This window comes from Flagellimonas sp. CMM7 (assembly GCF_021390195.1).
Taxonomy (GTDB): domain Bacteria; phylum Bacteroidota; class Bacteroidia; order Flavobacteriales; family Flavobacteriaceae; genus Flagellimonas.
Genome location: NZ_CP090003.1, coordinates 3,550,771 through 3,606,860 on the forward strand (window position 1 = coordinate 3,550,771; position 56,090 = coordinate 3,606,860).

The following is a 56,090-nucleotide window of genomic DNA, read 5'->3' on the forward strand; positions in this document are numbered from 1 at the left end:
AAAATACCTGTCCGTCAGAGATAAACAGTATATAGATTGGGCCATTGACAATATTGTAAGCTGGGAGCAAACCATTCCTCCAAAAAACCTTGTTCATATTCAAGGTGAAAAAGATGCTGTATTTCCAATAGCGAACATTAAAGATTGTATTCCTGTTAAAAATGGAACCCATGCCATGATAATTCACAGGGCAAAGTGGTTTAATGAGAACCTGTCGGCAATTATTTTAGAAGAAGGTAGTTCTATATAGTATCTTTACATAACATACATATAGAAGGGATAGCATGAAACACATAAAAAATATATTAGCAGTTATAGGATTAGTCGTGGTTGTTGGCAGTCTTATTTTCGCCGTACAATCTGCTCCAGAAGATAAAATGGAAAAGACGGAAGTTGCCGATGTTGAAAAAAATATCTCGGACGGGTATAAAATAAGCGCAATTGAAATTCCAGAAGATTTAAATTTTGCAGGGGAGCCGGTACCTTTTGAAGACCCGGAAGTTATGGAGAGAGTAGATCGGGAGTTTTTGGTGAATACCTATTGGCAATCCAATGCGTTGCTGTTAATGAAACGTGCCAATAAATATTTCCCCATTATAGAACCAATTCTAGCAAAAAATGGAGTCCCGGACGATTTTAAATACTTGGCCGTTGCAGAAAGTGCGCTGATTGATGTTGCCTCACCCAAAGGTGCCGCGGGAATGTGGCACTTTATGAGAGCAACCGGCAAAGAATATGGATTAGAGGTAAATGCCAATGTTGATGAGCGGTATCATATTAGAAAGTCTACACAAGCAGCTTGTGACTATATCAACAAATGGAAAAAACGTTTTGGTACATGGACCCTCACTGCTGCAACATACAATGCAGGTCCGGGTGGGGTTAGAAAATATATGAACATTCAAAAAGTGGATAACTACTATGATCTTCTGTTAGGTCAGGAAACAGGGCGTTATGTTTTTAGGATTTTGGCACTTAAGGAAATCCTTTCTAATCCCGATAAGTATGGTTTTGATGTGGAGAAAGATGACTTCTATAAAGCAGTGCCCACATTTACGGTTGAAATTGACAAACCAGTTGCCAGTTGGGCGGATTTTGCCAAGGAATATGAAATCAATTACAAAATCTTGAAGAGGCACAATCCTTGGTTGCGCGAACCGCATTTGAACAATGCTTCTGGTAAAAAGTATGTGATTGAAATTCCTAATAAAGGGTATTACCGCAACACTAGCGCAGGTCAATAGTTTTATCAGACAATTATATTTTAAAACACAATTTTTTTGAGATTTCACTTATCGGTCTCGTGTATGAGTTGTAGTGGATTTTATGCAACTGCTTTCGGGATAACAATATACCTTAAATAAAAGAAAAACGGTTTAAGTTTTCACCTAAACCGCTATTACTTATACAAGTTGTTGGCAATAGTTATTAGACGCTCACTTGATGCCAAATCCCTGTTGCAGCAGTTTCTTTAGCATAAGTTTCAAAATCCTTAGCTGGTCTACCTAACACTTTAGCCACATCATCAGAAACTTCTTGGTTATCCGGGTTTCCTAATACTTCCTGGAATAAATACCCAAAGAGCCACACATAAGAATCTGGCAATCCTGCCTTTCGCATTCCATCTTTGAATTCGTCAACAGAAATGGGTATAAATTGAATCGTTTTTATTGACGCTTCAGCCATAATTTCAACCACTTCTTTAAATGTTCTTTTTTGTGGTCCAGTAACAGTTATGGTCTTTCCATTATACGAATCATCGATTAGTACTTTAGACACTACATCGGCAATATCATCTGCGTCCACAAATGGAATTTCCGCCTCTGGCATTGGCAGTGCAACTACACCATCTAATACAAAATCTAAAAATGCCCCTTCACTAAAGTTTTGATTAAACCACGAAGCTCTAACCAAGGTGTAATTTAAGCCTGAATTGGCAACGATATCCTCACAAGCTTCGGCTTCAGTTTCTCCTTTGCCAGAAAGCAATACAACTTTCTCCAATCCCGCTTCTAACGCTTTTTTAGTAAGTGTTGTAACTGCATCTCTAGATCCAGGAACAGCCAAATCCGGATAGTAAACAATATATGCTCTGTAAATATCCTTTAATGCGCCTGCATAGGTGTCTTGGTTTTCCCAATCAAAAGCTGGTTCTGTTCTTCTTCCCACAACACGTACGTTGTGTCCTAGCTGTGTTAATTTTTTGGCTACTCGACGGCCTGTTTTACCTGTTCCTCCTATTACTAAAATGTTTTGTGAATTCATATTTTTAAAGTTTTAAAGTTTCTAATTATTCTGTTTTTGATTTTTACTCAATTGCAGTTCGAAACCCTGAATTTTTTGAGCTAATTCTTCTTTTAAGTTCTCATTAGAAATACCTTCCTCAGAGAAATTGTCAAAGAAACTAGGCAAGGAAAAATTCCCAACGACATTAGCACCTAAGAAAGGAAAGTAGTTAACAGCACCCTGTAATACAGTGGCGCCACCACGACCACCAGGTGAGGTTGCCATTAAGAGTGCGGGTTTCTCTCGCCATACTTTCATATTCGCGCGAGACAACCAGTCTAATATGTTTTTAAATACCGCTGTATAGGTTCCATTGTGTTCTGCTAATGCAATTATAAATCCATCGGCTTTATCAAATAATTCATTGAGTCTTTTAACAGCTGTTGGAATGCCATTTTCTTCTTCAAAATCAACTCCGTAAATAGGCAGCACATAATCGTTTAAGTCGATATAAATTAGTTCTACATTTTCCAACAAACCAGAAGTGTAGGATAGCAACCTTTTGTTAATAGAGTTCTGACTATTAGTTCCTGCTATTGTGATGATTTTTTTCATGTTATTTGTTTTTTGAGATTAAACCGTGTATCGACCATTTGCCGCTTCCATTAACTACAATACTTAATGCAAGACCAATAACTAGAAGCGAGAATTCGTAACCTTCACCTGCTTGATTTCCATACCAATTCATAAAAAAACCGTGTTCAAGTTGTGTAGTGATAATGATCCCTGTAAACATGCCCGCAAGTGATAAGGCCCAAAATCTGGAGAAGAATCCAAAAACTAATGAAATAGAGCCGAAAAACTCAATTATTATTACTGAGAAGGCAACAATAGCGGGTAAACCTATTTGGGTAGTCAATACGTCCATTGTTGAGGAATAGCCATAACCACCAAAGAGTCCTAATAATTTCTGTGCTCCATGTGGAAAGATGACCAAGCCTAGCGTCCATCGTGCGATACTAAACCCAATATTTGGATTTGTTTTTAAAATTTCTTTTACTGAATTTTTCATAATGTTTAAGATTTAAAATTGTTTATAGAGTTTTACGATAATAGATTCCGAAAGCTATTTTTTCGATAGGTTGAGGTCCAAACTGATCAAAATCTATACCTAGACCAACCTGATGTTGATAAATAGAAACTCCAACTCTCAATTGTTGAAAGCTTCTTGAATGCTGGTAAAATTCATTCCAAATGGTTAATAACTGGCCGTTTAACCAGAGTGATATGTTGTCGTTTAGAGGTTTGTTATATTGAATTTGTACAAATACTTCTGCGTAGCTAGCATCAGTTTGCTCAGAGTATGCAACTGTTGGTATTAATACGAAGATTAGGCGTGAACTTTTGAATGTGTACTTTGCTGATAACCGCTCAGAAAAGCCAGCAAAGCTGTTATAGTATATGGAAGTACCCAAGGCAATATTTTTGGTAATATTCCAAAACAAGGTGGGTTGTATACCAATCTCATCAAATTCTTGGTTTTCCTTTTTAAACTTTTGGAAGAAAGTCAGGGTATTTAGGTTTAGTGTTTGGCTTTTATTTATGTGATAGTTAGAGAATAAAGTAAAGTCAGTTTTATCAAATCCTGAGAACAACTCTACTTGCGTAAACTGTGCTTGTAAAGGATTTATAAATCCAATGATTAAATAAGAACTGAAGATGATTATTCTTTTCATGCTTCAAAATTCCGACGGGAACACATGAAAAAAAATGAACTAGTTTAAGACTTTTACCTACGGTTGACTTCTGTAATGATCTTACTCATAAATTCTGGCGTAATGCCAATGTAACCTGCAAGGTCTTTTTGAGTAATTCTATTAACAATTTTTGGATATTTCTTTTTGAATTCGATATATCTCTCCTCTGCAGTTAAAGAAATACCGTGATTTGAGCGTCTTATATAGCTAATTAAAGATCTTTGATATAGAATACGATAAAAGCGTTCAAACTTTGGTATCTCTTGAAAAAGCAATTCATAATTTGCTCTTGAAATACCTAACAATTCAGAATCTTCAGTAGCCTTAATAAAATAGTGTGTAGGTTCTTTAGTCATAAAGCTCGCCAAATCACCAGTCCAATAATCTTCTACAGCAAACATGGAGATGTGTGATGCGCCATCCTCGTCAAGCGTATACACTTTTAAACAGCCTCTAGTGATAAAATACTCATACGATGTTATATCACCGGCTTGCATTAAAAATGCCTTTTTTTTGACTTTTATTTCAGTAAGTAATGAGAGGTATTTTTGCTGTTCCAGCTCCGTTAAATCAATAAACCTGGCAATGTTTTTAAGTATTAATATGTGCGATTCTTTGCGGTGCAAGTTTAGTTTTATTAATTATTGCCAACGATAAGCTAAAAATTGTTTTAATGATTCTTTAGCAACTGATAAGTGAAGTTAATGGATTTTATTTTGAAATGCCAGGTTGACTTGATGGGCATATCCATCAATTTGATGTATGGTATAATTAATATCTAATAAAGAAGTGATAATGAAAAGAAGCGCGTAAAAGCTTAAATTTTCTTCATCTGCTGTTGCATCATCTTGATCTGTTCAGTAAGCATGTTGTTTTTATCCAACTTTTTTGCTTCCTGTAAGAGCTGGGTAGCTTCCCTCTTTCTGCGTTTTTGCATAGAGATTCCTGCAAGACTCAATTTAGCCATAGCCACATCATAATCCATGGTCAAACCTAATTTCAACGCCTTTTTAAAATACTTTTCCGCTTGCGTTAGGTTTTTTTGGGAATAAATAATACCATGTAAATAATTATAGTACCCCTGTTGCTTTTTTATTAGGGCAGATTCAGGGTTTTTTATTTTGCTCAACCATTTCTGCGTTCCTTCCATGTCTTGTTTACGCATTCTTAAGAATGACAGAAGAATCAGTTCATTTCTAAAATAAAGGAAAATAAAGACCAGAGAAAGAAAAATCAAAGCCACACCATTGCCTATATAGCCTTCAATAAATTGATAAACTGCATACGCAATGATTAGAACGGCTATAACAAGTTTTATATTTTTGTTGAACATTTTTAATTGTGATTTTACCTTAAATTAAGAGGAGGCAAAAGTACTAAAAACTAATTTAAATATTTTCTTTTAGTACTTGTCAAAGTAAAAACTCTTCGTATATTTGCGCCCAGAATTTTAGAAGAAGATTTTAATTTTCTTTCTAGAAAAATCCATTAAAAGAGTTCAGAAATGAAAAGAACGTATCAGCCGTCAAAAAGGAAGAGAAGAAATAAACATGGTTTTAGAGAACGCATGGCGACTGCCAATGGTAGAAAGGTTCTTGCAAGAAGGAGAGCAAAAGGAAGAAAAAAGCTGACTGTTTCCTCTGAGCCAAGACATAAAAAATAATGACTGTCAATAACTTTTAATTAAAGGTGCTACTTTTCAAGTTTAGCACCTTTTTTTTGACTTATTTTTAAATTTTTAACAACGAGTAACCCTATTTAGAATGCCAAAAAGAGACGATCTTAAATCCATTTTGATTATTGGTTCTGGCCCTATTATCATCGGCCAGGCATGTGAGTTTGATTATGCTGGTTCCCAAGCGCTTCGTTCACTTCGCGAAGACGGAATTGAAACGATCCTGATCAATAGCAATCCAGCTACGATCATGACAGACCCAACGATGGCTGATCATGTGTATCTAAAACCGTTGACCACAAAATCAATTATTGAGATTTTAAAGAAGCACCCCAACATTGATGCAGTTTTGCCAACTATGGGAGGGCAAACAGCTCTAAACTTATGTATTGAAACCGATGAGAAAGGTATTTGGGAAGATTTTGGCGTTGAAATTATTGGAGTTGATATTGATGCGATTAATATAACCGAGGATAGGGAAAAATTTCGCGAATTAATGCTTAAAATAGGTGTTGGCATGGCACCGCAGGCTACCGCAACCTCATTTTTAAAAGGAAAAGAAATTGCACAAGAATTTGGTTTTCCACTGGTTATTAGAGCTTCATTCACACTTGGTGGGGCAGGAGCGTCCATTGTGTATGAGCCTGAAGATTTTGATGACCTGTTAAGTCATGGGCTGGAGGTTTCACCCATTCATGAAGTGATGATAGACAAGGCTTTGATGGGGTGGAAGGAATATGAATTGGAATTGCTTAGGGATAAAAATGACAATGTAGTTATTATCTGTGCCATAGAAAATATGGACCCAATGGGAATCCATACTGGGGATTCCATAACAGTTGCCCCAGCAATGACACTTTCAGACCGCACGTACCAGCGCATGCGAGATATGGCAATACATATGATGCGCAGTATTGGTGATTTTGCCGGTGGCTGTAATGTACAGTTTGCCGTAAGCCCAGATGAAGAAGAAGAAATTATTGCCATTGAAATTAATCCAAGGGTTTCTAGATCATCCGCTTTGGCTTCAAAAGCTACGGGATACCCCATCGCTAAAATTGCGGCCAAATTGGCCATAGGGTACAATTTGGACGAATTGAAAAACCAAATTACCAAATCCACCTCTGCTTTATTTGAACCTACTTTGGATTATGTTATTGTAAAGATTCCAAGGTGGAACTTTGACAAATTTGAAGGTTCTGACAGGACTTTAGGACTTCAGATGAAATCAGTGGGAGAAGTTATGGGTATTGGTCGTTCCTTTCAGGAAGCTTTGCATAAGGCCACGCAATCATTGGAAATTAGGCGTAACGGTCTGGGTGCTGATGGAAAAGGGTATACGGATTACGATAAAATAATACACAAATTAAAAGTTCCAAGCTGGGACAGGGTTTTTGTTGTTTATGATGCTATTCAATTGGGTATTTCACTCAAAAGAATCCATGAGATCACTAAAATTGACATGTGGTTCTTAAAGCAATATGAAGAACTACATTTTCTTGAACAGGAAATTTCAAAATATACCATAGAAAGCCTACCAAAGACACTTTTGTTGGAAGCCAAACAAAAAGGCTTTGCAGACAGACAAATAGCGCATATGTTGGATTGTTATGAAAGTGAGGTGCATAACAAACGTACAAATCTAGGAATCAATAGGGTATATAAATTGGTGGACACTTGTGCCGCGGAATTTAAAGCCATGACACCTTATTATTATTCCACTTTTGAGGAAGAAATAGAAACTCCGGATGGTACAAAGTATGTTGCCAATGACAGTGAGGTTACAGATAAGAAGAAAATTGTTGTATTGGGTTCTGGACCCAATAGGATAGGACAGGGTATAGAGTTTGACTATTGTTGTGTTCATGGGGTTTTAGCTGCAGCGGAATGCGGTTATGAGACTATAATGATCAACTGTAACCCAGAAACTGTTTCCACTGATTTTGATACTGCGGATAAACTATATTTTGAACCTGTATTTTGGGAACATATTTATGATATTATTCGACATGAAAAACCTGAGGGTGTAATTGTTCAATTGGGTGGGCAGACTGCTTTGAAGCTTGCTGAAAAATTAGAAAAACATGGGATTAAAATTATCGGAACAAGCTTTAAATCTTTGGATTTAGCTGAGGATAGAGGAAGTTTCTCAACCCTATTAAAGAAAAACAATATTCCTTATCCAAGATTTGGTGTTGCAGAAACTGCCGATGAAGCTTTGGAACTTGCAGATGAGTTAAATTTTCCACTATTGGTAAGACCTTCATATGTTTTGGGAGGTCAGGGAATGAAAATTGTTATCAATAAAGAAGAGCTGGAAGCCCATGTTATTGATTTACTAGGTAAAATCCCAAACAACAAATTACTTCTAGATCATTATTTAGATGGTGCTATCGAGGCGGAAGCGGATGCAATATGTGATGGAGAAGAAGTGTACATCATTGGTATAATGGAGCATATTGAGCCGTGTGGAATACACTCTGGAGACTCAAATGCCACGTTGCCACCATTTAATCTGGGAGAGTTTGTAATGCAACAGATCAAAGACCATACACATAAAATTGCTTTGGAATTGAATACTGTTGGGTTGATCAATATTCAATTTGCGATTAAAGATGATATGGTTTACATCATTGAAGCAAACCCTAGGGCTTCTCGTACGGTGCCGTTTATTGCAAAGGCATATGGAGAACCTTATGTTAATTTTGCGACAAAGGTCATGTTGGGAGAGAAAAAAATCAAGGATTTTGACTTTAAGCCACATTTGGATGGATATGCGATAAAACAACCCGTTTTTTCTTTCAATAAATTTCCAAATGTGAATAAGAACCTTGGGCCAGAAATGAAAAGTACAGGAGAAAGCATCCTATTCATAGATAGTCTAAAAGACGATGAATTCTACAACTTATATTCCAGAAGAAAGATGTATTTGAGTAAGTAACGGTGTTTACTGTTCTGTCATTTGGACTGCATCACAAGTGCCAACGAAAGGAATTCCATTTGAACCAAATGCGTAGGTTATAAGTCCTACATATACATTGCTTCCAAAAGTGGGTGCAGTGCCAGGTAGTGTTCCTGTTTCATTATAGAGCTGCCAGTTATCTGCTGTTGTTTCGTAGTCTAGGTTTGGAGTTTGCCAATATACGGTTATAGTTTGTTCTTCATTACCAACTATTCTAATATCCGCTCGACCGTCTGGAACCGTATTGGCACCAATATCATTGACAGAAGAGTCACCATCAACGGTGTTTTTACCTTCGATGGTAAAATAAGTATTGCCTCTGTGACCAACCACCACATGTGCCGAATTAAATGAATCCAGAGTTTCCACATGGACTTGTACTCCTGAAAATATGTAAAGAGAATTTATGGGATCTGGCGCAATTTGAGAATCATTCAAAGTACCTATACCAATATTTCTTGCAATAAATTCAAAAGGAAAACTCATCAATTTAGCATCCAATCTTCCTTGCTCATCATTAAAATGTAGGGTTACGTTATCTGTATTATCGGTTACCTCAGCCCTATACCTTCCATTTACCCTACTTACTAATGGCAAGGCATTTGAATTGTTAACAACGTAATCCACTAAATCCCCTGTTCCGTCGAAACTGTCAGTTGTAAAGTCATTACTAGTATCCTCGGAATTTGGGTTGTTTTCACCTTCTTCTTCAGAAGATTCTTCATCGGATAACAAGGGCTCTATATTATCAGTAGAACAAGCAAAAATCAAGAGCGTTAAAAGCAGACACTTAAAATAGAGTTTCTTCTTCATTAGGGGTTAATTTTCTGATAAATAACGAAATAGAAGCCATGAAAGTATACCGGTTATCGAAAAGGTAAACATATCAAATTAACCATCGAATGGCTTTTTTCTTTTGAAAAACAAGGTGTTGATAAAGTTAGAAGTGTTTGAAATCTTACCTGCTCAATAGGGGTAAGTAAATATTTACCCCTCTTGAATTAATGGTTAAGTCCGCGCTTAAACTTATTTCTTTAAAGATTTTTCCATCTTCTCTATTCGCTGGGTAAGTGTCTTAACTAACTCGTTTTGTTCAGTAAGGACCTGGTTAGCATTTTTAAGTTTGTCAATTTCCTTTTGCTGCTGAATGGTATAAAGGGTTAACTCTTCTATTTTTTGGAGTAATTGAGCATCCATTTCTCCCAAATGAATTCCGTTCCTGCCAATTTCTAGAGCACTAGGGATGTTTGGAAGATGACCATTGTTTTGAATGTAGTCTTCAATACTCTCTAGACTTGGTAGCAGATAGTCGTCTTTAAATACAAAATCTGGCCATCCATCACTTTGTAGTTTCACCGTGACTCCCTCAGTAATTACGCTTCCAACTACAGCTAATGCATAGCCTGCAGGGACAGTTGCTATACCTATACCCACATTTCCAGAACTATAAGAAACATCGTTTCCCGTTGTGGTCCATTGGGAACTTTGAACAGCCGATCCATTTAAGAGAATACTGTTAGCGTTAAGTGATCCGTTCACATCCAAAGTAAAACCGGGGGTGTTGGTTCCTATACCCACATTTCCCGCATTGTAAAACGAATCATTCCCATTTAAGCTCCACACTGGACCTTCAATCGGAGTTCCATTAACAAGAAGTTGGGTTGCATTGATGGAACCAATTACTTCTAAATCATACCCTGGTGTAAGTGTGCCAATGCCTACGTTACCTGAAGCAGGGAAAGAGTTTTGCCCAAAAGTGAAAATACTAAAGAGAAAGAAAACGGATGAGGGAAATATGATTGTTTTTTTCATTACTGAACATTCAAAAAATTATTTATTAGGTCTAACAAAACAAGAATCATGGGTATTTGATACAAACGGAAAAGTATTCTTATTCGTATTCCCTAAGTTCAAATGACAAATTGCTAAAATCATCTGCAAACACATTAATTCCATTTTGTAATTCTATTCGTACCTGATTGTTTCCTACAACTTCTCCTCTTACTCCTGTATGGGTGGTGGGTGTCGTGTAAAAAATTACTGTTTTTCCAATATCAATAGTACCATCCAACGCGCCAATGTATTTTCCTTGAGATTCTCTTGTCCAAACAATATTTAATCCAAGAGTGTTTTCTAGTACTGAACTTTGCGGATCGTTTGTTCCGGTCTGATTGAGCAACGAAACATATGATAAGTAAGAGAGTCCAGCAGCATCGGCATTACAAAGGAATTCTGATGTGTCTACTTCTGAAGTTTCCAATATCCCATTGTCATTTAAATCCAAACCTGCCTCAATTCTGAATCCGCCATTCGAACAGTTACTTCCAGGTTGTTCAATAAGCGTTGTGATTAAACTGTTTAAGCCATCTGTACCATTTGAACCATTTGTGCCGTTGGTTCCATTTGTACCATCAGCCCCATCCTCTGGACTACAAGACATAATGGAAATCAAAACAACTACTAATACACTAACTCTTTTGATTAAAGTCTTTTTCATAAATTATATTACTCTTAAATCCACTAATAACAAAAGTAGGAAACCATTGTTATAAGACATTAGTTTAGCGTGGTAAAGTGCAAAATATTAGATAAAATACATTGAATTTTTCTTTGACTCGAATTCGATAAAGATTTTAACCAATCCTAGGCAACCACATACCCATTGTAGCAGCAAAAATACCAACCGCTGTTACACCTGTAAGTAACAATAATCCAAAAGACATTAAAGTTTGGACTGTCTTGCTTTTCTTTTTTTGGACAAGAAAATATAGTTCAAGAACAACAAGTGGGATTACGTATTGGCCAAACCCCAAAAAAACAAGGAATGGCCCCCTAAATGTTTCCGGGTCAAAACCAACAGGACCCTTGTTAACAAATAACCAAAACATTAGCCCTATTCTAAAGAACCAAACCCCAGCCATTGTAAGAAACAATCTAAGTGCCCACCGTCTGTGCGCCGCTATATTTCTTTTAATAGCATTGCGTATTGCCAAATATGCAAAACTCATGATTAAAACCCCGTTAATACTTACACTAATATCACCAATAAGACCGCTTATGGTTCCTTTGGAAATTACCATATAGACACCACTTAAACTTATTATAAAGGCCGCGGAAATATAAAAACGACCATTCCATCTATGAAAGGTAGGAGCATATTTTCTAAACTGTGGAACAAATTGTATTGGCCCGCCCACCATAACAATAACAGCTAATAGCAGATGAATTGCAACAGCCAAGTTACCCATGGTCTGCCCTTCAACATATCCATGTGGCAGCACGCGGTTCCATTTCATAAAGTCTCCATTAATAGCAGCACCTCCATAAAAGGAAGCAACATAAAAGGCAAAAACCCACATACCCAGTACTGCAATAATAAACCAAAGCTGAGCAGAAGCATTCAACATTCTGGATGGTAATGTTCTTTTTGGCGCACCAACCTCTATTCTATTTGTTTTTGTAATCATGATTGTTCGTTTTGTAATTGATGAAAAGTTGGCTATTTTGTTTTAGAGATAGTTTCGCCGGTATTAAAACCTTTGGCTATAAGCCACCCTATAAAGGCAATCATATGTATGCCATTTTGAGAATAGAGGTAAAAGCTAGGATTAATATCAAAAATGTTTAACCAGCTTGCAATGAAGACCAAAGAGATTGCTACCATTCCCCAAACCGACAAAAATCGAGGGACAAGTCTTGTTTGAAATAAAAAGTAATAAAGGCAGAAAGCAGCAGCGGCGTAGAGCATGAGACTCATAAAATGGGCCCAGAAATACTCCTCAATCTTTAATTGTCCAAGAATGGAAAAAAACTCAGTACCCGTTCCCTCGGTGGCCACAAACACATTGCTTAAAGATAATAGGCTTAAATGACTGATGTTACTGAATATAATAACTGAGAATTGTACTAGCCAAACCCCCAAAAACCATAAAGCAAAACTGTTTTTATATTTTTTTATGGTCGGGAAAAGTATGATGGCTATTATTAGCCAAAGTGTACTTGCTAGTATATCCAAAAGAATGGCAATCCTCATTTGAAGGGCGTTTTGAAAAACTTCATTTAAAAACGTTGGAGATACTACCATAGAGGTAGACAATCCTCTTAGTGTTACAGAAGGAATTCCCAATACCATTATCAACAGCAATAAAAAACCGACGGTTCTACCTATTTTTTGATTTAATTTCATGATTGTTCGTTTTTTGATTGGTTATTTTTTTATTAGTAGTTGTAAATTTTCTGTTTTGCGGTTTCAAATTCTCTTAGATAAGTCATTTTTTGGACCCCTCTATTAAAATTTGATGTCAAAAGACTTAATGCTCTTCTTGTTTCTTGATATGCAAATTCTGTATCTCTCTTTCTTTTGTTGGAAATACTAGAGACCACTCCTGTAATGAGGATTACAAGACCTATTAATAGAGGAAAGACAAGTCGCGGCATTTTGGTATCTGAATAGATACTTACTCTTTGTTTCATGATTGTTCGTTTTTTGATTGATGATGATTGTTTGTTTTTTGATGATGATTGATGAATAAACTCGTTTCTTACACGGAAGCTGACTTAAGTTTAAAAAAGGGTGTCAGATGATTATTAAGGACATATTTCCAAGGGATAACAACTATGTCCAGGATAACAGCAACAACACATATCCAAAGGAAGGATTCTGCTTCAGGAGTGACCAATGACGCTTCTTTCATTGGTAAATAAATACCAAGAGCCCAAGTCGCCTTATACGCAAGTTGTAAGAAAAGCAAGGGAAGCATTTTTAATGGATAACGAACCCCGATACCCATTAAAGTGGCATAAGATGCCCAAAAACTAAAAGCAACGCCAGTAATATAATCTAAAGGCTCATCAGGAAAGAGAAGATACTCCCATGCTTGAAAGGCAAGCCCGATAAATGTGAGCAAATAAAGCCCTCTCATCAGTACTAATCTAAGTTTAGAAAGTTTCTTGCCAGAATCTTGATTTGTGGTTGATTTCATGATTGTTCATTTTTTGATTGATGATGATTGATGATGAATAATTGTAACTGTTCGTTTTTTGATTGATGATGATTGTTCGCTTATTGATTATTGGTATGTTCTATTCTTCTTTCTTTTTATTGTTAAAATCAATCTGATTGATCTCTCCCTTAATGTTTACTATTCCGGTCGATGTGTTTTCATGTTTTAAAAAATCATAAGACAATTCCATATCTGCAGAACTTTCATCATAAAAGATTAGGTTCAATTTTTCTCCAGATACTTTACCCACAGTTTTAAAATGGGCTTGGGACCCGAATTTTAATGATGTGAGTTCTGGGTTGTCAATACGAATTGTTATGCTGTCTTTTTTCTTCAGTTTTTTAATGACCTCAATTACTAATTCTTCGTTCAGTACAGAAGTATTTATCGAGTCAATAAGGTGATTTGGTGCTTCAATGTTGATGCTAGGAGTTTCTCCTTGTTGAAAAAGGATTTTAACACGACTATCAACAGAAATACTGTTAAAACTGGGCATTGACCTATCTTCTGAAACCATTTTTATTGGAATTTTATTGGCATCCCCGTTTCTAATATGGCTATGGACAGACAATTGAAATGCTAAAGAAAAAAAGAGCAAAGCACCCAATATGCTCAGTAAAATAAGATTACTTTTTTTCATTTTTTTGTTGGTTGAATGTGTTTTTCAAGTCATCAAAAGAAATATTCAAAAGATTCATTTTTTTGAAAACTTCTGGTAACATATGTTCCATAAATTCCTTCTTTTTAATGGCCAGTACTTTGGCATAACCATCATCAGATACAAAGTATCCAATCCCTCTTTTGTTGTAAATCACCTCTAAGTCCTGCAAATGATTAAAGGCACGTATTGCTGTGTTCGGGTTTACTTCTACCATCATTGCAACTTCCCTCACAGAGGGAATCCTTTCGCCTTCTTTCCAGCGTTTCATCAGAATGTTTTCGTAAAAGAAATCCACAATCTGTAGGTAAATAGGTTTGCCATTATCAAAGTCCATATTTACACCTCCTTTTCAATCATTTTAAAATAGGCTACTACAAGCATAATGGGCCCAAACAGTAAACCATAGAACCATTTGCCCATTGTGGAAAAGTCTTCACCAACTTTATCAATTGCCTCAGATCCTATAGTCTCTCCAGAAAAAACCCCATAACTGTGATTGAATATTGCGAAAAGGATGAAATTGAACAATAAAAAAACTAATGCAACTAAGCCTAAAACCAATACGGTCTTGCCTATTCTGTTTCTTGCAAAAGTGATGGCACCAACTAAAAATATGGGTTGGATTATGAAATACATTTTTACGACATTCCAATAGTGCTCTGTAAAGACGGATAGTACATTAAAGTTTGCATTAAAGATTACTGTACCAACGGTGATGGCAAACATTCCCACAAGTATTGCCCATAAAGAAAATACGACAGTATAAATGATGGTTAATGTGAACCATTTTGCAGCAAGTCTTTCTGGAATTGATATGGGGAGCGATAGGTATAAATGGTTTGATTTAGTATCATTGAACTCTCTAAAAAGCGAAAAAGTGAACAAAATTCCCATTGGAATATAAAAGAATCCAAAAATTCCAAAAAACTCCTCCAATGCTAGCTTTTTATCCCATCCCATATTCAGTATGCAAAACAAAAAGAGCAGCACCGCAGCGACCAATAGACCGGTTATAAAGGTTGCTTTATGGATGGTTAGATCACGACGTATAAATTGCCCAATTCTTGAAAGACTAAACTCCTGTGCCATGGTGGATACTTTTTAGAACTGTGTTTATTTTGTTAGGTTCACTCAAAACGCCATTGAATAAGAGTTCAAGGTCTACCTCGCTCTCTTCTCTTTCATTTCGAGCCAAAATTGTCTTACCTCCAAAAGATGACTCAGAATAAAGAATGGAAGATTCTTCAATATTAGAGGCTTTTCCAAACCAGAGACCTTCTGAAACGGTTTCCAAAGATTCATCAAAAATTACATGAGCATTGTCCAAAACAACCACATGATTAATAAGGCTATGCAAGTCTCTCACCTGATGTGTTGAAATAACAATACATTTCCCCTCATCCACTGCGGATGCCATAACTTTTCTAAACTGGCTTTTTGAAGGGATATCCAATCCGTTGGTTGGCTCATCCATTAATAACACCTTAGTATTGGCGGCAATACCAAATGCAATCAGTACTTTTTTCTTTTGGCCAAAAGACAACTTGGAAATTAGGCTGATAGGGGAAAGCTTAAACTCTTCTATAAGTTCGTAAAACTGCTCTTTAGAAAACTTTGGATAAAAAGGAGATTGTACTTTTTCAAAAGTAGCAATTGATAAACTAGGCAACTCAAAGTCTTCTGTAATAAAAAACACATGTTGTAATGCCTCTACATTTCTTTCTTTAGTGCTTTCTCCAAGAAGAGTACAGGTGCCCGACTTTGGAAAGAGCAACCCCGTCATAATCTTCATTAAGGTACTCTTACCTTCCCCATTTTTACCAAACAAGCCATAAATATTACCTGTATTAAAATCCAGATTAATGGATTTGAGTACGGGACGGCTATTTTGGTAGTTGAAATTTAATTGTCTGACCGATAGCATTTATAGTGTATTAGATAACTAGAACACTACAAATATATATGAAAATCCTATACTTACAAATATTTTTTAAAAAAAGCGACTGATTTTGAGGGAGTTCTAGTTGATTAACGCAAAGGATTTAGTGATGTTCTCAAAGTCCATTCTGTAGGTATCTTTCCTATTTTGCATGGTCCAAGCCATTATCATGTAAACTTTTTCATCACCTTCAATGAAAGTTAAGAAATAGGTGATTTTATCTTCTATTCCTTCTACCTTTCCATCAATTTCCACCATTTCTGCATCTAGTCCATTAACCTGCATGCTTGCTGGAGTGGTCTCACTTTCTATATTCATGCTTTCAGCAAACAGTTGCATTTGCACATCTCTATAGTTTTCCACTAAGGAATATTCATCATTATACTGATCTAATTCCTTAAAAACATCAACAAATTCTTCTTTTGGCTCATCAATGACAATAACATACGTTTCTTTAAAAACATTTTGGTATTGTAATGAAGCCTCATCATTGAGTGTTGATGTTTTCCTCATATATTTTGGAAGGTTTACTTTGTATTCGTTATTGATCTCTATTTGATTGAAATTTTCAATATCAGAAGTACCTTCTTTTTCTTTTGTCTTGAAATTTATACATGAAGTCAAAGAAAAACCTAGAATGATGAACAGTAGGATTGTGAAGAGTTTTTTCATGGAGGAAAGTTGGCTGTTGGTTATAAAAACGATTATTGCTTTGTAATGTTGTAATTGAGTTTACTGGAATCTTATCCAGCTTTTTCATTATACTTTTAAAAGTATAAAATGTTCCATAAAAAAAGCCCCATTAGTTGGGGCTTGGATTAAAATGAAAGCTTGTTTTAGCTATTCTGTAAAAACTCATGAAGCCTTTCAAAAACGGAGCCCCAACCGTTGTAGAAGCCCATCTGCTCTTGTTGTTTGCAATACTCCTCTGTTTCGTGAACACAATTAAAGGTAAAATGGGTTTTATCACCATCGGCATTAAAGATTGCCTGTATTTCTACACCTTCTGTCATGGGTTTAAAGTTAGCAGTGGATACTATTTTTTTGTGCATGACTATTTCGGAATACACACCATCTGCAATGAATTCATTTCCGTCGGGCATTCGCATCGCATACTTCCAATTTCCCCCAACTTTAAAATCATGTTCCAATACTTTGGTTTCCATTCCCTTTGGCCCCCACCATTGGGCAACATGCTCAGGTTGTGTCCAGGCTTCCCACACCAATGCAATAGGCGCTTCAAAAGTTCTTTCCAAGGTTAGTGTTCTGTTTTTGGGATTGTTTACTTCACTCATCTTTTTTGTTTTTATTCTGTAATTGGGTTAGGTAATTTTCAAAAGAATCCAGCTTTTCTTCCCATAGATCTCTATATTGATCTATCCATAAAAAAGCGGGAATAAGGTTTTTCGGTTGAATCATGCAGTAGCGCTCCCTTCCTTGTTGATTAAAGGTCACAATACCACATTCCTCCAGTATTTTTAGATGTTTTGATATGGCAGGCCTACTCACATCAAATTTTTCGGCTACAGTGTTTACGGTCAATGTCTCTTTGGACAAAAGCTGAATGATATCTCTACGGACTGGGTCTGCAATGGCTTGAAAAACGTCTCTTCTCATATTATAGGTAACCGATTGGTTACAAATATAAATGTAATCATTCGGTTACACAAATAAATTTTTGGTCATTCAAGTATGGGTTGGGTTAATTCTCCGGTACATGGAACTTCAATCCTTTGGATAATCTATCCATCATTTTTAGAATCCGTATTGCCTTGGTTTCATCTGTTTTGGCGTTGTAAATCCAATCTATGTAGGCTTTTTGACTGCCCTCCGCAAAAGAATGAAAGGTTGTTAGAAGTTGTTCGGGTTCATTTTTAAAACATTCCAAAATTTCATCTGGAATTTCAAAAGAAGAATGGTCAGCATAAAGAATCACCTTTACATAATCACCATTCGTTTTGTTGATTTTTTTTCTAATTGCTGCTTTAACTGGAAGGAAGAGTTGACCGTTGCCCATGGGCATGAGCTTGTGCTGGTTTAATGTATAACCATCTATGGAGCCTCTTACTTTTACCCATCCAAATGGTGTGTTTTTGTTTTGTAGCACCTCAGAAATAGCTGCGTAAGTCCAGCCTCCTTTACCTGGGAATTTTTGAAGTAGATATTCTTGGTTCACAAGCGGTTTTTCCTTCTTCATTATTTAAGGAGAATTGTGATCTGATTTCCAATATCAGAAAGAGGCATCTTTATAAAGATACCTCTTAACCGATCAGTAATTTAATAGCTACGAAGTATTTCAAAATGTGAAACACCTTGTTCAGACTTCGAATTATCTGCTTCCTCCATAAGCTCAAAATAGGCTTGGCAAGCCAGATTTTTTTCGGCATTGCCCAATGCCGTTTTTGCATCTTCAATGGTTTCCCAGTATACCAAATCAATATAGTTTCTATCAAATTTCTCCAGTAAATCTCTTTTTAAAAAACCTTTTTGATTTTGCAGAAAATCGTTTTGCAGTGCTTCAGAAGCTTGCATTAACTCAGCTTCCGTAACTCCTTCCTTGATGGTAAAAGGAGCCCATTCCAACAGTTGTTTGTCTTTGTTCATTTCTTGACGGTTGTATTTTTTAATTGTATAACAAAATTAAAAAAGCTGGGTGTCAACTGTATGTCAGTAGTGTTTAGGAACAATTCTCCAATTGTGTATTAAAATAATCTTGCAAGCTGAAAGACTTTGCTTTTTCAGAAGTGGAGGACAATGTTTTTAATTCCAGAATTCGATCTAACCTAAAATTACGAATCTCATCCCTATGATGGCAAAAGGCAATTAAAATCCAACAATCGTCATTAAAATAAAGCCCTAATGGCTCTACATCGCGTTTGGTTACTTTATCGCTATATATGGTATGGTAGGTAATGTCAAGTAATCCAAAAGAGGTAATTGATTTCTGAATTATGGACAGAAATTTACTGGTAGGAGAGGTTTCGTTTTTATGATGATGGATGATTCTGCTCTCTAACAATTCTACCTTTTCTTTTTGTCCATTTTTTAAAACAGACTTTATTTTGGTCAAAACGGAAGCATAATTTTTTATGATGGAACTCTCTGCATTTTGGTGAACAAACCTTTCTGCTGTCACCAGGGCATTTGCTTCTTCCTCTGTAAAAGAAACGGGAGGCAGGCTATACCCATCCACAATAAAATACCCGGTTCCAGCTTCAGAACCAATTGGCACCCCTGATTCTTGCAATGTTTTTATATCGCGGTAAACGGTACGCAAACTAATATCAAAACTAGAAGCAATTTCTTTTGCTGTAATTACTCGTTTGGATTGTAGTTTTACTAAGATGGCCGTAATTCTTGTGAGTCTGTTCATGTATTTAGAATAAACTTTAAGGTTTAGATGCAGGGATTTTGGTACGTTGCTAAGCAATGCATTCCATCTATAAATTTACTGAGATAAAGTTAAAAACAACTCGGATTTTCCCAAACCGTTTTGTTCTACCAACTGCTTTTTTAATTCCAAAGTGGTTTGTGAGTGCTTATTGCAACTCGGTTCCAAACATTTATGACCGAGATAGCCATGATAATTTTCGAAAAGTAATGCTCATCAAATTTTTCAATTGCTTTTTTATACGTTTCATCAGTCAGTCCGTTCCTATGAATTAGGGTTACTTCTTCAGTAATTTGAAGAATAACTTGCTCTTCTTCTGAAAATACCTCCGCTGTTTGCCAAGCATCCAACAAAAAAAGGCGCTGTTGGCTTTCGCCATTTTTCAACGCTTCTTTTGTGTGCATATCTATACAGAAAGCACATCCATTAAGTTGTGAGGCTCTAATTTTTATTAGCTCATAATGCGCTTTGCTCAATCCACTTTGTTTCATATAATCCTCTAAGCCAAAAATGGCTTTATAGGCTAAGGGTTCTGCTACGTCAATTTGAATTCTTTCGTTCATTTTAAGTATATTTTTGATTGTTGATGCAAAGTTAAATGCACCAATCTTCAAAAAACTTAAACCCGCTTAAGAACGTTTCTTTGCTCGTATTTCGCTTACATATTCTGGAGTAAGGCCCAAAAAGGAGGCAATCAGATATTGGGGAACGCGTTGTGCAAATTGTGGAAACTGTTCGGTAAATTGAAAATAGATTTTTTCTTTAGAGAGGTCTGTCAAATACTTCATCTTAACCAAAGCGGAACCATACGAGATTTGATAAATGATTCGGAAATACTTTTCTAGCTGTGGAAATTCTTTTAATAATAATTCTTGCTTGCCATGGGTAATGGTAAGGAGTCGAGTGTTTTCAACCGCCTGAATGGAAAAATCTGTCACAGTTTGATTATGATAGGCCAAATTATCTGTCATCCACCAGTTTTCAATGGCAAATTGTACCGTACGCTCTACACCTTTATCGTTTGTAAAAAACATATGGAGGCAGCCATCCAAAACAAAATGATTATCTCTACAGATAGAGCCTACTTCAACTAAAATCTCTTTTTTCTTCACGGTACGCAGCTCAAAATACCGAAACATTTTTTGAAAATCGTCTTCTGTTAATGCTACATATTTATTAAAATGGCGGAATAGTTGTTTTGGCATTTTCGTTTCTTATAGCTTTAAATCATAAATAATATTTCTTCAATCCGTTCTCTTTTTGAAATATGTTTTGGATTTATGCTTTCATATTCTTCAATATAACCAAAGAAAAAAAGTCGCTCATTGATAGTCATTCCAATAACAATGCTCTTTATTGAGTTTTTAAAATTCCAGAATAAATTTTCACATTTTTCTTGATCTGAATTTTCCGGATATGACCATCCAAACATCCTCCCTTCTTTATCTAAATGTTCAATTAGATTACGATTATTTTCCGGTTTTTGAGACGCTATCTCTTTTCTTACCTCAGTAGTTCGGTTTAAATGATCCTCTACTCTTTGATCTAGTTGATTTTCTTTAGAAATTCTCGTCAATTCAACAATATAGGTGTCAAGTAAAATTTCAATATCAATAGAATAACTCATACTAGATTTTGTAGTTATTACTTGATTTATATTATCACTTTTCCCTTTAATGAAGCTTCAATCCTCCCACTCGGTGTGAAAAATACCTTCTTTATCCAATCGTTCATAGGTGTGGGAACCAAAATAATCGCGTTGCGCTTGTATTAAATTTAAGGGCAATCTGCTGCTGGTATAGGCATCAAAATAGGTAAGGGCATTGGATAGTCCAGGTAACGGAATACCATTGGTTGCCCCATAGGCCACTAATTCACGTGCGGCACTTACTGTTTCTTGTACTTTATCCACAAAAGAAGGAGAGAGTAATAAATTTTGTAATTCAGTATCAGCTTTAAAGGCTTCGGTAATGTCCGCTAACAGCGCGGCGCGTATAATACAGCCTGCTCGCCATATTTTTGCAATTTCGGCCAGTTCCAGTTCATATCCATATTCTTTGGAAGCATCTGCCAATTGGTGCATGCCTTGTGCATAGGTAATGATAAAGGCAAAGTACAGCGCACTTTCAGCTTTGTTCACCAGAGTTTTCTTGACCACAGATTCCGGAGCGGGACGCCCATATAGTTCATCTGCTTTTACGCGTTCTTCTTTTAGGGCAGAAATCTCACGCATACTTACCGCAACATCTATAGTAGGGACTGGGATACCTAAATCCATCGCGTTTTGTGAAGTCCATTTTCCAGTGCCTTTTTGTTTGGCCTTGTCCAATATCTTATCAACTAAATGGCCATCACCCAAATCGTCTTTTTGCTCAAAAATTTCCGAAGTGATTTCAACCAAAAACGATTGCAATCGCCCTGCATTCCAAGAAGCATAGGTTTCATGAAGTTCTTCATTGGTTAAATCCCCAGCCTTTTTCAAAAGATCATAAATTTCTGAAGTCAATTGCATTAAACCATACTCAATGCCATTGTGCACCATTTTCACATAGTTTCCTGCAGACTTTGGCCCTAGATATGCCACACAGGGCTCACCTTCATATTTGGCGGAAACGGCTTCAAAAATGGGTTTTACATGTTGATAGGCGTCTCTGGAACCTCCAGGCATAATGCTTGGTCCTTTACGGGCTCCTTTGGCACCTCCAGAGACTCCAGCTCCAAAGAAGTTAATGCCTTTCTCTTGCAAGTAAGCTTCTCTTCTGTCTGTGTCTGTAAAAAAAGAGTTTCCCCCATCAATAATAATATCACCCTTGTCCAAATGAGGAAGCAGATTGTCAATAACAATATCAACCACTTTTCCTGCTGGAACTAACAGCATTATTTTTCTGGGCGTACTCAGCCCTTGCACAAAAGTGGCAACATCTGAAGTGGCATTTACCTTAGCTGCATCTCCTCCTTCTTTAATAAGCGCATTTACTTTTTCCTCATCTAAATCATTGCCAAAGGCGGTAAAACCATTGTCCGCAACATTAAGAATAAAATTACGCCCCATTACCCCGAGGCCTACGAGACCAAAATCATATGTGTTTGACATCTTCTTTGTTTTTGCTTTCTTGCGTTAAGACAACACTAAGTAAGCTATTTATTGAATTCCGAACCTAAAATAAACGTTATATTCGTTATGCTCAAAATTAAATGGACAGGTTAAATTGTTTTTTTAGAAAAAGCGCTTTAAATCATGGCTTTTTGAGTCATCCAAACAAGTACACTTAGAATTTATGAAAAAGACCAATAACCAAATGCTCGTTATTTTTGGGGCTTCGGGAGATTTAACTGCAAGAAAGCTTATCCCAGCTTTGTTCAATTTATATGTTGCCAAACAATTGCCTAAAAATTTTGTGGTTTTAGGGGCAAGTAGAAGTGACCTTTCAGATGAGGAATTTCGGAATAAAGTAGTTTACCAAAGCCCATATTTAAAAGCAAAGATTGAGGATCTTAAAGAAAACTATGTAAAAGGATTTGCAGACAGCCTTTTTTATGAAGATTTGGGTAGTGATTACACTGCTGAATATACCAATTTGGCTGAACGCATAACCACTTTAAACGGGTTACACGGTACAGATAACAATTACATGTTCTACCTATCCACTCCGCCAAGTTTGTATGAGCCAATAGCCAAAAATTTGGCAGATGTAGGCTTAAACAGTCAAGAAAAAGGATGGAAAAGGGTTATAGTAGAAAAACCGTTTGGATACAGTTTGGAAACTGCCAAAAAATTGAATACTGGCCTTCAACAATATTTTAAAGAACCACAGATTTATAGAATTGACCATTATTTGGGCAAGGAAACAGTACAAAATCTTCTGGTAACACGATTTTCCAACAGTATTTTTGAGCCACTTTGGAACAGAAATTATATTCACCATGTGGAGATTACCAATGCGGAGAGTGTAGGGGTTGAAAAAAGAGGGGGGTATTATGATAAGTCAGGTGCGCTGCGCGATATGTTCCAAAATCATTTGATGCAAATAGTTTCTTTGGTAGTAATGGAGCCCCCTATTGGCGACCAGCCTGAAGAAATTAGGAACGAAAAGGTGAAGGCATTGAAGTCCCTTAGAATTATGAAGGATGAGAAAACCTTTTTTGACAATACCATTCGCGCACAATACGTAGCTTCAGAGATTAATGGAGAAAAAGTGAAAGGCTACCGAGATGAGGATGGGGTTGACCCAAATTCTACAACTGAGACGTATGCCGCTATCAAATTTTTTGTAGATAACTGGCGGTGGGAAGGCGTTCCTTTTTACGTACGAACCGCAAAACGGATGCCTACCAAAGTAACGGAAGTCATTATTCATTTTAAATCACCGCACCATCAAATTTTCAAGGATTCTGGTGTTAACAACAAAGACAACAAATTGATTATTCGTATTCAACCGGATGAAGGAGTGTTGATTAAATTTGGAGTAAAAGTACCCGGGCAGGGCTTTAAAGTAGAAAGAGCCAACTTGGACTTCTACTATTCCAGTTTAGCACAAACCTATGTAATGGAAGCCTATGAGCGACTTTTGTTGGATGCCATGCAAGGTGATGCTACCTTATATGCCAGGGCGGATGAAGTGGAAGCAGCTTGGGAGTTTGTAGATCCAATTTTAAACTACTGGAAAAACGGTAAAGACGTTAGAATGTATGGTTATGCTGCTGGTGTTTGGGGTCCTGAAAATGCTGATGAATTGATAGATGACTTAGGTTTTTGGCGAAATCCGGGTTCAAATTTAGCGGATGACCCGGGGTATTGTGTGATTTGTTAGATTCAGTTATCAGTTATCAGTTATCAGTTATCAGTTATCAGTTATCAGTTATCGGTAGTCGGTAGTGTCAGTTCGAGTGCAGTCGAGAACGATTCAAGTCAAAGAAATTAGTTTATGGAGTTAAAAATATTTAAAGATAAAAACGAAGTAGCCCAGCAGTTTTCCGCTTATTTTTCTGAATTGGTTGAAGGTAAATCAGTCTTCCATGTTGCACTCTCCGGTGGGAGCACACCAAAAATTGTATTTGATGTTTTGGCCGATGAGTTTTCAGTTAAAATTGATTGGAGCAAGATTCATTTTTATTGGGGTGATGAACGATGCGTGCCTCCAACGGATGACGAAAGCAATTATAAAATGACCGTGGAACATCTTTTTTCAAAAATTGAAATCCCTGAAACTAACATCCACAGGATTTTAGGGGAAAATAACCCGCAAGAAGAAGCAAAACGATACGGAGCGTTATTAGAAGACCGGTTGCCTTCTCAAAACGAAACGCCTCAATTTGATTTGGTCATTTTAGGAATGGGAGATGACGGACATACGGCTTCTATTTTTCCACATGAAATACAATTGTGGGACTCCGACAAAAACTGTGAAGTGGCCATTCATCCAGATTCAGGGCAGCGAAGGGTTAGTATTACAGGTAAAATCATTAATAGCGCTCAAGAAGTAGCCTTTTTGGTTACTGGAACTGGAAAAGCAGAAAAAGTTGAAGTCATTATTGAAAAAATAGATGGGTATGAAGTTTATCCTGCTTCTTTGGTGCATCCAGATTCTGGAAACCTAGTTTGGTTTATGGATAAGGATGCCGCTTCTGGACTGAATTAGTCCAAATCCAATTTTACATTTTGTCCATCTAGAAATTCCAGGTACTCTTTCACTTTAAAATTAGACGATTCATATTTGCTATCCCTTGAACTTGCTGAAGCTTTACGTTCTAAACTTCGTGCAAAACGGCGAATACCCTGCTTATCCTTTAAGATTAATCCTGGAATCACAATATTTTTGCCATTTTCATCTTTGGCCACCATGGTAAAGTAAGAGGAATTACAATGCTTGGTCTTACCCGTGGTAATATTTTCAGACTCTACTCGTACACCCACAACCATAGATGTTCTGCCCGTATAATTAATAGATGCTTTTAATGTGACCAATTCCCCAACCTCAATTGGGTTTAAAAAATCCACCCGATTTACAGAAGCGGTTACACAATAGGCTTGCGAATGTTTTGAGGCACAAGCAAAGGCAATTTGGTCCATTAAATTTAAAATGTGCCCTCCGTGTACTTTACCCCCAAAATTGGAATGGGAGGGAAGTATAAGTTCTGTTATGGAAACGTTGGATTCTTTGGCGATTTTGAACTTTTTCATTTTAGTTTATAAAATGTGGAGATGCTTCAGGTTGTATTTTGGTAATAAAATGTTTGGTGTCACCTAACCAAAAAAAGGTAGAATACCGTTCCTTATAAGTCACTTTGACATAACGTCCTTGGTATTCCTTCATTTGTTCAATGACTTCTTCTTGGCTATCCTCCACCGAAAAGGAAAAAATATTGGTACCTGATACTCCTTGACTTATTTGACCTTCCCACGTTTTTACCAATACCCCTTTTCTGCTAAATTTTATCAATTCACCAGAACGATATCCTTCACTAAAAGGAACATAATAAATAAAAGCGAAATAGGCAGCAATCCCGAATAGAATTACCGAGATGCCGATAAACAAAACTTTTCTCATGGGTTACAGTTCAAGTTTAGGTTCTTCATAATCGTCTTCTTCAGCACGCTTTAAAATAGGTTCTGGAATGGATTTCTTTGCTTTTGCACCCATTTTTTTAAGTTTTTCAATGCTTGTAACTATGTTTCCTCGGCCTTCAACCAATTTATTCATCGCACCCCTATATTCGATTTTGGCTTCATCCATTTTTTTGCCAACTCTGGTTAAATCAGATACAAATCCTTCAAATTTATCGTAAAGTGCACCCGCTTGCCGAGCAATTTCGATAGCATTTTTCTGTTGTTTTTCGTTGTTCCACATAGTATCAATGGTACGTAAGGTAGCCAATAGTGTGGATGGAGTAACGATAACAATATTTTGTTCAAAAGCCTTGTTGTACAAAGAATTATCATGGTTTATTGCAACGGCAAATGCTGGTTCTATGGGAACAAAAAGTAAAACAAAATCTGGACTTTCCATCTCGTATAAATCCTCATATTTTTTTGCTGAAAGCTGCTCCACATGCTTTCTTAAGGAATTAATGTGATCTTTTAAATGTTTTTCCTTCAGCTCGTCTTCAGCATTGGTGTAGCGTTCATAGTCTGTTAATGAAACCTTGGAATCCACTACCATCTTTTTACCATCGGGAAGATGGATGATGACATCTGGTAAAACACGGCTTCCGTCTTCAAGGGTAAAACTTTGTTGTACGCTATACTCTCTATCTTTTTCTAAGCCAGATTTTTCCAAGACACGTTCCAACACCAATTCTCCCCAATTCCCTTGCATTTTGCTATCACCCTTTAAAGCTTTGGTCAAATTTTCTGCCTCTTGGGTAATTTTAAGGTTCTGATTTTGAAGGTTGAGCAACTGTTCTTTTAAAGCTGAATTAATGCTTATGTTTTCCTTTTGAGTTGCTTCTACTTTTTTCTCAAACAACTGAATTTTTTCCTGAAGCGGATTCAAAATCTGTTTTATATTTTTTTGATTCTGCTCTGTAAACTTGGTACTTTTTTCATCAAGAATTTTGTTGGCCAAGTTTTCAAACTCTTTGGTAAATTTCTCCTGTAATTTTTCTACTTCTTCCTTTTGTTCTGTATTGATGCGTTGCAGGTTTTCTAAATCAGCCTGATAACGAACAATTTGGTTTCCTTGCTGTTCCTTTTCAGATTGCAGTTGTTTTTTTTCTGCATCACCAGACAGCAACTTATCATTTAAAACATTGATAGAACTGTTCAATTGCTGTTCCCGCTCGTTCCAGACACTTTCATTTGACTTTGTCTTTAGCTTTTGGATATACATACCCAAAAACAAGCCAATAGCAATAGCTAGTATCCCAACAATTAGATAAATCAATGTGCTACTCATAGAATTTATTTCCTCGCATAAAGATAAAGGTTCCTGTGTTTCATTCTACAGACTCAGGATGACTTTTCAAACGATAAAATCTATTTTTTCACTTTAAAAGAGCCCGTTTTGGCATCAAATAGAACCATCTCAGAGGGAAATAAATTTTCAAAATGCTTTTGCTCAATCAATTCGCAGGGTTTTCCAAATGGATTATCAGCTCCATCCAGTATCAAAATTTTGTCACACAGTTGAATGGCCAAATCAATTTCATGACTGGTAAAGAGTATGGTCTTTTCCTTATCATGTGCCAGTTGCTGTAGTAATTTTAGAATTTGCACTTTGTGGTATAAATCCAGATGGGTAGTAGGTTCGTCCAATAAAATTAGGGGTGTGTCTTGCGCCATGGCGCGTGCAATCAATACCCGTTGTAGTTGCCCGTCACTGAGTTCATGGCATTTATTGTGCCTTAGGTCATTTAACAAAAATGCAGTCAAGCTATCTTGAATAAAAGTTTTATCAGATTGGGATAATGTGTCAATCCAATTGGTATAGGGTTGTCTTCCAAGAGCGATTAATTCTTCTACTGTAAGGTTTTTGGACGATGGTTGCTCCGTTAATACTACGCTGAGTTCTTGGGCCAATTTTGGCGATGAGTAATCTGCTAGATTTTCACCTTTAATTGTAATGGATCCTGATAGTTCTGGCTGAAGGTTTCCAAGCGTACGCAGCAATGTTGATTTCCCCACTCCGTTTACACCAATAATGGCACATAATTCACCTGAATCGCAAGAAAAATTGATGTTTTTGGCAACGGTTTTGGATGTGTAGCCAATTGCTAAATTATTAATCGATATGGTATGGATTTTTGGGTTGGACATTAAAATAACATTTTACGTTTTCGTACCAACAACCAGATGACCACCGGTGCTCCAACAAGTGAAGTAATTGCATTTATAGGTAACACATTGGCAGAATTTGGTAATTGAGCAATAGTATCGCACAACAACATTAAAATGGCCCCATAAAGAAACACGGACGGAATTAAAACACGGTGTTCCATGGTATCAAAAATTTGCCTGGTCAGGTGAGGTACTGCTAAGCCTACAAAGGCAATGGGCCCAGCAAATGCGGTAATACCTCCAGCCAACAATCCAGTGGCAATGATAATGAACAATCTGGATTTTTTTAAAGAAACACCAAGGCTTTGCGCATAGTTTTCGCCCAATAAAAAAGCGTTCAATTTTTTAATGGAAAGAATGCTCAATAACATTCCTACACCAACAATTCCGCCAAGCAGGATAACTTGTTGGGATGACAGATTACCCACGCTACCATAAGACCAAAAAATAAAGCGCTGCAAGTTTTCTGCGGTTGAAAAATATGCCAATACACTCACGATGGCCGCTGTAATACTGCCAAACATTAAACCAATGATCAGTAGTGCCATGGTATCTTTTATGCGATTTGCCACTAGAACTATTACAAGAAGGACAAGGAAACTCCCAATACTGGCCGCAATGGCCAATGAAACATCACTCAAAAGCGTAAAAGAAGTAAGACCTGTAATGAGCGAGGCCCCCATTAAAAGTAGTGCAGCTCCTAGACTTGCTCCGGAACTAATGCCCAGAACAAAAGGACCTGCCAAAGGATTGCGAAAGAGCGTCTGCATCAATAAGCCACTTATAGAGAGTCCACCTCCTACCAAAATAGCGGTAAACGCTTTGGGAATGCGATAGTTCCAGATAATGTAGTTCCATGAATCAATTTTAACTTCTCCTCCAAATAGAGAAGATAGTATGGCTTTAAAAGGGATGGTTACAGAGCCAGAACTGATATTTAGTATCCATGCAAAAAACAATGCTAAAAGAATCAGCACAAAAGAAATGCGATATGATTTGGCCTGCTGCATTTAGTTCAAAGGCATATAAAAACGAGGTTTATGATCAGGAAGAAGTTGTGGGTGCAGAATGGATATTAGATCTTTGAGCACCAAATCTGGACGTTGAGGGGCCAGTTCATAAAAAAGGAGTCCACCCGTAGCTCCTTTATTTATAGCGTTTGAGAAAACTTTTTTATTTGTAAATGCTTCAAATTGTTTGTAATGTGCATTGACCTCTTCCAATTCTGTATATGACGTATGCAAAGACGGATTAAACCAAAATTCAGCCTGTTGGCCTTTTTCTAAAACAGCTTCTAAACTTAATCCAATACTTCCTTTTACTTCCGTATCTGCCCAAAGAAATTTGGCATTGGCATCTTTTAAAAATTGTCCCATCCAACTTTCCCCACCTGATACGTACCAAACATCTTTGTATAGCCCGCCTGTTAAAACGGTTGGTTTTTTTGTCGCTTTTTTAGCTAAAAGTTTGGTTTTGTTATACGACTCTTCAATCCCCTTAAAAATGCTATCTGCAACTGCTTCTTTTTGAAAGAAGGGAGCAAAGAACTTAATCCATTCCGCTTTTCCTAAAGGAGTCGACTCGGTCCAATCACCATTGTAAACAATAGGAATATTGGATTGTTTTAGTGTTTCATATGCCCTATTTACACCATTTATTCCAAAGCCTACAACAACTTCTGGATTCAATTCCAAAGCAATTTCAGTATTAATATTTTCATTGGTTCCTAATTCTTTGATCAATCCAGAATCAATTCGTTTTCTGGCCGCTGTTGATGAAATTAAGTTCATATCTGGAAACCCAATAACAGCATCTAATGCCCCTAAGGCCTCTAAAGATGGAATGTGCGTTGTTGAAGTTACCACCATTCTTTCCACGGGGATTGCTACTATTGCGTCGTAGGCATCACGGGGAAGAGTAATGGAAGCCAAATTTTCTCTAGGAATCAATGCGTATTTAAAAGCGATATCCGAACCAGGCCAAGCAGATTTTACCTCAATAACCGTAAAACTGCCGTTTTGTTCTACGGTGAAGCCCGTAGCATGTTCAATTTTAATTTTTGTTTCGATTTGTTCAACAGGAAGAGACTTCTTTTTTTCTGCGCAATTGGAAAGAAAAAAGATGATTGGAGTAATGAAAAGAAGTGTTGAAAGCAGTTTTTTTGACATAGCCCCAAATGTAAGATTATTTAACTTTTACAAAAAAAGATTAAACAGAATGATTACATTCGTGCCGAATTTTGGTTCATGCAAGGAGCTTTTCTTTGTATGATTAAAAGGGAATCCGGTGAGAATCCGGAACTGTTCCCGCAACTGTAAGCTATGCCGAAAGCAATTGATTTTAAAAATCAATCCTAGTAGGTGCTTGCCACAACTTCAAGACCACTGCATTTAAGAGCGGGAAGGTAGTAGGCAAGACGCAAGTCAGGAGACCTGCCCAATTCAAACAAAAACATGTTAAACTTTCGGGTAAAAGGTTTACGTATGGGTACAGACATACTATTCTCCCGTTTATTCAAGTAAACGAAATGAAAAAAAGTATTTTATTTTTAAGTGCCGCTATTTTGGCGGGCAAAGGCCTTTCTGCGCAAGATTCGCAGCAAGATTCAGTTCAAGTGCAACAACTGGATGAGGTTGTTGTCAGTGATTCGCGTTTTGCATTGAAACGAGAAAATTCCGGTAAGACGGTCATTAAGATTACTGCCGAAGAGTTGGAACGTAATCAAGGTAAAACGGTAGCAGAACTCATCAACACAAAAAGTGGTATTGAACTCACCGGTAGTAGAGGTCGTGATGGTTCTGTGTTCGGTGTTTTTGCCCGTGGTGGTAGGGGCAAACAGGTATTGATCATTATTGATGGAGTTCGCGTGGCCGATCCATCGTCTTTTTCGGCCGAATACGATTTACGGTTGTTATCCACCCCGGAAATTGAATCCATTGAAATTATTAAAGGTGCGGCAAGTACTTTGTACGGAACCAATGCAGCTACTGCAGTTATCAATATTACCACAAAGAAAAGCTCCAAAAAGGAAATTACGGGGAATTTTCAATCTACTGTGGGCACAAACCAGACCTCTGATGACCAGAACTACAATCTGGCAAGTTTTGCCAACAGTGCTCTGGTAAGTGGTACATTAAATAAGTTCAGTTATAGTGCAGCATTTTCAAATCGTTATTCAGATGGGATTTCTGCTGCTACCACTCCGGAAAATGAAGAAGATTCTTTTTCACAGTTTAGTACCACTATTAAACTTGGCTATAAATTTTCTGAAAAATTTGAACTCACGGTTTATGGGAACCAAACCAAGTATGATACCGAGTTTGATGCTTCATTTGCTGAAGCGCCAAATCAAACCAAGTTAGACCAACAAAGGGTAGGGATTTCCTCGTCTTATGAATATGCAAAAGGGTCACTGCATATTAATTCGGCCTACACGGATTATGAAACAGATTCTAAATCTACTTTTGGAGAAAGTATTTCCGAAGGAAAAAACCTAGTGCTCAACGTTTATAATAAATACGTTTTTGCGGATAAATTATATACCGTTTTAGGGGTTGATTTCTTAAAGGACGAAGCTACTTTTACTGATAACGAAGAACAGACCATTGTAGATCCGTATGTAAATGTGGTCTATGTTTCGGAATTTGGACTTAACCTAAATGCAGGGGCTAGGTTCAATACGCATTCTGAATATGGGAATCATTTGGTCTACAATTTTAACCCTTCCTACGTTTTTTCGTCTGCCAATGGTTATGTAAAGTTGCTGGGATCTTATGCCACTTCATACATTACACCTAATTTAACACAGCTGTTCAGCAGCTTCGGAAATGAAGATCTAGAACCTGAGGAGAACGGAACAATAGAGGGTGGAGTAGAATATGCGGTAAATGATAAGTTGCGTTTAAGTGCCATTTATTTCAGCAGAAATGAGAAGAATAGAATTGGTTCTGATGAAAACTTTATCAGTGCCAATATTGCTGATGAGATAGATGCAACGGGTATTGAAACCGAAGTAACATGGAAGCCAATCCCAGCATTCAATGTAAACTTAAACTATGCATTTACGGAACGTAAGGGTGATAATGCCATTCGTATTCCAAAGCATAAAGTAAATGCCTCTTTCGGATATTCATTTTCGGATAAAACTTATGTTTCTTTAAATTATCAATATACAGGAGACCGATTTGACACCGATTTTAGAACCTTTGAAGATGTTGCATTAGACCCGTTTTCATTGGTTAATCTTTATGTAGGGCATCAATTGTGTGATAATTTTAAGTTGTTCATCAACGCCAATAACCTTTTGAATGAGGAGTTTGTAGAGGTTATTGGTTTTACTACTAAAGGGAGAAACATCAATGCTGGTTTTAACTTTACCTTTTAATTGATTAATTTGATGATATGTTGAAGGTCTGTTCTTTTATGCCCGCTGTTACCCAAATGATTTATGATATGGGTTTGGATGGGCATTTGTATGGAGTCACTTTTGAATGCCCAGAACAGGCCTTAAATGAGAAGAAACCTGTGGTTCGGTGTATTTTGGAGGGGAAAAATCTATCCAGTCAAGAAATAGACGCACTTTTTTCTGCAAGCAAGCATCAAGGAAAAGATTTATACTATGTAGATGAACCGCTCTTGGAACAGATTTCTCCTGATGTTATCTTCACGCAGGATATGTGTGATATCTGTCAAATAGATACTGCATGCACAGCGGCTGCTGTAGCTAACCTAAAAAAACAACCAGAACTAATTTCCATTAGCCCAGAATCGTTGGAAGATGTTTTTCAATCCGCCATTACAATTGCTAAAGCAATGGGCAAAGAAGAGGTAGCTTATACTTATTTGGATGGATTGCATAAGCGTATTGATACAGTGATAGATAAATTAAGGGAGGCCAAGGCTTTGCCAAAAAGAATTATGCTGATGGAATGGTTAGATCCAATATTTAACTGTGGTCATTGGATTCCCCATCAAATAGCATATGCTGGGGGTATAGATATGCTTTCTAACCCTTCTGGGGACAGTATTGTAACACTTTGGGACAAAATAATAAAGTATGACCCAGAAGTGTTGATTATTGCTCCATGTGGATTTACTGTTGACCGTACTCTGGAAGAGATGCATATTTTAACTGAAAAAGATGGGTGGAACAGTTTAAAAGCAGTTCAAGACAATGCTGTTTTTATTGCTGATTTTGATATGTTTACCCAATCCTCGGCCAATACTTTGGTTGATGGCATAGAGTTGTTAGCAGGCCTTTTTCATCCAGATGTGCTTGAAGTCCCTAAAAGACTGTCAGAGAAATACAAACCTTTCAATATAAAGGTCATTCAAGAATAAAATTGATATGAATAGATATAAAAAAAGCGGCTCATTGAGCCGCTTTTTTTTATTTGAGATTTAGTTTAATAGGTTTATCCAAAAACATATTGTCTTTACCCGGTTTAAACATTTCCGTGCCCATAAGCACTTTTCCTGTCATTAGCGGTTCAAAGCTTGCTTTGCTGGTTAAGCCAGTAATTTCTTGTAGAGCTCTTGCCAAAAGTGGTTCGGCAGGATTGCCCAAAACACCTAAGTTGCCAAAATCCTCTTCTAAAACAATATTTGGAACCAAACCATCTGTGTAATCAAAAAATCCGTCTGCATTCTCGTTTCGGCCCACCAAAGGTTGTATGGCCCAACTGTTCTCCGGATTTATAGAATTTTCTCTTGAAGCGCTATAGATATAATCGTTATCTGGGTCGTCTACCATGGTGATGGAAAATTCATTTTTGCCACGTGTGGTTTCTCCAATATGGATAACTTGAACATATGGTGCAAGACCGTTCATGACCAATTCACTTGCAGATGCCGAACTATTGGTTGCAATTACATAAACCCTGTTTAAGTTCAGGGTATTTATAGGACTTCCATCATTGGTGGTCGCAGCAAAATAATCTTCAAGTTGAGATGCACTAAACTGAGACTGTATTTTAGCGTTCCATCGTTGTCTAATATAGAGGTCATTGGTGTTTGTACCATAAATCATGCTTGCCAACAGGCGAGAAGAATTTACTGACCCCCCTGGATTATAGCGCATATCCAAAACTAAATCTGTAACATTATCCGCAGCAAACTGACCAAAGGCATCATTCAGTTGCTCATCAAAACCGCGGGTAAAACCATTGTACATGAGGTACCCTATTTTCGCTCCACCAATATCTAACGTATTGGCAACAAGAACAGGGTTTTCTGTCAGCCCTTCAAGTTTGGTTAAAGACACTTCTTCATCAGTATCCGTAATGGTGGACCCATTAATAGTGGCCAACCCTAAGGAATAGGTGTCATTATCTCCAAATAACAAATCCCGAAAATTACCTGCAGTTAATTGTTGACCATCAACCCGAGTAAAAATATCACCGCGTTGTATGTCTTTGGTTGCTGCATCAGAATTAGGAATTATATAACGAACATAACCAAACACATTATCTCCACTTGCAAAGCTGACCAATCCAAACTCCAGACCGTTACTTTTAGATATTCCATTAAGGCCATTGACCAAAGTAGTATAGTCTTCATTTGAAAAGCTAAACCTATCTTCGGTAAACTGAATACCATTGTAAAAATCTAACGGATCAGGAGTTCCTTGTAAGAACTCTATGTATTCAGAATCAGAGGAAAATCTATTGTCGGCTAAATTAGGAACTTCACCTTGCCAAAAGTACCATAGGTTCATGGCACGCCACATAAAGTTTTGGACAACAATATCTGTTGGTACCGCATCATCATCACTGTTACAAGAGTTTAGGAGAATTCCAAGTCCAACTAAAAGGAACAAATATTTTTTCATAGCTAATTTTTCGTAAGAATTATCAATTATCATTCCATATAATTAGGAAAGAATAGTAGGTTGGTGGTATAAATTTTTAAATTCTTACAAATTTTCGACTACAAAATAGATACATATAAGGAGACTGCAAATTTTTTGTAACAAAATTCGATATACGTCGTCGTGATTATGTAGGCAAATTTAAATAGCTTACAAACAACTAAGAAAACCAAATGAAACAAGCCGAATTTTTAAATACAGTGATGCCCTTTAAGGACAAGCTATACAGACTGGCTAAACGGTTGTTGGTTTCTAGGGAAGAAGCAGAAGATGCCACTCAGGAAATTTTGCTAAAACTATGGTCAAAAAATGAGACCATGGAAGAGTATAAAAATGTAGAGGCCTTTGCAATGACCATGACCAAAAACTTTTGTTTGGACAGATTAAAATCCAAGCAGGCAAGTAATTTAAAGTTGGTGCACAGCAATTACAATGATGAAAGCACATCTTTGCAGAGACAATTAGAAGCAGAAGATAGTGTTAGGTGGATGGAAAGAATTATGGATGGGCTGCCGGAACAACAAAAAATGGTACTGCAGTTAAGAGATGTTGAACAATACGAGTTTGAAGAGATTTGTGAATTGCTAGATATGAAACCAACAGCAGTACGAGTGGCACTGTCACGGGCAAGAAAAGTAGTAAGACAAGAATTAGTAAAAAAACATAGCTATGGAATTGGATAACATAGAAAAATTATTGGAAAAGTATTTTGAAGCAACTACAACGGTTGCAGAAGAAAAAGAATTACAAGTTTATTTTTCTCAGGAAAGTGTAGCAACACATCTAGAGCAATATAAACCCATGTTCAGTTACTTTTCTAGCGCCAAGGAAGAACGGTATACCAAGCAGGTTCCATTAAAACCTAGAAAAAACTATTATAAATGGATTTCCGTAGCAGCCGTAGCAGTTTTAACCTTTGGCATTTATTTTGGTAATGAATACCAAGAGAAAAAGCAGGCAGAGTATGCCTATCAAGAAACCAAAAAAGCTTTTGAGCTCTTAGCAACAAATTTTGGTAAAGGCACAGAAAAGGTCGCCTATTTGCAAGAGTTTGAAACCGCAAAACAAAAAATTTATAACAATAATTAAATCGTAAATAATGAAAAGGAATATTTTAATAGTATTAATAGCCGCACTGCCGCTTACGGGGTTTTCGCAATCACTCTTTGATAAATTTGAGGATTTGGATGATGTAACCTCCGTTGTGGTGAACAAGAGTATGTTCAATCTGTTGGCAAAGATAGATGTTGAGGTGGATGATCAAGAGGCCCAGGATTTTATGGATGTGGCCAGCAGTCTCAAAAGTTTAAAGGTATTTACCACAGATAACAAACAAATTGGGGATGATATGAAGTCTTCAGTGAGCAGTTATCTTAAGTCTTCAAGGATGGAAGAGTTGATGCGTGTGAAAGATAAGGATGCCAATGTGAAGTTTTACATTAAGCAAGGTAAAGATGAAGACCATGTTAGTGAATTGTTGATGTTTGTTACAGGTTTGAAAGAAGTAGAGGCCGATGGAAGAAAATTTGAAACTGTACTACTTTCTTTAACAGGAGATATTGACCTGAACAAAATAAATTCGTTGACAAACAAAATGAATTTGCCAAAGGAGTTGAACAACGCTGGTAAGAAACAATAAATAATGAACAGTTTTCAGTTGACGGAATGCGAATTTTAGTTAATTGAAAACTGTACAAGATCAATCAAAAAACATCAAAATGAAAAAAGTAATTATAATACTATTGATGGGAATGCTTCCCTATATGGGGATTTCGCAGTCAATATTTGATAAGTTCGAGGATTCGGATAGAATAGGAACAGTGACCATTAACAATGGTATGCTAAAGCTGGTAACGGTTATGATGGCTGATGAAAAGGATGAGGATACCAAGGATTTTGTAGAGTTGGCCAAGAGCATCAACAATATCAAGATTTTTCTTTCTGAAGATGAAGGAGCTGCAGCGGACATGGCTACGACCATGAAGCAATATGTAAGGTCTTCGAAATTGGAAGAGTTAATGAAAGTAAGAGATGGTGACACTAATCTTAGGTTTTATATAAAGAATGGGAAAAATGAGGATAGGGTAGAAGAGTTATTAATGTTCGCGACTGGAATCGATGATAAAGGACATGGGGGCAAACATCACAAGTTTGAAACCGTTCTGCTGACCATGACAGGGGATATTGACTTGACCAAAGTAGGTTCGTTGACCAAAAAGATGAAGCTTCATAAAGGTTTAGAGCACTTGGATAAAGAATAACATCAATCAAAAAATTACAGATGAAAAATATATTTAAAACTTTAATAATAGCAGGGGCCATACTTTTGGCCTCCTGTTCGTCGCAGCAAAGTTTACAAGAGTATTATGTGGACAATTCGGAAAATCCAAATTTCATAACCATAGATGTTCCAGCGAGTATCTTAAAAATGGATGGGGTTGATTTAACCGAGACGCAATCTGAAGCCATTGAATCTCTTCGAAAATTTAATTTGTTGGCGTTTAAAAAGAATGCCGACAATGCAGCGGAATATAAAATAGAAAAGGCAAAAGTAAAGGAGATTCTAAAAGACGACGAGTTTGTCGAACTAATGAAAATTAACTCTTCCTACGGAAAGGGCGTCATTAAGTACCTAGGTGATGAAACTGCCATAGATGAAGTGATTATTTTTGGAGATAGTAAGGATAAGGGCTTTGCATTAGTTAGGGTTTTAGGAAAGGACATGAACCCCGCACATATTGTGCAACTCATGCAAGCAATCCAAAAATCTGATTATAATGGTGAGGGATTAGGTGAGATCGGAGCCTTTTTGAAAGGATAATAATACAACCATCCAAATAAACAAATCCCGGACAGCTTACGTTGTCCGGGATTTTTTACGCTTTAAAAGCTCTGATACAGGGGATTTTGTGACCTAATTTTTATATTAGTGTCTCAAAACAAGAACACTAACAAATCATTAAAAACTATGGAAAAAGCACAAGAGTGGATGAATTACGGATTGGAATTGGCCAAGGAGTTCGGACCTAAATTGGTTACTGCAATTCTAATTTACATCGTAGGTTCATGGATAATCAAAAAAATTACCCGTACCGCAGGTAAAGTAATGTCCAAAAGCAAGTATGATGAATCCTTGCAACGATTCTTATTAAACCTAGTTTCTTGGGCTCTTAAAATATTCCTGATCATTATCGTTATTTCTAGGCTCGGAGTTGATGTAACTACATTTGCAGCTGTTATAGCAGCGGCCGGTTTGGCAATTGGTCTAGCGTTACAAGGATCGCTATCCAATTTTGCAGGTGGGGTGTTGCTTATGATTTTTAAACCCTATCGTATTGGCGACTTAATTGAAGCTCAAGGAGTTTTAGGCGTTGTGAAGGAGATTGAGATTTTCACAACCAAATTGGTGTCACCGGATAATAAACTCTTAATAGTACCCAATGGAGCTATGGCCAATGGAAACATTGTTAATTATACCGCAGAAGGTAAGATTCGTGTGGATACGGTTATTGGAGTTGCTTATGAAGAAGACATAAAGCAGGTTAAAGAGGTGTTGATGGAAGTTTTAACATCAAATCCAAAAGTTTTAAAAGACCCTGCGCCATCAGTAAATGTATTGGAACTGGCCGATAGTTCAGTCAATTTTGCGGTTAGACCTTTCTCGAAACCAGAGGATTATTGGGATGTGTATTTTGCTACTTACGAAAATTGCAAACTGGCGCTTGACAAAGCAGGGATTGAAATTCCCTACCCACATGAAGTTGAGGTTATCAAAACATCTAAATAAAATGAATGCCGCACTGAGTATGTAAAAGTGCGTTGTTAAAATCATTTGTACATCGAGCGCAGTCGGCATGAAAATGTGTTTGGCTGCGTTCGATTGTATTACATATTTACCATCTTTCTCAATCTATAGCTTAAGCCCGTCAGCTGAACCTTGAATCCTAAATTAAATTTCCCTGACTTTGTTCTTGTAAACCCGGCAAGGCTCGTATCAGCAGATATAAGCAACTATACCAAGACAAGGGCCAGGACTTTTTCGTAAGAGAGCCACAACCTTTTTAATTTATAAATCAATCATAGTTTTTTATAAAAGATTCAATGGGTGATGTAATCATTCTTCAAATTGCACTATGTCGTTGGTAATGGAGGGGATGAAAATTACGATCAGAAGAATATCTGGTACTTCAGCCAGTAAAATGCAATAACAAATTTTTATAAAAAAGACATGAAAAAACTCATTTTAGCCCTGTTGGTAGCATTTGTGGCAATTAACATTCAAGCGCAGGACAACATTAAAAAAAATCCCGTTGTTCAAGATTTAGACTTTCTTATTGGAACATGGGAAGTTGAATTTGATTGGTATGATACGCATAAACCCGGATCTGAGCCGGTGTTTTCAGAAAAAGGAACAATGGTTTGTTATTATGATTTAGATTATCGGGGTACCAAAAAATTTATTTTTTGCAAATTCAGCCTTCATACAGACAGCGGTAGACTAAAAGGAAGATATAGAGAAACATTGGAAGTTATTCAATGGAGTAAATTCTCTAACGCATTCGAAAAAACCGGTGTTTTTAGCAATTGGCCGGCCACTGGGACTGGAACCTTCATTTTTGACCCTATAAAAAGAACGTTCTACTATGAAGGAGAACTAGGAGTTCAAGATGGAATGGTTGAGAAAATGGTTGAAACATACCAATTTAATGAAGACTATACAGCGTTTGAAAAAAGAAATATAGCCAACTTTTCAGATATGCCAATTACCGAGTTTAACCTCACTATGACCTGTAAGGCAAAAAAAGCAAACGACTGATGGAAGGTAAGACGATGGAAATGTAACGAATACAATAGGCATCAACCTTTTAAATTCTTAAACAAAGAAACAGCTTTCTTAAATTTGCAGCTGATTCCCATCAATTTCGGCTTGAATCTTAGTGTAAATTTCCCGAACTTCACTTATCGGTTGCTAAAGAATCATTAAAACGATTTTTAGCTTAACGATAAGTGTAATTCCAAAAATAGACGGTTAATTTATCTCTGATTTACGAAACGGCTTATGGAGCTGCCTTAATGCGTATAAAACTCATGAACAGCCTTTCCAAGGAAGAAATGTTTTACATTTTCGGGGATAGTTTCCCTGGATTTGTGCAGCGTGTACCACAGTATCTTTTAGCAAGTTTTCTCGGTTTGACTCCCGAATATTTTAGTAAAATCAAGAAAAAGCAACTTTCTTAAACCAGCTTAATTTTTCTGTAAATAGTGCTCCTTACCTTTGTTTTTGGTTAAACAAGGGAGATGAAATTACACCCAAACATTAGTAATAATCAATAGTAGAAAAGCATGAAAAGTTTCGGAATTATACCAATACTATTTTTAATGACCCTGGTTATAGGTTGCAATACCAAGGAATCAAAAATCAAACTTAAAGTTGAGAATACTACTCAAGTAGAGATACCATCCGATACCCTTACAAAACATCTAAAGCCGTTTAATCCTGAATTACCAACCATAGGGCTCTTAATGTTCAATGGAGTCTTACAAGGTGAAGTTATAGCCACTTCAGACGTTTTTGGGAAACCCAATCAAAACATGGAACAGCTGTTTAATGTCATCACCATTGCTGAAACCAAAAAACCGATTACAACGGAGGAAGGCATGCATTTTATTCCCGATTACACTTTTGGGAATACTCCAAAGTTAACGGCTTTGTTTGTTCCCAGCGGTTATGATATGTACGCACAGGTCCGTAATGAAAAAATGGTAGACTTTATCAGAAGGAAAAACGAAGAAGCCGAATACATTGTAAGCAACTGTGCCGGTGCACAGCTCATTGGAGCATCTGGAATAGCCGATGGGCATAAAATCGTCACGTATATTGGAGGAGGAAAACAATTACAGAAAGATTATCCTAATTTAAAAGTTCAAAACTATAGTCTGGTAACCTTTGTTGAAGATGGAAAATTTAGTTCATCCAATGGAAATTTAACAAGCTACATTTCTGCACTAAACTTGTTGGAAAAAATGACAAGTGTTCGGCATAGGGAATTTGTTGAAAGCTATTTGTATATCGACCGTCTTCAAAACTGGAAAAGATAAATACAGACTCGACTCAACACTTAAACCCCAGTATAATTTGCAGGGGTTATTCTTTTAAGTTCATCCTTAATAGCGTCCGAAACTTCCAAAGTATCAATAAAATTAGCAATGGAAACCTGTGTGATTTTTTCATTGGTACGCGTAAGGCCTTTTAAAGCCTCATAAGGGTTTGGGTAACCTTCCCGTCGTAAAATAGTTTGGATAGCCTCAGCCACTACTGCCCAGTTGTTTTCTAAATCCTGTTCAAACTTCTCAGCGTTTAATACCAACTTGTTCAGACCCTTGAGTGTTGAGAGGAAAGCAACCTGCGTATGCCCAAAAGGAACACCTACATTTCTTAATACGGTACTGTCCGTTAAATCACGTTGTAATCTAGAAACAGGAAGTTTTGCCGATAGATGCTCGAAAATGGCATTGGCCAAGCCCAAGTTCCCTTCAGAATTCTCAAAATCGATAGGATTCACCTTGTGCGGCATCGCAGAAGAACCTACTTCCCCTTTTTTAATTTTTTGCTTAAAGTAATCCATGGAGATATAAGTCCACATATCTCTATTCAAATCGATATAGATGGTATTGATTCGCTTTAAACAATCAAATAGGGCGGCCATATGGTCGTAATGTTCAATTTGGGTGGTAGGAAAGGAATGGTATAGCCCTAACTTCTCCTGCACAAATTGTTGTCCAAAAGCTTTCCAATCAATGGATGGGTAAGCCACTTTGTGAGCGTTGTAATTTCCGGTTGCCCCTCCAAATTTTGCAGCACTCGGAATATCGTTCAATAAATTGAACTGTTCTTTTAGGCGTTCCACAAAAACATCAATTTCCTTACCCAATCGGGTAGGGGATGCGGGTTGACCATGGGTCCTTGCCAACATGGGAATTTCTGCCCATTCCGATGCCAAGGCTTTTAATTTTTCAAAAGCTTCGAAATAAAGAGGCACATACACATCGTTCATGGCTTCTTTGATGGACAATGGAATAGCGGTATTGTTGATATCCTGGGAGGTCAATCCAAAATGGATAAATTCCTTGTATTTTTCGAATCCAAGTGCATCAAATTTTTGTTTGATAAAATATTCGACCGCTTTTACATCATGGTTCGTAGTTTTTTCAATTTCTTTAATTGCTAGAGCATCTTCAGCAGAAAAAACTTGATAGATTTTCTGAAGGTCAGGAAATCGTGCAGTGTCAAAGTCTGCCAATTGTGGTAACGGAATCTCGCAAAGTGCAATGAAATACTCGATTTCGACCTGAACACGATACTTGATGAGCGCTTCTTCCGAAAAATAGTTTCCAAAGGCTTCAGTTTTGTTTCTATATCTACCATCGATAGGAGAGATGGCGTTGAGTTGGTTTAAGGACATTGACCGTATTTTTTGAAAACAGCAAAGATACTTATTAGTTAACGTGAGTTCGAATTAAAATACTAGATTTTATTTTTTGAACACTGATAAATATAACTATTGTCACTTCGAGCGCAGTCGAGAAGTCTTTACAGGAACAATTTTTAAATAGGTCTCAACTACGCTCGACCTGACATGAATTTCTAAAATTGAAATCAAAATCATAAAAAATTCATACTTATATCGAACATGAATCAACCAAGGAGTTTAAAAACCAAGTTTCTTAAGATCTGCCAAGGTTTTCCTAGACCGATACTTATACCCTGCCGTACCATCATGGGCAGTTTGTTCCAGGATTAATTTTAGTTCAGGGTGAACCCAATCGAATTTCATGCCCAGATAATATAAACTGGTCATTGCAAATACTTTGGCCGCTACTTTATGTTTGCCAATAAGCCAATCGAAACAAACCGTCATAACCCTTTCCAATTGTTCGTCTGTAATATGCTCTCTAAATGAAACATCCTTTGTTTTAAAATAGGTTTCCATTGTCAATTCGCATACATGTGCCATGGGGCGAATAATGGATTCGGATGTTAGATGCTCTAGTCCCAAGCTGAATTTTTCAAAGTGAGGTAACAAGTATATCAGTTTTTTTCGCATCAAATGATCAAACACCCAACTGGCATTGAAGGAATCGGTTTTGTCCTGCGCAAATATTTCGCACAGCAATGGTTCTGTCAGTTCCGGTAGGCTTACCAATTGGTCTACAAGTGTATTTATTTTTTCTTTGGAGAGTCGACCAGAATTTAATGCTGTATGTAATTGTTGTTTGGTCACAAAATCATATTTTTACTGAAATACCTTAGCCGATGAAAATAGCAAAAAAAATAGCAACCGCCCTGTTAATTATCCTTATTGCAATGCAGTTTTACAGACCTGAAAAAAATATTGCAGAGGGAGAATATGTTGCTGCTTTTGAAGCAGAGACCAAACCAAGTAAAGCAGTGCAGCAAATTTTAGAAACCACTTGTTATGATTGCCATAGTGCCCATACGGTATATCCTTGGTACAATAATATTGCCCCCGTTTCTTATTGGTTGGCCGATCATATTGAAGAAGGTAAAGAGCATTTAAATTTTTCTGATTGGAACAACTATTCGGCTAAGAAGAAAGATCATAAACTAGAAGAGTTGGTAGAAGAGGTGGAAGAAGGGGAGATGCCGTTGAATGAGTACACCTGGACCCACAAAGAAGCTAAATTGACCGCTGATCAGAAAAACCTATTAATGGATTGGGCAAAAGCTACAAGGTCGCTTTATCCAGTAGCTGAGAAACAAGAGTAGGAACACCTTCAGTAGCTGTTTTGGAAATTACTGTTAGGTTTTCAAAACTTGATTGATTTACACTTGGCTTTGGATCAACAAAGTAAATGGGGGTTTCCCTAGCTACAAAATTGATCAGACTTGCAGCTGGGTATACTTGCATGGAAGTTCCAATAATAATCAAAATAGAAGCCTGCTCTGTAATGTGGATTGCTGTTTCCAGCATAGGGACCATTTCTCCAAACCAAACAATGTGAGGGCGCAACTGGAAGCCATGTTCATCTAAATCTCCCAAAACCAAATCCTTTTTCCAATCAAGGACATGGTTTTCATTTTGGGTGCTTCTAACTTTCAACAATTCCCCATGCAAGTGAATAACATGGGAACTCCCAGCTTGCTCATGTAGATTGTCCACATTTTGGGTGACGATACTTATATCATACTTTTTTTCTAATTCCACCAAAGCTTTATGACCGGTATTTGGTGATACTTCCAAAAGTTGCCTACGCCTTTGATTGTAAAAATCAAGAACTAGTTCAGGGTCTCTTTCAAAACCTTGTGGAGAAGCCACTTCCATAACATCATGACCTTCCCATAGACCATTGGAATCCCGAAACGTCTTTAACCCGCTCTCAGCACTCATACCAGCACCCGTAAGCACAACTACTTTTTGTTTTTGACTCATACATCCTAAAAATAAGAAATTCATTTTTCGTTATCTTGTCAGATATGTTTAATGATGATTTGTTGACATATCTTGAAGGTTTTCTTACGGAAGAAAGAAGGCAACGGTTTCTTGATGTATTACAAAAGAGGACCAGGTATCTTACTGTAGCCATTGAAGATGTATACCAATTACACAATACAAGCGCAGTGATTAGAAGTTGTGATGCCTTTGGCGTGCAGGAAGTACATGTGGTAGAAGATCGATATGAGAAACGTTTGGACAAGAACATTGCCATGGGCGCAGAACAGTGGGTAGATGTAACTCGATATCAAACTGCATCAGAATGTATTACTACGCTAAAAGACAAGGGATATCAAGTTGTTGCAACCACCCCACATAATGATTCAAGGTTACTTTCCCAATTTACTCTGGATACAAAAACAGCTCTTTTTTTTGGAACCGAAAAAGAAGGATTGAGTGAAGAGGTTATGCGAAAAGCAGATGGATTCCTTAAAATCCCCATGGTCGGTTTTTCCGAAAGCCTCAATATTTCGGTTTCAGCTGCTATCATTATCCAAAAACTGACAGAGGAATTAAGAGCATCAAATATTAAATGGCAGCTATCTGATATTGAGATACTTGATAAGCGATTGGATTGGACTAAAAAATCCATCAAGGATGCGGAAAGTATTATAAACAGATACCTTTTAAAATGAAGTTTTTGTACTTTAGGACGTAACCAATTAAAAAAAGCAAAATGATTATTCTACTTTACATTTTAGCAGCCATTGTTTTTATCGTTTTAATTTTAGGGTTAATTGCCCCAAAGACCTATGATGTTTCTCGCTCCATAGAGATAGCTAAACCTAAAGCTGAAGTTTATGAAAACCTTAGATTTTTAAAGAACCAGGACGCTTGGTCTCCTTGGAACAAGAAAGATCCCAATATGGAGAAAAAATTTACGGGCACAGATGGCGAGCCAGGAGCTATTAGCTATTGGAACGGAAATAAAGATGTTGGCGAAGGGGAACAAGAGCTTACTAAAATTGTGGATGGGGAACGTATAGAATCTGAACTTCGGTTTTTAAAACCTTGGAAGTCTACATCAGATGCCTATATAACCACAGAGCAAATAGACGGGAATGCCACTAAAGTTACTTGGGGCTTTTCTGGAAAAAACAAGTTCCCTACCAGTATTTTCATGTTGTTTATGAATATGGACAAAGCTGTTGGTGGAGATTTTGAAGAAGGACTGTCCAGTTTAAAGGAATTAATGGAGAAATAGCATAATTATGGAGCAGAATATGATGGGTTGGTTCGAAATCCCAGTCTTGGATATGGATAGAGCCAAAACCTTTTACGATGCAGTTTTTAAAATTAAGATTCAAGTTCAAGATTTTGGAGGAACACTAATGGGGTGGTTTCCATGGGCAGAAGGAAAAACGGGAGCTGCAGGTTCCTTAATTCTTCAACCTGATTGGTATAAACCTAGCAATACAGATGGAGTACTTGTTTATTTTAACAGTATTGATGTTCAAAATGAATTAAACCGAATTGAGAAATCAGGAGGAAAAATTTTAAAGCAGAAAACCCAAATTAGCCCGGAAGTGGGCTATATGGGGTTATTTTTAGATACTGAAGGCAATCGGGTCGCTTTACATTCAAAGGGATGACTATTCCACTAATTCCAGTAGAGCAATATCAAAATCATTCTCAAGAATGACTTTACCATTGGTAACCATAACTTCGGTTTCAGAATAGGTGTCATACAACTTTGTACCATCACCAAAAAATCCTTTTACCCATAGGGATTTTTTGCCTTTTGGTAGATTTAGACCAACAGCGACTTTGTCCTTGTAATCTCCGTTCATATAAGTTCTGGAGAACACGTAGGGAGATTTTGCCAGCCTTTTGTGCTTACCGGCACCAATAGCAGGATGATTTCTACGAAACTGCCCTAATTTTTGCCAGTGTTTGTGTATTTTCTGTGTTTGTGGCAAACTGTCCAAATCCTCCCAATTCATAAAAGAACGTAAAGTAGCATCACCTTCTGCGCCTTCAATGGTAAGGCTCCTAGCCGTTTCGTCACCATAGTACACTTGTGAGGCCCCAGGAGTCAATAACAATACATTTGCGGTGTAAAAAGGTCTTTTACGTTCCTTGTCAAAAGGACTGCCATCATCATGAGAAGTTAAATAGTTTAATACACTCTTTCCCTTTAACTTCGTATTTAAAAGGCGATTGTACTTTTTAAAAATGGTTTCATAATCGTTGTGCGCATCTACTTTCAAATCAAAATTTATAAGACTTTTAAAACCATAATTGAAAAAGTCCACTTTCTTATCTCCAAAATCAAATTCTCTGCCGCCAGAGATTCCGTAATTATAAACTTCACCAACCATATAGAAAGGATTGTTATCCAATATATGATCTGGATTTTTTTTCTTCCAAGTCTCAAAGGCATAGTTGGACTCTTTATATAAGTCTGACCAAGCATTTTCATTTACATGCTTTACGGTATCGACCCTAAAACCATCAACACCAAAATCATTGATGTAATCCGTGAGCCACTTAATTATGTAATACCTAGGAGCCCTTGGGTATCCGGTTCGTTCAAAAAACAACTGTAGTTCATCTAATTCTTGACTTAAACGCCCTTCTTCTTTCCATTTTGCCAACAGCGCATCTGGTAATTCAACAGGGTCGTTAGATTCCGTAAGAATATCTGGAAGATTTTTAACCAAAGTACAGGCAGTTGTATTCTCATAGGTAGTAAACTCACAAGGAGGTCCCGTCCGGACCCATTCTTCCGGCCAAACGGGGTCCTTTTCTGTAACCGGTCCCGTATGGTTCAATACTACATCCAAAAGCACTCGTATGCCTTGAGCGTGTGCAGTTTTCACCAATTTCTCCAAATCTTTTCTTGTTCCAAAACTAGGGTCAATTGCAGTCCAATCTTTGGCCCAATAACCGTGATACCCGTACGTATTTCCTGTGCCTTCATTTGTAGGACCATGTATTTGCTCAACAACCGGAGTAAACCAAATGGAGTTAATACCTAAATCTGTAAAATAACTTTCTTCAATTTTCTGGGTAATTCCCTGCAAATCTCCTCCTTCAAAACCTCTTAAAACAGCAGTTTCTTCCGTTCTGTCAAAACTCACATCATTTTCTGGGTTCCCATTATTGAATCGATCTGTTAAAAGAAAATAGATATTTGCGCCTTCCCAAGTAAAAGGAACTTCTTTTTTAAGAACTACTTCTTCAACTACTTGCGTGTCTTTTTTAGTCGGTTTTTTCACTTCTTTGCAGCCAAAAAGAATGGATAGTATAGACATGACGGTAAGTAGTTTTTTCATCTTTTGGGATTTTAGCTAAAACTATAAAATGAATGCGGAAATATAAAATTTATTTGCACCCTCTGGTCAGAAGCAATTTTTAAAGATGGGAAAAGAAAGTTTTATCTTCTATTTAACACTTTATATTCTTCATAACAACTAGAAACTGCATCTAAAATTTGTAGGTCGTTGGCTGTGTTGATAAAGGATTTGGAATAGCTACAATTGTTAAGGATATCTTCAATATCAACTTTTTCCAGTTGGAGCAATTCTGTAAGTATTTCACGGTCAAATTTTGAAGCTAGGAGGTTCCTAATATCTTCATCTTCTTTGATTTGCCTTAGCTTCCGCATTTGTTTTGGTTTTTTACCAAAAAGATTTCGCAGAAGATCGGCCGGATTCAAAATAGCACCGAGAACTTTTGTTACCGCACTTGGGCTTTTGCTGCCACCTTCATAGCTTTTTTGAAGCCCTGATATACTATATTGATATGCAGTATTGATGGGAAGATTTTTTACATCTATCTCTAAGTAACCCGTTAATTGATATGGCCTTACAATAACTTCTTCCAATGCATAGGCAAGTTCTGTCAGGGATATTTCTGTTCCATCAAACTTGAACATGTCATTAGTGACCCTAACCTTTTGCGATTTAAAACCTAAAAAGGATAGGTATAGGGTATCGTTTACGGCAGCCGGGATTTTGAAATTTCCTTTTTGGTCGGTAATTGTACCGACTACTTTATTAAGGTTGATAACGTGCACGCTAACCATTGGAAAGCTTGTTTGCGCATTGATAACCGTAGCGTTTAATTCTCCTTCAACTATTGTGTCGTTCTCATTTTGAGCAAAACAAACAAATGAAATGAAGGAAAAAAATGTAAGTAGAACTCTTCTCATGCAATCTTTGTAGTCATAAAAGTACTAAACAAAGAAAAATAAATAGGTGTCCACCATCATTTAATATAGAATTAACTAATAAAAGCCTGGTCGTTTTTTACCGCCGCGTTTACCGGAGTTATTTTTTCTACCTCCTCTAAAGGATTTATTGTCCCCACCTTTTCTATGTCCTCTACTTCTATCTCGTTTTCTACCACCGCCTCTTCCTGAACCTCCAGGATTTTTGGAAACTTCAACATTGATAAAACGACCCTCAACCTTAAATTCTGTAAAAGTTTGAAGGACATGATCTGTTACCTGGGCATCTGTGTTGAAAAAGGAGAAACTATCCTTGGTATCTACGTTGAACACGTCTTCTTTTTCAAGGTTTAAGGTATCACGTAAAAAGTCTTTCAAAGACATCCAGTCGTAACCATCGCGTTCTCCTACATTGATAAAGTAGCGCACAGAACCGTTTGACTGCGTGTTGTCACCTTTGGAACGTTCCCTTCTTTCTCCTCGATCTCTTCCATCTTCTGATGAATTTAAATCTCTGGTTTTACTGTAATAGTTATAGAAACGGGTAAATTCTACTGAAATAATTTTTTTGAGCAATTCATCTCTATCAACACCTTCCAAAACATCGTTTATGGCCGGTAGATAATTGTCTATTTCAGGATTTATCTCAGTTTCTTTGATTTTGCTAGCTAAATGGTATAATTGTATCTCACAAATCTCAATACCAGTTGGAATTTTCTTGGATAGAAAAGATTGCTGGATTTTACCTTCTATGGATTTAATCTTTCGTAGCTCCGAACGCGTTACGATTACCATTGAAATCCCTGATTTTCCTGCACGACCTGTACGACCACTTCGGTGCGTATATGTTTCTATTTCATCAGGTAATTGATAGTTGATAACATGTGTTATATCATCAACATCTATTCCCCTGGCAGCAACATCCGTTGCCACAAGCATCTGTACTTGTTTTTTACGGAAGGAATTCATGACCAAATCCCGCTGATTTTGACTTAGGTCTCCATGAAGTGCTCCCGCATTGTATCCATCCTCAATAAGCTTTTCAGCAACTTTTTGGGTATCTCTCTTTGTTCTACAGAATATCACTGAGAAAATACCGGGATTGGCATCTGCAAGACGTTTAAGCGCAGAATAACGATCACGCCCACCAACTACATAGTACTCATGTTGCACCGTTGAAGCTCCGGCATTTTTAGTCCCAACAGTAATTTCTTGGGGTTTATGCATGAACTTCTTAGCAATGGTAGAAACTTCTTTGGGCATAGTTGCGGAAAACAACCATGTAAATTTTTCTTTTGGTGTGTTGGATAAAATGTCCTTTATGTCTTCAAAGAAGCCCATGTTCAACATTTCATCTGCTTCATCTAGCACGCAATAGTCAATTTTAGAAATATCAACCATTTTTCGTCCAATCATATCCTTCATACGCCCGGGAGTGGCTACAATAATCTGCGCTCCGCGTTTTATTTGCCTAGCTTGATCGGTAATGCTGGCTCCACCATAAATGGCTACAGTATTAAGACCTTTAACGTATTTGGAGTATAATTTTAGCTCATTTGTAATTTGCAAACAGAGCTCACGTGTTGGAGATAAGATGAGTCCTTGAGTTGTTCTGCTTTCTGATTGAATTTTTTGGATCATGGGAAAACCAAAGGCAGCAGTTTTACCCGTTCCCGTTTGCGCAAGTGCGACTAGGTCGGTCTCTTGTTCCAATAAAATTGGGATAGCTTTTTCTTGTACTTCTGATGGAGATTCAAATCCTAAATCGGAAATAGCGTCCAAAAGGGGTTTGTCCAACCCTAGGGTTTCAAATTTTGTCATTGTGGTATATACCTTAAATCGCAAATATGTTGTGTTGTATAGAGCGATTTTTGTACTACCTATCCGAGCCCCTCACAACACCATGCCCATACCGGCGGCGTTAATAAAGGCGCAAAGGTACATCAATTTGTTAAAGTGGGAACTATAAAGCCCTGTTTTTGAAGAAAGCAACTAATTTTTGGATGGCAAGACCTCTATGACTTATTTCATTTTTGATCGCTGCAGATAGCTCTCCAAAAGTCTCATTATATCCTTTGGGTTTAAAAATAGGATCATAACCAAACCCTTTAGAACCAAATTCCTTTTTTGTAATCTGTCCCTCCACAATTCCTTCAAAAGAGTAACTTTTGTTTTCAAGATTTAGATGAATCACAGTTTTAAAATATGCGCCTCTATTGGCACTGTCTTTTAATTCGGACAATACCTTGGTCATATTATCTTTTGCATCCTTTTGTTCCCCAGCGTAGCGAGCGGAATAAACCCCTGGAGCACCTTGTAATGCATCAATAAGCAAACCGGTATCATCAGAAAAACAGTCAAAACCATATGTTGAGGTTATATGATCCGCTTTTATTTTAGCATTTTCTTCCAACGTTTTTCCGGTTTCTGGGATTTCATCAAAACAACCAATGTCATCTAATGAAAGCAATTGGATTTCCGAAGGTAAAAGCGCTTTAACTTCTTTTAGTTTGTGTTGGTTATGTGTGGCAAAAACAATTTTCAAGGCAAGAGATGATTTCGTACAGGGTTAAAAATAGTAATTTCGATTATTTAGTAGCAACAAAATGAAATTGAGAATACCACCACCTATAGTTATGTTGATCTTTGCGTGCTTGATGTATGTTCTGAATCGATTTTTGCCTTTTGGCAATTTTGAATTTTTTGGACGTAAAGAACTCGCAATTTTTCTACTTTCTTTAGCTGTTATAATTATGACGTGGGCGATTTTTCAATTTTTGAGGGCAAAAACGACAACAAATCCTATTAATTTGACAAAAACGAGTAGTTTGGTCACTAACGGAATCTTTAAATACACCAGAAATCCTATGTATTTGGGCATGCTGCTGATATTGCTTGCTTTTGGTTTGAAATTAGGTAACGCATTCAATACACTTTTGGCCGCGGGGTTTGTGTATTTTATGAATCATTTTCAAATTGAGAAGGAAGAAAAAGCATTAACGGAGCTTTTTGATAAAGAATACACCATGTATTGTAAAGCAACTAGGAGATGGTTTTAGATGTAAATAGGTGCAAAAAGATGTTTTGTTTGAGCATTTTGTTTTTGGGATATGGGCTGAGTGCGCAAACACAATTCTTTTCTTCTTTTGACCAGACGCAAATTGCTTATTCGGATGAAGGTGAAGGGAAGACTGTACTGCTTATTCATGGATTTATCTCTAATAGCGGAATGTGGGAAAAATCGATTTTAAAGAAAGAGCTTTTAGAATCTGGTTATAGGGTAATTGTCCCAGATTTAAGAGGAAATGGAGAATCCGATCAACCTGAAAACCCAAAAGCATATCAAAATGATGCTGAAGTAAAAGATTTGAAATATCTAATTGACCATTTAAGATTGGAAGAAGTGAATGTTGTGGGCTACTCAAGGGGAAGCATTGTGCTGGCAAAACTTTTGGTAAAAGAAAAACGTATAAAAAAAGCGGTCTTAGGAGGCATGGGTATTGATTTTACCAATCCAGAATGGGATAGAAGAATTCTTTTTATGAATGCTTTCAATGGCAAAACTACGGAAGAAACACAAGGAGCAGTTGATTATGCTACTTCCATTGGTGCAAATCATAAAATTCTTCACTTGCTACAAAAATACCAGCCAGTGACTAGCTTAGCAGAGCTAAAAGAGATTTCTGCTGCAATTTTAGTTATAGCCGGAGACCAGGATTTGGATAATGGAAATCCTTCCGATTTAAAGAATGAGATTCCAAACAGTCAATTGCATATTGTGCATGGAGATCACAATGGAACGTATAAAACGCAATCTTTTTCAACCAAAATAATTCAGTTTTTAGATTAAAAATCAGCATTTTGAAACATTTTACTGAAGATTTTTGACATATCCATATTTATAAACTGTTTTTTGAGGTATCCAATTTCAGGGATAGAATTAATGCTTATTTTTAAATCTTAATTTTCGACGAAATTCATGGTAGAAGTGGGACGTAAGTATGTTTTTGATTTTGATAGCACCTTAACTAGGGTAGAGGCGTTGGATGTTTTGGCAGAAATGACCTTACAGGGAAAATCTAACAAAGAAGAAGTTATTCAGGAAATTCAAGATATTACCAACTTGGGAATTGACGGGGATATCTCCTTTACCGAATCCTTGGAGCGTAGAATACAGCTTTTAAAGGCCCATAAGAATGATTTAGAAGGATTGGTAAGTGAACTTCGGCAGAAGATTTCTAAATCCATAGCATCAAACAAAGAGTTTTTTGAGAAGTTCTCAGATGATATTTACGTGATTTCCTGTGGTTTCAAAGAGTTTATTGATCCTATAGTTCAAGAATACAACATCCCATCAGAAAGAGTGTATGCCAATACCTTTAAGTTTGATCAAGAGGGGAATATAGTCGGTTTTGACGAAGAAAATGTACTGGCATCCCATAATGGTAAGATAGAATGCCTTAAAAACTTGGACTTAGATGGAGAGGTACAGGTAATAGGAGATGGGTATAGTGATTATGTAATGCGAGAAGCAGGTATTGCCGACAAATTTTTTGCTTATACCGAGAATGTACATAGAGAAAAAGCGGCAAACAACGCCGATCATGTAACTCCAAATTTAGATGAGTTTCTTTATGTGAACGATTTGCCCAGAAATATCTCTTATCCAAAAAACAGGATTAAGATTTTATTGTTGGAAAATGTCCACCCTGATGCATTTGAAAACTTATCTGAAGATGGTTTTTCTGTAGAGTTGGTCAAACATAGTTTGCCAGAGGATGAACTTATCGAAAGAATTAAAGGAGTTCACGTATTAGGAATTCGTTCTAAGACCCAAGTAACCCAAAAGGTATTGGATGCAGCCAATAAACTATTGGTGGTAGGAGCTTTTTGTATAGGCACCACCCAAATAGATTTGGAATACAGTAAGAAGAAAGGAGTTGTGGTTTTTAATGCGCCCTATAGCAATACAAGATCCGTTGTAGAATTGGCCATCGGTCATATTATTATGCTCATGCGTAATGTTTTTACTAGAAGTTCAGAAATTCATAACGGCACGTGGAATAAAACTGCGGCAAACTCAAGAGAAGTTAGAGGTAAAAATCTGGGAATTGTAGGTTACGGAAATATAGGCAAGCAAATGTCCATTTTAGCCGAGGCCATTGGTATGCGCGTTTATTATTATGATGTGGCCGATAAACTGCCCTTAGGAAATGTGATTAAATGCGACACCTTGGAAGATTTACTTTCTGTTTCCGATGTGGTAACCTTGCATATTGATGATAATAAAGCCAACAAAGGGTTTATTGGGGAAAGAGAATTCAACCAGATGAGAGATGGAGCAATGTTGATTAACCTATCAAGAGGATTTGTGGTTGATATTGATGCACTCGCCAATGCGCTGAAAACGGGGAAATTAGGGGGAGCAGCTGTAGATGTTTACCCTGAAGAACCAAGGAGCAATGGAAACTTTGAAACCGCACTCCAAGGACTGCCCAACGTAATTCTTACACCGCACGTTGGTGGGAGTACAGAAGAGGCACAACGGGATATTGCGGATTTTGTTCCGAATAAGATTATGGCCTATGTTAACTCTGGAAATACTGTAGACGCAGTAAACTTTCCTAATATTAGACTACCAAAACACACTAATGCGCACCGTTTTTTGCACATCCATAAAAACGTACCGGGAGTAATGGCAAATATCAGTGAGGTATTGGCCAAATATGAAATGAATATTACCGGGCAATATCTATCTACTGATGATAAGGTAGGTTATGTAATTACCGATTTGGACAAGGAATACAACAAGGAAGTTGTAAAGGCGCTTAAGAATGTGGAAAACACCATAAAGTTTAGAGTATTGTACTAGTTTATTTTAGTACTCTCATAATACAGTTGTTCACATTCTGAAATCTTCGTTTCACAACATTTTTATTACACACTTAACTTTTCGATATAAATTGTAGGTAAATTCTTATATAAAATTCACCTTAATGAATATTGGGAAGATCAGATTATTTAAAAAGGGATTTCGGGCATATTATTTACTGGTGATTTCAATTGTTTTTTTGACAATTGTTATACAATCCATGACCCAGTATTCATTGAACCAACAAAGATCTACTGCGCTAATTGTAAACCTTTCCGGAAAGCAGCGAATGCTCAGTCAACGATTGCTCAATGAGCTTTATTCTTGCAGGTACCATAACTGTGATTATGCTGAAATGAAACTCACTCTGAGTAGGTTGTATCAAATGAACAAGTTCTTGCAAGAAGGAAATGAGGGCCTTAAACTAGAACCCTTGGATGACGAAGAAATTCTTCGAGAATTTAGGAGACTGGAACCTCACTTGGAATGGTTAAATAGTGAATTAAAGAATTTTCAAAATTTTAAAAACGTTTCCTTTATTGATGTCAGATATCGAGTAGACCGGTTTTTGTTTATTATGGATGGTATTGTAAACCAGTTTCAGAAAAAAGCCGAAAAAGATATCCGGACCATGATGATTATAGAAGTGGAACTGGCCATATTTTCTATTGTCATCATACTTTTCGAGATATTCTTTATTGTAAATCCCATAATAAACAGAATTGTTGACCAAAAGAAAAAGCTTTCAGAAATAGCATGGCATCAATCCCATGTGTTTAATTCCCACATGAAGAATATTGCAGACCTTCAATATGTTTTAAAAGTGGAGAAAAACCCAGAAAGACAGAGAGAGATTTATGGATTTATTGAAGAAGAATTAAATCATTTGAAAAAGGTGTCGGAGAATATGGTCAAATCATTGGAAGAGACAGCAGATGGCCCTAAACCACATCATTTAATGATTGAAAAAGTAGAAGGCTTCTTGGAAAAGTATAAACTATTGGGGACGGACAAAGTTGTTATTGATGATGATAAGGTTCATTCCGTAAAATAGTAAAGCTTCTATATAATTGCTCAACCAAAAACAAACGTACCATTTGATGAGAAAATGTCATCTTCGATAGACTTATTTTTTCAGTACTTCTTTGGTACAAAGCTTCACTAAAACCATAAGGCCCTCCAATGACCAATACGAGGTTTTTTAGACCGCTGTTCATTTTTTTTTGTAGAAACTGAGAAAATTCCACAGATGTAAATTGTTTTCCTTTATC

At 37.0% G+C, this 56,090-nt stretch carries 66 protein-coding genes and 1 riboswitch (2 of these 67 only partly in view); of the genes, 24 read left to right on the top strand and 42 right to left on the bottom strand.

All coding sequences use genetic code 11. The features are described 5' to 3' along the window. Positions 1 to 250, top strand: partial view of an alpha/beta fold hydrolase gene (locus tag LV704_RS15945; RefSeq protein WP_163422762.1) — the 3' portion only. It extends 428 nt beyond the left edge of the window; the window shows 250 of its 678 coding nt (coding positions 429-678); its start codon lies beyond the left edge, outside the window; the stop codon is at positions 248 to 250. 34 nt (positions 251 to 284) lie between these two features. After that, the gene (locus LV704_RS15950) at positions 285 to 1,244 is read left to right on the top strand and encodes a lytic transglycosylase domain-containing protein (protein WP_163422761.1); all 960 of its coding nucleotides are present in this window, start codon (positions 285 to 287) and stop codon (positions 1,242 to 1,244) included. 184 nt (positions 1,245 to 1,428) lie between these two features. Here LV704_RS15950 and LV704_RS15955 read toward each other — a convergent pair whose 3' ends face one another. The 6 genes from LV704_RS15955 to LV704_RS15980 all read right to left on the bottom strand — a co-directional run bounded on the left by LV704_RS15955 (position 1,429) and on the right by LV704_RS15980 (position 5,316). Beyond that, complete coding sequence (locus LV704_RS15955) at positions 1,429 to 2,265, bottom strand: NmrA family NAD(P)-binding protein (protein ID WP_163422760.1); 837 nt, start codon at positions 2,263 to 2,265, stop codon at positions 1,429 to 1,431. Between the two features lie 21 nt (positions 2,266 to 2,286). Further along, entirely contained in the window at positions 2,287 to 2,841 is a 555-nt protein-coding gene (locus tag LV704_RS15960; protein ID WP_163422759.1) for an NADPH-dependent FMN reductase, read from the bottom strand. Position 2,842: 1 nt separating this feature from the next. After that, the gene (locus tag LV704_RS15965; protein ID WP_163422758.1) at positions 2,843 to 3,298 is read right to left on the bottom strand and encodes a DoxX family protein; all 456 of its coding nucleotides are present in this window, start codon (positions 3,296 to 3,298) and stop codon (positions 2,843 to 2,845) included. A gap of 22 nt (positions 3,299 to 3,320) precedes the next feature. After that, on the bottom strand, positions 3,321 to 3,962 hold the full coding sequence (locus LV704_RS15970) for a hypothetical protein (RefSeq protein ID WP_163422757.1): 642 nt from the start codon (positions 3,960 to 3,962) through the stop codon (positions 3,321 to 3,323). A gap of 53 nt (positions 3,963 to 4,015) precedes the next feature. Next, complete coding sequence (locus LV704_RS15975) at positions 4,016 to 4,609, bottom strand: Crp/Fnr family transcriptional regulator (RefSeq protein WP_163422756.1); 594 nt, start codon at positions 4,607 to 4,609, stop codon at positions 4,016 to 4,018. Between the two features lie 191 nt (positions 4,610 to 4,800). Further along, positions 4,801 to 5,316: a DUF2892 domain-containing protein gene (locus LV704_RS15980; protein WP_163422755.1), complete on the bottom strand. Its 516-nt coding sequence runs from the start codon at positions 5,314 to 5,316 to the stop codon at positions 4,801 to 4,803. 171 nt (positions 5,317 to 5,487) lie between these two features. Between LV704_RS15980 and rpmH the strand changes: the two genes are divergently transcribed. Both rpmH and carB read left to right on the top strand, forming a co-directional pair. Then, positions 5,488 to 5,646: a 50S ribosomal protein L34 gene (rpmH, locus tag LV704_RS15985; RefSeq protein ID WP_082433296.1), complete on the top strand. Its 159-nt coding sequence runs from the start codon at positions 5,488 to 5,490 to the stop codon at positions 5,644 to 5,646. Between the two features lie 100 nt (positions 5,647 to 5,746). Then, positions 5,747 to 8,599: a carbamoyl-phosphate synthase large subunit gene (carB, locus tag LV704_RS15990; protein WP_163422754.1), complete on the top strand. Its 2,853-nt coding sequence runs from the start codon at positions 5,747 to 5,749 to the stop codon at positions 8,597 to 8,599. A 6-nt stretch (positions 8,600 to 8,605) separates the two neighbouring features. Here carB and LV704_RS15995 read toward each other — a convergent pair whose 3' ends face one another. The 21 genes from LV704_RS15995 to gndA all read right to left on the bottom strand — a co-directional run bounded on the left by LV704_RS15995 (position 8,606) and on the right by gndA (position 22,708). After that, entirely contained in the window at positions 8,606 to 9,433 is an 828-nt protein-coding gene (locus LV704_RS15995) for a hypothetical protein (RefSeq protein ID WP_163422753.1), read from the bottom strand. Between the two features lie 213 nt (positions 9,434 to 9,646). Continuing rightward, entirely contained in the window at positions 9,647 to 10,432 is a 786-nt protein-coding gene (locus tag LV704_RS16000) for a TMF family protein (protein WP_163422752.1), read from the bottom strand. 79 nt (positions 10,433 to 10,511) lie between these two features. Then, positions 10,512 to 11,117, bottom strand: coding sequence for a hypothetical protein (locus tag LV704_RS16005; protein WP_163422751.1), 606 nt, complete (start codon positions 11,115 to 11,117; stop codon positions 10,512 to 10,514). Positions 11,118 to 11,253: 136 nt separating this feature from the next. Beyond that, a complete protein-coding gene (locus LV704_RS16010) occupies positions 11,254 to 12,087 on the bottom strand; it encodes a DUF2306 domain-containing protein (protein ID WP_163422750.1) in 834 nt (277 codons plus the stop codon). Between the two features lie 32 nt (positions 12,088 to 12,119). Next, positions 12,120 to 12,806 carry a DUF4386 domain-containing protein gene (locus LV704_RS16015; RefSeq protein WP_163422749.1) on the bottom strand — a complete coding sequence of 229 codons (687 nt, stop codon included), beginning with the start codon at positions 12,804 to 12,806 and terminating at the stop codon, positions 12,120 to 12,122. A 32-nt stretch (positions 12,807 to 12,838) separates the two neighbouring features. Next, entirely contained in the window at positions 12,839 to 13,093 is a 255-nt protein-coding gene (locus LV704_RS16020) for a hypothetical protein (RefSeq protein ID WP_163422748.1), read from the bottom strand. 68 nt (positions 13,094 to 13,161) lie between these two features. Beyond that, the gene (locus LV704_RS16025; protein ID WP_163422747.1) at positions 13,162 to 13,602 is read right to left on the bottom strand and encodes a hypothetical protein; all 441 of its coding nucleotides are present in this window, start codon (positions 13,600 to 13,602) and stop codon (positions 13,162 to 13,164) included. A gap of 100 nt (positions 13,603 to 13,702) precedes the next feature. Further along, a complete protein-coding gene (locus LV704_RS16030; RefSeq protein WP_163422746.1) occupies positions 13,703 to 14,263 on the bottom strand; it encodes a GIN domain-containing protein in 561 nt (186 codons plus the stop codon). Beyond that, on the bottom strand, positions 14,250 to 14,618 hold the full coding sequence (locus LV704_RS16035; RefSeq protein ID WP_163422745.1) for a GntR family transcriptional regulator: 369 nt from the start codon (positions 14,616 to 14,618) through the stop codon (positions 14,250 to 14,252). Before LV704_RS16035 ends, LV704_RS16030 begins: the two co-directional genes overlap by 14 nt. Before the next feature lie 2 nt (positions 14,619 to 14,620). Then, positions 14,621 to 15,373 carry a hypothetical protein gene (locus LV704_RS16040; RefSeq protein WP_163422744.1) on the bottom strand — a complete coding sequence of 251 codons (753 nt, stop codon included), beginning with the start codon at positions 15,371 to 15,373 and terminating at the stop codon, positions 14,621 to 14,623. Then, entirely contained in the window at positions 15,357 to 16,208 is an 852-nt protein-coding gene (locus LV704_RS16045; protein ID WP_163422743.1) for an ATP-binding cassette domain-containing protein, read from the bottom strand. Before LV704_RS16045 ends, LV704_RS16040 begins: the two co-directional genes overlap by 17 nt. Before the next feature lie 96 nt (positions 16,209 to 16,304). Then, the gene (locus tag LV704_RS16050) at positions 16,305 to 16,895 is read right to left on the bottom strand and encodes a hypothetical protein (protein ID WP_163422742.1); all 591 of its coding nucleotides are present in this window, start codon (positions 16,893 to 16,895) and stop codon (positions 16,305 to 16,307) included. Between the two features lie 164 nt (positions 16,896 to 17,059). Beyond that, positions 17,060 to 17,518, bottom strand: a complete 459-nt coding sequence (locus LV704_RS16055; protein WP_163422741.1) for an SRPBCC domain-containing protein — start codon at positions 17,516 to 17,518, stop codon at positions 17,060 to 17,062. Then, the gene (locus LV704_RS16060; RefSeq protein WP_163422740.1) at positions 17,511 to 17,840 is read right to left on the bottom strand and encodes a helix-turn-helix transcriptional regulator; all 330 of its coding nucleotides are present in this window, start codon (positions 17,838 to 17,840) and stop codon (positions 17,511 to 17,513) included. Before LV704_RS16060 ends, LV704_RS16055 begins: the two co-directional genes overlap by 8 nt. An 85-nt stretch (positions 17,841 to 17,925) precedes the next feature. Further along, positions 17,926 to 18,420 (bottom strand): YdeI/OmpD-associated family protein, encoded by a 495-nt coding sequence (locus LV704_RS16065; protein WP_163422739.1) that lies wholly within the window; start codon positions 18,418 to 18,420, stop codon positions 17,926 to 17,928. 80 nt (positions 18,421 to 18,500) lie between these two features. Then, the gene (locus LV704_RS16070; protein WP_163422738.1) at positions 18,501 to 18,827 is read right to left on the bottom strand and encodes a hypothetical protein; all 327 of its coding nucleotides are present in this window, start codon (positions 18,825 to 18,827) and stop codon (positions 18,501 to 18,503) included. A gap of 73 nt (positions 18,828 to 18,900) precedes the next feature. Next, positions 18,901 to 19,596, bottom strand: a complete 696-nt coding sequence (locus LV704_RS16075; protein ID WP_163422737.1) for a YafY family protein — start codon at positions 19,594 to 19,596, stop codon at positions 18,901 to 18,903. 140 nt (positions 19,597 to 19,736) lie between these two features. Continuing rightward, positions 19,737 to 20,177, bottom strand: a complete 441-nt coding sequence (locus tag LV704_RS16080; protein ID WP_163422736.1) for a carboxymuconolactone decarboxylase family protein — start codon at positions 20,175 to 20,177, stop codon at positions 19,737 to 19,739. A 66-nt stretch (positions 20,178 to 20,243) separates the two neighbouring features. Continuing rightward, positions 20,244 to 20,819 carry a Crp/Fnr family transcriptional regulator gene (locus LV704_RS16085; protein ID WP_163422735.1) on the bottom strand — a complete coding sequence of 192 codons (576 nt, stop codon included), beginning with the start codon at positions 20,817 to 20,819 and terminating at the stop codon, positions 20,244 to 20,246. Between the two features lie 17 nt (positions 20,820 to 20,836). Further along, entirely contained in the window at positions 20,837 to 21,241 is a 405-nt protein-coding gene (locus LV704_RS16090) for a hypothetical protein (protein ID WP_163422734.1), read from the bottom strand. Positions 21,242 to 21,298: 57 nt separating this feature from the next. Continuing rightward, positions 21,299 to 22,708, bottom strand: coding sequence for an NADP-dependent phosphogluconate dehydrogenase (gene gndA, locus LV704_RS16095; protein WP_163422733.1), 1,410 nt, complete (start codon positions 22,706 to 22,708; stop codon positions 21,299 to 21,301). A gap of 184 nt (positions 22,709 to 22,892) precedes the next feature. Between gndA and zwf the strand changes: the two genes are divergently transcribed. Together zwf and pgl are read left to right on the top strand one after the other, a co-directional pair. Next, positions 22,893 to 24,425 carry a glucose-6-phosphate dehydrogenase gene (gene zwf, locus LV704_RS16100; RefSeq protein WP_163422732.1) on the top strand — a complete coding sequence of 511 codons (1,533 nt, stop codon included), beginning with the start codon at positions 22,893 to 22,895 and terminating at the stop codon, positions 24,423 to 24,425. A 114-nt stretch (positions 24,426 to 24,539) separates the two neighbouring features. After that, complete coding sequence (gene pgl / locus LV704_RS16105) at positions 24,540 to 25,253, top strand: 6-phosphogluconolactonase (RefSeq protein WP_163422731.1); 714 nt, start codon at positions 24,540 to 24,542, stop codon at positions 25,251 to 25,253. Here pgl and LV704_RS16110 read toward each other — a convergent pair. The 6 genes from LV704_RS16110 to LV704_RS16135 all read right to left on the bottom strand — a co-directional run bounded on the left by LV704_RS16110 (position 25,250) and on the right by LV704_RS16135 (position 30,558). Beyond that, on the bottom strand, positions 25,250 to 25,795 hold the full coding sequence (locus tag LV704_RS16110; protein ID WP_163422730.1) for an acyl-CoA thioesterase: 546 nt from the start codon (positions 25,793 to 25,795) through the stop codon (positions 25,250 to 25,252). The two genes, pgl and LV704_RS16110, sit on opposite strands and share 4 nt — an antisense overlap. Before the next feature lies 1 nt (position 25,796). Further along, positions 25,797 to 26,162, bottom strand: coding sequence for a 6-phosphogluconate dehydrogenase (locus tag LV704_RS16115; RefSeq protein ID WP_163422729.1), 366 nt, complete (start codon positions 26,160 to 26,162; stop codon positions 25,797 to 25,799). A gap of 3 nt (positions 26,163 to 26,165) precedes the next feature. Further along, complete coding sequence (gene rmuC, locus LV704_RS16120; protein WP_163422728.1) at positions 26,166 to 27,509, bottom strand: DNA recombination protein RmuC; 1,344 nt, start codon at positions 27,507 to 27,509, stop codon at positions 26,166 to 26,168. An 80-nt stretch (positions 27,510 to 27,589) separates the two neighbouring features. Beyond that, the gene (locus tag LV704_RS16125) at positions 27,590 to 28,369 is read right to left on the bottom strand and encodes an ABC transporter ATP-binding protein (protein WP_163422727.1); all 780 of its coding nucleotides are present in this window, start codon (positions 28,367 to 28,369) and stop codon (positions 27,590 to 27,592) included. Then, positions 28,369 to 29,400 (bottom strand): iron ABC transporter permease, encoded by a 1,032-nt coding sequence (locus LV704_RS16130; RefSeq protein ID WP_163422726.1) that lies wholly within the window; start codon positions 29,398 to 29,400, stop codon positions 28,369 to 28,371. The genes LV704_RS16125 and LV704_RS16130 overlap by 1 nt, the downstream gene beginning before the upstream one ends. Further along, positions 29,401 to 30,558, bottom strand: a complete 1,158-nt coding sequence (locus tag LV704_RS16135) for an ABC transporter substrate-binding protein (protein ID WP_163422725.1) — start codon at positions 30,556 to 30,558, stop codon at positions 29,401 to 29,403. Positions 30,559 to 30,613: 55 nt separating this feature from the next. Beyond that, a riboswitch (cobalamin riboswitch) is annotated at positions 30,614 to 30,845 on the top strand. A 72-nt stretch (positions 30,846 to 30,917) separates the two neighbouring features. Between LV704_RS16135 and LV704_RS16140 the strand changes: the two genes are divergently transcribed. After that, entirely contained in the window at positions 30,918 to 32,774 is a 1,857-nt protein-coding gene (locus tag LV704_RS16140) for a TonB-dependent siderophore receptor (protein ID WP_163422724.1), read from the top strand. Positions 32,775 to 32,791: 17 nt separating this feature from the next. Continuing rightward, entirely contained in the window at positions 32,792 to 33,730 is a 939-nt protein-coding gene (locus tag LV704_RS16145) for an ABC transporter substrate-binding protein (RefSeq protein ID WP_233782066.1), read from the top strand. Positions 33,731 to 33,779: 49 nt separating this feature from the next. Here the strand turns inward: LV704_RS16145 and LV704_RS16150 are convergent, their stop codons facing one another. Further along, the gene (locus tag LV704_RS16150; RefSeq protein ID WP_163422723.1) at positions 33,780 to 35,219 is read right to left on the bottom strand and encodes a S41 family peptidase; all 1,440 of its coding nucleotides are present in this window, start codon (positions 35,217 to 35,219) and stop codon (positions 33,780 to 33,782) included. A gap of 212 nt (positions 35,220 to 35,431) precedes the next feature. Between LV704_RS16150 and LV704_RS16155 the strand changes: the two genes are divergently transcribed. From LV704_RS16155 to LV704_RS16190, 8 genes are all read left to right on the top strand, one after another. Beyond that, entirely contained in the window at positions 35,432 to 35,941 is a 510-nt protein-coding gene (locus tag LV704_RS16155; protein WP_163422722.1) for an RNA polymerase sigma factor, read from the top strand. Then, positions 35,928 to 36,347: a hypothetical protein gene (locus LV704_RS16160; RefSeq protein ID WP_163422721.1), complete on the top strand. Its 420-nt coding sequence runs from the start codon at positions 35,928 to 35,930 to the stop codon at positions 36,345 to 36,347. Before LV704_RS16155 ends, LV704_RS16160 begins: the two co-directional genes overlap by 14 nt. Before the next feature lie 10 nt (positions 36,348 to 36,357). Then, positions 36,358 to 36,897, top strand: coding sequence for a DUF4252 domain-containing protein (locus LV704_RS16165; RefSeq protein ID WP_163422720.1), 540 nt, complete (start codon positions 36,358 to 36,360; stop codon positions 36,895 to 36,897). A gap of 79 nt (positions 36,898 to 36,976) precedes the next feature. Continuing rightward, positions 36,977 to 37,519, top strand: coding sequence for a DUF4252 domain-containing protein (locus LV704_RS16170; protein WP_163422719.1), 543 nt, complete (start codon positions 36,977 to 36,979; stop codon positions 37,517 to 37,519). 20 nt (positions 37,520 to 37,539) lie between these two features. Then, positions 37,540 to 38,079 (top strand): DUF4252 domain-containing protein, encoded by a 540-nt coding sequence (locus LV704_RS16175; protein WP_163422718.1) that lies wholly within the window; start codon positions 37,540 to 37,542, stop codon positions 38,077 to 38,079. 147 nt (positions 38,080 to 38,226) lie between these two features. Continuing rightward, positions 38,227 to 39,045: a mechanosensitive ion channel family protein gene (locus tag LV704_RS16180; protein WP_163422717.1), complete on the top strand. Its 819-nt coding sequence runs from the start codon at positions 38,227 to 38,229 to the stop codon at positions 39,043 to 39,045. 441 nt (positions 39,046 to 39,486) lie between these two features. Continuing rightward, positions 39,487 to 40,074 carry a hypothetical protein gene (locus tag LV704_RS16185; protein ID WP_163422716.1) on the top strand — a complete coding sequence of 196 codons (588 nt, stop codon included), beginning with the start codon at positions 39,487 to 39,489 and terminating at the stop codon, positions 40,072 to 40,074. A 563-nt stretch (positions 40,075 to 40,637) separates the two neighbouring features. After that, positions 40,638 to 41,357, top strand: a complete 720-nt coding sequence (locus LV704_RS16190; RefSeq protein WP_370636035.1) for a DJ-1/PfpI family protein — start codon at positions 40,638 to 40,640, stop codon at positions 41,355 to 41,357. A 20-nt stretch (positions 41,358 to 41,377) separates the two neighbouring features. Here the strand turns inward: LV704_RS16190 and purB are convergent, their stop codons facing one another. Beyond that, entirely contained in the window at positions 41,378 to 42,721 is a 1,344-nt protein-coding gene (gene purB, locus LV704_RS16195; protein ID WP_163422714.1) for an adenylosuccinate lyase, read from the bottom strand. Between the two features lie 246 nt (positions 42,722 to 42,967). After that, a complete protein-coding gene (locus LV704_RS16200; protein WP_163422713.1) occupies positions 42,968 to 43,540 on the bottom strand; it encodes an adenylosuccinate lyase in 573 nt (190 codons plus the stop codon). 32 nt (positions 43,541 to 43,572) lie between these two features. On the opposite strand from LV704_RS16200, the gene LV704_RS16205 reads away from it, so the two are divergent. After that, positions 43,573 to 44,046: a heme-binding domain-containing protein gene (locus tag LV704_RS16205; protein WP_163422712.1), complete on the top strand. Its 474-nt coding sequence runs from the start codon at positions 43,573 to 43,575 to the stop codon at positions 44,044 to 44,046. On the opposite strand, the gene LV704_RS16210 is transcribed toward LV704_RS16205, so the two are convergent. After that, positions 44,006 to 44,734: an NAD-dependent deacylase gene (locus LV704_RS16210; RefSeq protein WP_233782067.1), complete on the bottom strand. Its 729-nt coding sequence runs from the start codon at positions 44,732 to 44,734 to the stop codon at positions 44,006 to 44,008. The genes LV704_RS16205 and LV704_RS16210 overlap by 41 nt on opposite strands. A 20-nt stretch (positions 44,735 to 44,754) precedes the next feature. Here LV704_RS16210 and LV704_RS16215 point away from each other — a divergent pair, with 20 nt between their 5' ends. From LV704_RS16215 to LV704_RS16225, 3 genes are read left to right on the top strand one after another with little or no spacing between them, the layout of a single operon-like run. Next, positions 44,755 to 45,408: an RNA methyltransferase gene (locus LV704_RS16215; RefSeq protein ID WP_163422711.1), complete on the top strand. Its 654-nt coding sequence runs from the start codon at positions 44,755 to 44,757 to the stop codon at positions 45,406 to 45,408. Between the two features lie 41 nt (positions 45,409 to 45,449). Next, positions 45,450 to 45,977, top strand: coding sequence for an SRPBCC family protein (locus LV704_RS16220; RefSeq protein WP_163422710.1), 528 nt, complete (start codon positions 45,450 to 45,452; stop codon positions 45,975 to 45,977). Positions 45,978 to 45,984: 7 nt separating this feature from the next. After that, positions 45,985 to 46,365, top strand: a complete 381-nt coding sequence (locus tag LV704_RS16225; protein WP_163422709.1) for a VOC family protein — start codon at positions 45,985 to 45,987, stop codon at positions 46,363 to 46,365. On the opposite strand, the gene LV704_RS16230 is transcribed toward LV704_RS16225, so the two are convergent. The 4 genes from LV704_RS16230 to LV704_RS16245 all read right to left on the bottom strand — a co-directional run bounded on the left by LV704_RS16230 (position 46,366) and on the right by LV704_RS16245 (position 51,492). Then, positions 46,366 to 48,051 carry an alpha-amylase family glycosyl hydrolase gene (locus LV704_RS16230; RefSeq protein ID WP_163422708.1) on the bottom strand — a complete coding sequence of 562 codons (1,686 nt, stop codon included), beginning with the start codon at positions 48,049 to 48,051 and terminating at the stop codon, positions 46,366 to 46,368. Positions 48,052 to 48,152: 101 nt separating this feature from the next. Continuing rightward, the gene (locus LV704_RS16235) at positions 48,153 to 48,929 is read right to left on the bottom strand and encodes a carboxypeptidase-like regulatory domain-containing protein (protein ID WP_163422707.1); all 777 of its coding nucleotides are present in this window, start codon (positions 48,927 to 48,929) and stop codon (positions 48,153 to 48,155) included. A 75-nt stretch (positions 48,930 to 49,004) separates the two neighbouring features. Next, positions 49,005 to 50,768 (bottom strand): DEAD/DEAH box helicase, encoded by a 1,764-nt coding sequence (locus LV704_RS16240; RefSeq protein ID WP_163422706.1) that lies wholly within the window; start codon positions 50,766 to 50,768, stop codon positions 49,005 to 49,007. A gap of 142 nt (positions 50,769 to 50,910) precedes the next feature. Further along, positions 50,911 to 51,492, bottom strand: a complete 582-nt coding sequence (locus LV704_RS16245; RefSeq protein ID WP_163422705.1) for a non-canonical purine NTP diphosphatase — start codon at positions 51,490 to 51,492, stop codon at positions 50,911 to 50,913. Positions 51,493 to 51,604: 112 nt separating this feature from the next. Here LV704_RS16245 and LV704_RS16250 point away from each other — a divergent pair, with 112 nt between their 5' ends. From LV704_RS16250 to LV704_RS16265, 4 genes are all read left to right on the top strand, one after another. Next, on the top strand, positions 51,605 to 52,006 hold the full coding sequence (locus LV704_RS16250; protein ID WP_370636073.1) for an isoprenylcysteine carboxylmethyltransferase family protein: 402 nt from the start codon (positions 51,605 to 51,607) through the stop codon (positions 52,004 to 52,006). A 29-nt stretch (positions 52,007 to 52,035) separates the two neighbouring features. Then, positions 52,036 to 52,797, top strand: a complete 762-nt coding sequence (locus tag LV704_RS16255) for an alpha/beta fold hydrolase (protein ID WP_233782068.1) — start codon at positions 52,036 to 52,038, stop codon at positions 52,795 to 52,797. A gap of 129 nt (positions 52,798 to 52,926) precedes the next feature. Further along, positions 52,927 to 54,819 carry a phosphoglycerate dehydrogenase gene (gene serA / locus LV704_RS16260; RefSeq protein ID WP_163422702.1) on the top strand — a complete coding sequence of 631 codons (1,893 nt, stop codon included), beginning with the start codon at positions 52,927 to 52,929 and terminating at the stop codon, positions 54,817 to 54,819. A gap of 220 nt (positions 54,820 to 55,039) precedes the next feature. Next, the gene (locus LV704_RS16265; RefSeq protein ID WP_163422701.1) at positions 55,040 to 55,873 is read left to right on the top strand and encodes a type IV pili methyl-accepting chemotaxis transducer N-terminal domain-containing protein; all 834 of its coding nucleotides are present in this window, start codon (positions 55,040 to 55,042) and stop codon (positions 55,871 to 55,873) included. Here the strand turns inward: LV704_RS16265 and rlmH are convergent. Next, positions 55,839 to 56,090: the 3' portion of a 23S rRNA (pseudouridine(1915)-N(3))-methyltransferase RlmH gene (gene rlmH / locus LV704_RS16270; RefSeq protein WP_163422700.1), read on the bottom strand. Its footprint extends 222 nt past the window's final position; 252 of the gene's 474 nt are visible here — the last part of the coding sequence; the start codon falls outside the window, past its right edge; the stop codon is at positions 55,839 to 55,841. The two genes, LV704_RS16265 and rlmH, sit on opposite strands and share 35 nt — an antisense overlap.

Bases quoted from the DNA above. Each gene is read 5' to 3' on its own strand.
- LV704_RS16235 (WP_163422707.1), bottom strand. From the start codon at position 48,929: ATGAGAAGAGTTCTACTTACATTTTTTTCCTTCATTTCATTTGTTTGT.
- LV704_RS16210 (WP_233782067.1), bottom strand. From the start codon at position 44,734: ATGAATTTCTTATTTTTAGGATGTATGAGTCAAAAACAAAAAGTAGTT.
- LV704_RS16025 (WP_163422747.1), bottom strand. From the start codon at position 13,602: ATGAAATCAACCACAAATCAAGATTCTGGCAAGAAACTTTCTAAACTT.
- rpmH (WP_082433296.1), top strand. From the start codon at position 5,488: ATGAAAAGAACGTATCAGCCGTCAAAAAGGAAGAGAAGAAATAAACAT.
- LV704_RS16165 (WP_163422720.1), top strand. From the start codon at position 36,358: ATGAAAAGGAATATTTTAATAGTATTAATAGCCGCACTGCCGCTTACG.
- LV704_RS16265 (WP_163422701.1), top strand. From the start codon at position 55,040: ATGACCCAGTATTCATTGAACCAACAAAGATCTACTGCGCTAATTGTA.
- LV704_RS16185 (WP_163422716.1), top strand. From the start codon at position 39,487: ATGAAAAAACTCATTTTAGCCCTGTTGGTAGCATTTGTGGCAATTAAC.
- LV704_RS15980 (WP_163422755.1), bottom strand. From the start codon at position 5,316: ATGTTCAACAAAAATATAAAACTTGTTATAGCCGTTCTAATCATTGCG.
- LV704_RS16040 (WP_163422744.1), bottom strand. From the start codon at position 15,373: ATGGCACAGGAGTTTAGTCTTTCAAGAATTGGGCAATTTATACGTCGT.
- LV704_RS16170 (WP_163422719.1), top strand. From the start codon at position 36,977: ATGAAAAAAGTAATTATAATACTATTGATGGGAATGCTTCCCTATATG.
- LV704_RS15960 (WP_163422759.1), bottom strand. From the start codon at position 2,841: ATGAAAAAAATCATCACAATAGCAGGAACTAATAGTCAGAACTCTATT.
- LV704_RS16220 (WP_163422710.1), top strand. From the start codon at position 45,450: ATGATTATTCTACTTTACATTTTAGCAGCCATTGTTTTTATCGTTTTA.
- LV704_RS16145 (WP_233782066.1), top strand. From the start codon at position 32,792: ATGTTGAAGGTCTGTTCTTTTATGCCCGCTGTTACCCAAATGATTTAT.
- LV704_RS16155 (WP_163422722.1), top strand. From the start codon at position 35,432: ATGAAACAAGCCGAATTTTTAAATACAGTGATGCCCTTTAAGGACAAG.
- LV704_RS16090 (WP_163422734.1), bottom strand. From the start codon at position 21,241: ATGAGTTATTCTATTGATATTGAAATTTTACTTGACACCTATATTGTT.
- LV704_RS16175 (WP_163422718.1), top strand. From the start codon at position 37,540: ATGAAAAATATATTTAAAACTTTAATAATAGCAGGGGCCATACTTTTG.
- LV704_RS16160 (WP_163422721.1), top strand. From the start codon at position 35,928: ATGGAATTGGATAACATAGAAAAATTATTGGAAAAGTATTTTGAAGCA.
- LV704_RS16110 (WP_163422730.1), bottom strand. From the start codon at position 25,795: ATGAAAAAGTTCAAAATCGCCAAAGAATCCAACGTTTCCATAACAGAA.
- LV704_RS16065 (WP_163422739.1), bottom strand. From the start codon at position 18,420: ATGAAGAAGGAAAAACCGCTTGTGAACCAAGAATATCTACTTCAAAAA.
- gndA (WP_163422733.1), bottom strand. From the start codon at position 22,708: ATGTCAAACACATATGATTTTGGTCTCGTAGGCCTCGGGGTAATGGGG.
- LV704_RS16115 (WP_163422729.1), bottom strand. From the start codon at position 26,162: ATGAGAAAAGTTTTGTTTATCGGCATCTCGGTAATTCTATTCGGGATT.
- LV704_RS16005 (WP_163422751.1), bottom strand. From the start codon at position 11,117: ATGAAAAAGACTTTAATCAAAAGAGTTAGTGTATTAGTAGTTGTTTTG.
- LV704_RS16085 (WP_163422735.1), bottom strand. From the start codon at position 20,819: ATGCCAAAACAACTATTCCGCCATTTTAATAAATATGTAGCATTAACA.
- LV704_RS16045 (WP_163422743.1), bottom strand. From the start codon at position 16,208: ATGCTATCGGTCAGACAATTAAATTTCAACTACCAAAATAGCCGTCCC.
- LV704_RS15995 (WP_163422753.1), bottom strand. From the start codon at position 9,433: ATGAAGAAGAAACTCTATTTTAAGTGTCTGCTTTTAACGCTCTTGATT.
- LV704_RS16205 (WP_163422712.1), top strand. From the start codon at position 43,573: ATGAAAATAGCAAAAAAAATAGCAACCGCCCTGTTAATTATCCTTATT.
- zwf (WP_163422732.1), top strand. From the start codon at position 22,893: ATGAAAAAGACCAATAACCAAATGCTCGTTATTTTTGGGGCTTCGGGA.
- LV704_RS16080 (WP_163422736.1), bottom strand. From the start codon at position 20,177: ATGAACGAAAGAATTCAAATTGACGTAGCAGAACCCTTAGCCTATAAA.
- LV704_RS16070 (WP_163422738.1), bottom strand. From the start codon at position 18,827: ATGAACAAAGACAAACAACTGTTGGAATGGGCTCCTTTTACCATCAAG.
- LV704_RS15970 (WP_163422757.1), bottom strand. From the start codon at position 3,962: ATGAAAAGAATAATCATCTTCAGTTCTTATTTAATCATTGGATTTATA.
- LV704_RS16250 (WP_370636073.1), top strand. From the start codon at position 51,605: ATGTATGTTCTGAATCGATTTTTGCCTTTTGGCAATTTTGAATTTTTT.
- LV704_RS16135 (WP_163422725.1), bottom strand. From the start codon at position 30,558: ATGTCAAAAAAACTGCTTTCAACACTTCTTTTCATTACTCCAATCATC.
- LV704_RS16075 (WP_163422737.1), bottom strand. From the start codon at position 19,596: ATGAACAGACTCACAAGAATTACGGCCATCTTAGTAAAACTACAATCC.
- LV704_RS16015 (WP_163422749.1), bottom strand. From the start codon at position 12,806: ATGAAATTAAATCAAAAAATAGGTAGAACCGTCGGTTTTTTATTGCTG.
- LV704_RS16240 (WP_163422706.1), bottom strand. From the start codon at position 50,768: ATGACAAAATTTGAAACCCTAGGGTTGGACAAACCCCTTTTGGACGCT.
- LV704_RS16225 (WP_163422709.1), top strand. From the start codon at position 45,985: ATGGAGCAGAATATGATGGGTTGGTTCGAAATCCCAGTCTTGGATATG.
- LV704_RS15955 (WP_163422760.1), bottom strand. From the start codon at position 2,265: ATGAATTCACAAAACATTTTAGTAATAGGAGGAACAGGTAAAACAGGC.
- LV704_RS16190 (WP_370636035.1), top strand. From the start codon at position 40,638: ATGACCCTGGTTATAGGTTGCAATACCAAGGAATCAAAAATCAAACTT.
- LV704_RS15965 (WP_163422758.1), bottom strand. From the start codon at position 3,298: ATGAAAAATTCAGTAAAAGAAATTTTAAAAACAAATCCAAATATTGGG.
- LV704_RS16150 (WP_163422723.1), bottom strand. From the start codon at position 35,219: ATGAAAAAATATTTGTTCCTTTTAGTTGGACTTGGAATTCTCCTAAAC.
- purB (WP_163422714.1), bottom strand. From the start codon at position 42,721: ATGTCCTTAAACCAACTCAACGCCATCTCTCCTATCGATGGTAGATAT.
- carB (WP_163422754.1), top strand. From the start codon at position 5,747: ATGCCAAAAAGAGACGATCTTAAATCCATTTTGATTATTGGTTCTGGC.
- LV704_RS15950 (WP_163422761.1), top strand. From the start codon at position 285: ATGAAACACATAAAAAATATATTAGCAGTTATAGGATTAGTCGTGGTT.
- LV704_RS16010 (WP_163422750.1), bottom strand. From the start codon at position 12,087: ATGATTACAAAAACAAATAGAATAGAGGTTGGTGCGCCAAAAAGAACA.
- LV704_RS16140 (WP_163422724.1), top strand. From the start codon at position 30,918: ATGAAAAAAAGTATTTTATTTTTAAGTGCCGCTATTTTGGCGGGCAAA.
- pgl (WP_163422731.1), top strand. From the start codon at position 24,540: ATGGAGTTAAAAATATTTAAAGATAAAAACGAAGTAGCCCAGCAGTTT.
- LV704_RS16130 (WP_163422726.1), bottom strand. From the start codon at position 29,400: ATGCAGCAGGCCAAATCATATCGCATTTCTTTTGTGCTGATTCTTTTA.
- LV704_RS16030 (WP_163422746.1), bottom strand. From the start codon at position 14,263: ATGAAAAAAAGTAATCTTATTTTACTGAGCATATTGGGTGCTTTGCTC.
- serA (WP_163422702.1), top strand. From the start codon at position 52,927: ATGGTAGAAGTGGGACGTAAGTATGTTTTTGATTTTGATAGCACCTTA.
- LV704_RS16230 (WP_163422708.1), bottom strand. From the start codon at position 48,051: ATGAAAAAACTACTTACCGTCATGTCTATACTATCCATTCTTTTTGGC.
- LV704_RS16035 (WP_163422745.1), bottom strand. From the start codon at position 14,618: ATGGACTTTGATAATGGCAAACCTATTTACCTACAGATTGTGGATTTC.
- LV704_RS16055 (WP_163422741.1), bottom strand. From the start codon at position 17,518: ATGAGTGAAGTAAACAATCCCAAAAACAGAACACTAACCTTGGAAAGA.
- LV704_RS16125 (WP_163422727.1), bottom strand. From the start codon at position 28,369: ATGTCCAACCCAAAAATCCATACCATATCGATTAATAATTTAGCAATT.
- rmuC (WP_163422728.1), bottom strand. From the start codon at position 27,509: ATGAGTAGCACATTGATTTATCTAATTGTTGGGATACTAGCTATTGCT.
- LV704_RS16180 (WP_163422717.1), top strand. From the start codon at position 38,227: ATGGAAAAAGCACAAGAGTGGATGAATTACGGATTGGAATTGGCCAAG.
- LV704_RS16020 (WP_163422748.1), bottom strand. From the start codon at position 13,093: ATGAAACAAAGAGTAAGTATCTATTCAGATACCAAAATGCCGCGACTT.
- LV704_RS16050 (WP_163422742.1), bottom strand. From the start codon at position 16,895: ATGAAAAAACTCTTCACAATCCTACTGTTCATCATTCTAGGTTTTTCT.
- LV704_RS16215 (WP_163422711.1), top strand. From the start codon at position 44,755: ATGTTTAATGATGATTTGTTGACATATCTTGAAGGTTTTCTTACGGAA.
- LV704_RS16000 (WP_163422752.1), bottom strand. From the start codon at position 10,432: ATGAAAAAAACAATCATATTTCCCTCATCCGTTTTCTTTCTCTTTAGT.
- LV704_RS16060 (WP_163422740.1), bottom strand. From the start codon at position 17,840: ATGAGAAGAGACGTTTTTCAAGCCATTGCAGACCCAGTCCGTAGAGAT.